Origin of the sequence: Rhodopseudomonas pentothenatexigens (genome assembly GCF_900218015.1) — a bacterium.
Lineage (GTDB): Bacteria > Pseudomonadota > Alphaproteobacteria > Rhizobiales > Xanthobacteraceae > Rhodopseudomonas > Rhodopseudomonas pentothenatexigens.
This window is the reverse complement of record NZ_UFQQ01000016.1, coordinates 1-54890: the sequence shown is the minus strand read 5'-3', so window position 1 is coordinate 54890 and position 54890 is coordinate 1. Positions and strand designations below refer to the sequence as shown.

The following is a 54890-nucleotide window of genomic DNA, read 5'->3' as shown; positions in this document are numbered from 1 at the left end:
CCGCGCGGCGTGAGACAGCGTGCTTAATGGATTTATTCACCAGAGCTGCCGAGCTGGGCATCCAGACCGAATTCTACGACGGTCAGGGGCACCGCCACATCACTCCGCCAGAGGCATTGGCGCTGATCACCGAGGCGATGCCGCAACCGGCTGAGCGAAGGTTGCTGGATCGGATCGTGGTGATCCGGCGCGGCGAGACCTGTCGCTCCGAACTCGGCGTCCAGGCGGCGCTGCCGGTACGGTGGCGCATCATCGGCGAGGCGGCGACGCTGGCTGACGGCGTCGCCGACGAGCGATCGCTGACGTGGCCGCAGGACCTGCCGCCCGGCAGCTACCGCCTGCGGCTCAGCGACGCATCGGGCCACACCGAGGAGCAGCCGCTGCTGGTCGCACCGCCGCAGGCGTACGGCGGCGCGTTCGACCGATCCTGGCTGGTCGCGGTGCAGCTCTACAGCCTGCGCTCGGGCCGCAACTGGGGTATCGGCGATTTCACCGATCTGGCAAATCTGATCGAGCTCGCGGCGGCGCTGGGGGCAGGCGGCATCGGGCTCAATCCGCTGCATGCGCTGTTCGACGACCGTCCCGGTGACTGCAGTCCGTATTCGCCGAACAGCCGGCTGTTCCTCAATCCGTTGTACGTCGACGTTGAGCGGCTGCCGGAGTTTTCCGCCACCGACCGGCCGGTCGATGCCCAGACCATGGCGGCGCTGCGCGACGGTGAGCTGATCGACTATGCGGCCGTGGCGGCGGTCAAATGGCGCGGGCTGCGCGCGGCGTTCGAGACGTTCTGCGCGTCGGCGTCGACCGCCCGCCGCGCAGCGTTCGAGGCGTTTCGCCGCGAGCGCGCGCCGCTGCTGACGCGGTTCGCCTGCTTCGAGGTGCTGCGGCACAAATTCGGGCACCCGTGGTGGGACTGGCCGGAGGAATGGCGCCGTCCCGACGACGCGCGCTGCGCCGAACTGCGCGCTGGCCCCGACGGCAGGGATGTGGAGTTCGTCGAATTTGCCCAATGGTGCGCCGACGATCAGTTGCGCGGCTGCCGCGATCTCGCCGCGGCGCGCGGCATGAACGTCGGGCTGTATCTCGACGTGGCGGTCGGGGTGCAGAGCGACGGCTTCGACGCCTGGAACGAACAGACCGCGATCTCGCGGCTGCTGGCGGTCGGCGCGCCGCCGGACTCGCTCAACACGGCCGGCCAGAACTGGGGCCTGGCGGGCTTCAACGCGCCGGGACTGGAGCTGACCGGGTTTGCACCGTTCCGCGAGATGCTGCGCGCCTCGATGCGTTATGCCGGCGCGATCCGGCTCGATCACGTGCTCGGGCTGAACCGGCTGTATCTGGTGCCGCACGGCTTCGCGGCGCATCAGGGCGTCTATGTCCAGATGCCGTTCGAGGCGCTGCTCGCGGTCACCGCGCAGGAGAGTGTCGCGCATCGCTGCGTGGTGATCGGCGAGGATCTCGGCACCGTGCCCGACGGCTTCCGCGACCGCCTCGCGGCCTGGGGGATCTGGTCGTACCGGGTGATGATGTTCGAGCGCGACTTCCACCAGGGCTGGTTCTTCGGGCTCGATCATTATCTGCCGAACGCGCTGGTCACGTTCAACACCCACGACCTCGCCACCTATTCGGGCTGGCGTGCCTCGACCGATCTGCATCTGAAGCGCTCGATCGGAGTCGATCCCGGCGAAAGCGACGACAGCCGCCGGCATGCGCTGGCGATGCTCGGGGACGCGCTGCGGCATCAGGGCATCGAGCAAGACGATATCTACGCGGTGCTGACCTTCCTGGCGCGGACGCCGTCGCGGCTGTTGGCGATCGCGCTGGAGGATTTGCTCGGCGTGCTCGATCAGCCGAACGTCCCGGGCACGGTATCCGAGCATCCGAACTGGCGGCGGCGGCTGCCGAAGGCGATCGAGGACATTGCCGCCGCGATCAACCGCCAAGCTCTGCTCACCGCGACCGCCGATCGCCGCAGCGCAGGGTGAACGCTTTGCCCGGGAACATCGAAGACTACGCCATGATCGGCGACTGCGAGACCGCGGCGCTGGTCGGCCGAGACGGTTCGATCGACTGGCTGTGCTGGCCGTCATTCGATTCCGAGGCCTGTTTCGCGGCGCTGCTCGGCAGCGAGGAGAACGGTCGCTGGAAGGTCGCGCCGGTCGACGAAATCGTTCGCTGCAGCCGGCGTTACCGCGGCGACAGCCTGATCCTGGAGACGACGTTCGAGACGGCAGACGGCAGCATCACGCTGATCGATTTCATGCCGCCGCGCGGATCGGCCTCCGACGTCGTCCGCCTGGTGCGCGGCGACCGCGGCCGGATCAAGGTCGCGATGCAGCTGGTGATCCGGTTCGGCTACGGCGCGAGCATTCCCTGGGTCAAGCGCGGCGCGGACGACGCGCTGCTGGCGATCTGCGGCCCGGATATGGTCGTGCTGCACACTCCGGTCGCCACCTGTGGCAAGGATATGACCACCGTTGCCGAGTTCGAGGTCGCCGAAGGGGAGGTCGTGCCGCTGGTGCTGACCTACGGCGCGTCGCATCTGCCGGTGCCGACCGAGATCGACCCCCACCAGGCGCTGAAGGACACCGAGGAATTCTGGGCCGAATGGGCCGGACGCTGCACCTATCGGGGCGAATATCGCGACTTGGTGATGCGTTCGCTGATCACACTGAAGGCGCAGACCTTCGCACCGTCGGGCGGCATCGTGGCGGCGCCGACCACCTCGCTGCCGGAAAAGCTCGGCGGCTCCCGCAACTGGGATTATCGGTTCTGCTGGCTGCGCGACGCCACCTTCACGTTGTTCGCGCTGATGAACAACGGCTACACCGAGGAAGCCGCTGCCTGGCACGATTGGCTGCTGCGTGCCGTCGCGGGCAATCCGGCCAACATGCAGATCATGTACGGCATCTACGGCGAACGCCGGCTTTTGGAGTGGCAGGCCGACTGGCTCGCCGGCTATCAGGGCGCGCAGCCGGTGCGGATCGGCAATGCCGCGCATGCGCAGGTGCAGCTCGACGTCTACGGCGAACTGATCGACGCTTTTCATCAATGGCGCCACGCCGGGCTGCGCCTCGACGGCGACTCTTGGGCGATCGAATGCGCGGTGCTGCAGCACTTGTCGAAGGTCTGGGACCAGCCCGACAGTGGCATCTGGGAACGCCGCGGCCCGCGCAAGCACTACGTGTTCTCCAAGGTGATGACCTGGGTGGCGTTCGATCGCGGCATCAAGAGCGCCGAGACCTTCGGATTGAAGGCGCCGCTCGAGGAGTGGCGCAGCCTGCGCGACCGGATTCACCGCGAGGTCTGCGAAAAGGGTTTCGACCCGGTGCAGAACGCCTTCGTCGAGCACTACGGCGCCGATGTGCTCGACGCCAGCGTGCTGCTGCTTCCGGCGGTCGGCTTTCTGGCGCCTCACGATCCGCGCATCAAGGGGACGCTGGAAGCGATCGAGCGGCGGTTGCTGGTCGACGGCTTCGTGCTGCGCCATGATCCGCGGGAAAACAAGGATCAGACCGGCCCAGCCGAGGGCGCGTTCCTGGCCTGCAGCCTGTGGCTCGCCGACGCCTATGTGCTGGTCGGCGACATCGTTCGCGCCAAGGAACTGTTCGACCGTGTCGTCGGCATCGCTAATGACGTCGGCCTGCTCGCCGAGGAATACGACCCGAGCAAACGACGCCAGACCGGCAATTTCCCGCAGGCGCTGACCCACATCGCGCTGATCAACACCGCCAACAATCTCACCGCCGCCAAGGCGTCGACCGAGAAACCGGCGATGCAGCGGTCGAAACAGAGTTAGCGGTCAAGGCTCGCATTGCGATCCAGGATGAAGTCGATGGCGGCGGCGAAGCCGTCGTCGTCGTTGCGGGCGGTGACGTGGGCCGCCTGGTGCTTGACGTCGTCGGTGGCGTTGCCCATCGCGATCGGCAGACCGCTGACGCCGAACATCGGCAGATCGTTCTGCATGTCGCCGATGGTGGCGATCGCCTCCGCCGCGATGCCGAGCCGCTGCGCCATCGCCTGCACGAAGGTGCCCTTGCTGCGACCGGGCGGGGTGACGTCGAGATAGTAGTCCTGCGATCGCACCGCCAGCGCACGATCGCCGAGCGCGGCCTGCAGCTCCGGTTCGCAGCGTTTGAGCAACGCGAAGTCGGCGCTGACGCCGACGATCTTGCAGGCCTGGCCGGCGAGCGGGGCGAAATCATCGACCATCGCCGGCGCGAATTGGATGGTGCGCTGTTCGTGCGGCACGTATTTGCCGTCGTCGCGGCGGATATACCAATTGTCGTTGGTGAACAGCCAGACGTCGATGCCGTTGCGCGCGAACAGGTCGAGGCTCGTCGCCACGGCATGGTCCGGGATCAAATGTTGCTCGATCACGGTCAGCTCCGGATCGACGATCGAGCTGCCGTTGAACGGTCCGAGTGGCAGGGTGATGCCGAGCGGATCGCTGTACATCCGCATTCCGACCGGCGGACGACTCGAGGTGAGGGTGAAGCCGACACCGCTGTCCTCGAGCCGCGCCACCGCGTCACGGGCGCGATCGGTCAGCCGCTTGTCAGTGGTGACGAGCGTGCCGTCGACATCGGAGATTACGAGCTGGATGCGGGTCATGGGACGAACCTCGAAGTGGAGCCTTCGTCATTGCGAGGAGCGGAGCAACGAAGCAATCCAAGTGTCATGCACTGAGCCTGTGGATTGCTTCGCTTCGCTCGCAATGACGATGCTAAGCATGGAATTATTCGCCGACTAAGTTCGGAAGCTGGCCGACGATATCGTCGACGATTGCCTCGACCGGCGCGTCGATCGAGGCGACGATCGGGCGTTCGTCCGGGCCGGGCCGCTGCAGCGTGGCGAACTGGCTGTCGAGCAGACCGGCCGGCATGAAGTGGTTCTTGCGTGCCGCCATCCGCGCTCCGATCAGCTCGCGGCTGCCGTCGAGAAACACGATGCGGACGTCGTCGCGTCCATGCACCAGGATGTCGCGATAGGCGCGCTTCAGCGCCGAGCAGCCGAACACGATGGAGCCGCCGCCGGTGATGACGCGGTCGATCTCGGCGGCGATAGCCTGCAGCCAGGGCCTGCGGTCGTCGTCGGTGAGCGGCTGGCCGGCGCTCATCTTGGCGACGTTGCTGGCCGGATGATAGGCGTCGGCGTCCTCATAGCGCCAGCCAAGCCGCGCGGCGAGGGCTTGTCCGACCGTGCTCTTTCCGGAGCCGGAGACGCCCATCACGATGAGCGCATGTGGCGTCGACCGGGGAAGCACGGCCTCAGGCGACACCGGCATTCTCCGGGAGTGCATCCTTTGTCACCAACCACACCGTCTCACCCTGCGAGCGGGTGCGGCCCGAGGGTAGATCCTCCCCGGCGAACACGCGGGCGAGGATGTCGCGCTTGGCAGCGCCGTGGATCAGGAACAGCATCTCGGCGCAGGAGGCGAGCGCCGGAAGGGTGAGGGTGACCCGTGGCACCAGCGGCTCGACCGGGGCGGTGTCGACGCCGGCGGCCCAGCGATCCTGGATCTGGAGCTGCGGCCGGCCCGGAAACAGCGAGGCGGTGTGGCCGTCCGGCCCGACGCCGCCGAGCACCAGGTCGAACAGCGGCCGGTCGGGGGCGAGCACGTCGCTGCCGTAGAACGCCTTCAGCTCGTCTTCGTAGCGTCGCGCCGCATCCTCCGGCGTCGCCGCGTCGGTCGGGATCGCATGGATGTTCTGCAGCGGCGCGCGGCCATCCAGAAACGCCCGCCTCGCGGCGCCGATATTGCTGAGCGGATCGCGCTCCGGCACGAAGCGTTCGTCGCTGATGAACCAGTGCACCCGCGACCACGGAATCCGATTTTCGAATTCGCCGGCCAGCAGTTCGAACATCCGTTGCGGCCCGGAGCCGCCGGTAAGGCAAATCGCCGGGCGATCGTGATGCAGCTCGATCCGCGCGATCAGCCGCTGCGCTGCGAGGCGGGCCTGCGCATCGGCATCGGCTGCGACCACGAGATGACGATCGGCGCTGCGCATTCGGCTAGCCCAACTTCCGCCAATCGCGGCCGTCGCGCGTCAGCAACTCGTCGGCGTCTTCGGGGCCTTCGCTGCCGGCGCGATAGATCTGCAGGCCGTGGGCGCCGGCTTTCTTCCAGGCGTCGAGAAAGGGCTGCACCACCCGCCATCCCGCCTCGACGCCGTCGGCGCGCTGGAACAGGATGTTGTCGCCGATCATGCAGTCGTGCAGCAGCGTCTCATAGCCGTTGCTCGGCGCCACCTTGAAGTAGTCCTTGTACTTGAACGTCATCTCGACGCCGTCGATCGCGATCACCGGGCCCGGCACCTTGGTGTTGAACTGCAGCGAGATGCCTTCGACCGGCTCGATCCCGATCACCAGATAGTTCTGCGACAATTCCCGCACCGGGGTGCAGCGGAACATCGAGAACGGCGCCTGTTTGAACTTGATCGCGACCTCGGTGCGCTTGCCCGACAGCGCCTTGCCGGTGCGCAGATAGAACGGCACGCCGGCCCAGCGCCAATTGTCGATCGACAGCTTCAGTGCCGCGAAGGTTTCGGTGGTGCTGTCCGGTTCGACGTCCTTGGCGCTGCGATAGTCGGGAATCTCGCTGTCGCCGATCCTGCCGGAGGTGTATTGGCCGCGGACCGAATTGCGCAGCGCCTCGTCTTCGCTCTGGATCTGGATTGCCGCCAACACGTCAGCCTTGGCGGATCGCACCGCATGGGCGTTGAAATGCGCCGGCGGCTCCATCGCCACCAGCGACAGCAGTTGGAACAGATGGTTCGGCACCATGTCGCGCAGCGCGCCGGTCTTGTCGTAGAAGCTGCCGCGATGGCCGACGCCGAGCTTTTCCTCGACGGTGATCTGGATGTGGTCGATGTGCTCGCGGTTCCAGATCGGCTCGAACATGCCGTTGGAGAACCGCAGCACCAGGATGTTCTGCACCGTCTCTTTGCCGAGGTAGTGATCGATCCGGTACAGCTCGTGCTCGGAGATGATGCCGAGCAGATGATCGTTCAGCGCCTTGGCCGAGGCGAGGTCGGTGCCGAACGGCTTCTCCACCACCAGCCGGCGCCACGCGCCGCTGGTCTCTTCGAGCAGCCCGGCGCGGCCGAGCTCGGTCGCGATCGGTGCGAACGCGTCCGGCGGGGTGGCGAGATAGAACAGCCGGTTGCCACCGGTGTTGCGGTTGGCCTCGAGCTTTTCCAGGCGCTCGCGCAGCCGGTCGAACGAGTCCGGTTCGCTCGGATCGGCGCTGATTGCGGTGACGCAGTACAGAAGCTGATCGGCGACCTTGTCGTCGACCGGGCGGGTGGCGTATTTGCGCAAGCCCTGCAGCAGGCTTTCTCTCAGATCGTCGCTCGCCATCTCCTTGCGGGTGACGCCGACGACGCAGAATTTCTCCGGCAGCAGCCCGGCTTCGGCGAGATTGTAGAGCGCCGGGATCACCAGACGGTGGGTGAGATCGCCGGTGACACCGAAGATGACGAACGCGCAGCCGTCGGGAACCTGATTGCTGTTGTCTTGCGTGGTCACGCGCGCTCCGATTTCGGTTTCAGTTTCTGCTGTGGAGCGGCCTGCTGCTCCGGCTCCGGATGCTGCTGCGGCTCCTTGTGGCCGCCGAAGCCGGCGCGCATCGCCGAGAGAATCTTCTCTGCGAACGTATGATCCCGCCGCGACCGGAAACGCGCATACAGCGCCGCGGTGAGCACTTCGGCCGGCACCGCTTCTTCGATCGCGGCGTTGATGGTCCAGCGACCTTCACCGGAGTCTTCGACGAAGCCGGAGTAATTGTCGAGCTGGTCGTTCCTCGCCAGCGCGGTGGAGGTGAGGTCGAGCAGCCAGGACGGGATCACGCTGCCGCGGCGCCACACTTCGGCGATGTCGGCGATGTCGAGATCGAACCGGTGCGCTTCCGGCAGCGCCTCGCTGCTGGCGTTCTTGAGAATGTCGAATCCTTCGGCATAGGCCTGCATCAGGCCGTATTCGATGCCGTTGTGGACCATCTTGACGAAATGGCCGGCCCCGACCGGGCCGGCATGGATGTAACCCTGCTCGACCCGCGGATCGCGCGTCTCGCGGCCGGGCGTGCGGGGAATGTCGCCGATCCCCGGCGCCAGCGTGGCGAAGATCGGATCGAGCCGGTCGACCACGACCTTGTCGCCGCCGATCATCATGCAGTAGCCGCGCGCGTAGCCCCAGATGCCGCCGGAAGTGCCGACATCGACATAATCGATGCCGGTCTCCTTCAGCGTCTTGGCGCGGCGGATGTCGTCCTGCCAGAAAGTGTTACCGCCGTCGATCACAACGTCCCCGGCGGCGAGCAGCTTGCCGAGCTGGTCGATGGTGGCCTCGGTGATCTGTCCGGCGGGCAGCATCACCCACACCGCGCGCGGCGGGTCGAGCTTGCGCACCAGATCCTCGAGGCCACCGGCTCCGATCGCGCCTTCGCGTGTCAGCGCCTCGATCGCTTGCGGATCCCGATCGTACACCACGGCATGATGGCCATCCTTCATCAGGCGCCGGACGATATTGCCACCCATCCGGCCGAGGCCGATCATGCCGATCTGCATGCGCAAGTCTCCACTGTTGAGCCGCCCCCCGCTTGACGTGCGAGGCTACGTTTGTCGGCGGTTACTCCGTCATCGCGGGCCGAAGGCGAAGCGATCCAGGGTTCGGGGCATAGGACTGGATTGCTTCGTCGCTTCGCTCCTTGCAATGACGATCCTGTTCGGCCGAAGGGATCCCCCCGGGGCTACTCCACCGCCTGTTCGATCGCTTCGCCGAGCATCTTCAGACCGGCATCGAGATCGCCCTTGAGGTGGACTCGCAAGGCACGGCGGCCGCGTTCGGTGAGCACGTCGAAATCGCCGCGCGCCTGTGCCGCCTTGATCACGCCGAAGCTGGCGCTCTGGCCAGGCACCGGCAGGTCGGCGGCATCGTCGGCGGTGATCTGCAGGAAGACACCGCTGTCCGGGCCGCCTTTGTAGGCCTGACCGGTGGAATGCAGGAAGCGGGGGCCGAATTCGGCGCAGGTCGCCACCTTGCGACGGTCGCGGACCTTCAGCCGCATGCCTTGCAGCGCGGCGATATGCGCCGCGTTGCGCTCGATGTAAGCGAGCAGGGCGGCGTAGTCGCCGCTGCTCACGCGCGACAGATGCGCCTTCAGCCACGAGGCGACGGTGCCGTCGGCGCCGGCCTTGCGCAGCGCGGCGGCATTGGCGGCGTCGGTGTAGAGGTCGGCCTCGGCGGTCGACAGCGCAGGCGTCTCGGCCGGCAGCGCGCCGGATTTCTCGAACGCCGCGGTAAGTTCGCGGGTCTTGATCTTGGCGCTCTCGACATCGGGCTGATCGAACGGGTTGATGCCGAGCACCGCGCCGGCGACTGCGGTTGCGAGTTCGAAGCGGAAGAACTCCTGGCCGATCGCCTCGGTGGATTTCAGCACGATCCGCACCACCGGATGACCGGCCGCTTCCAGCGCCGAGAGCTTCGACTCGTGAGCCGCATCGGTTTCTGCTTCGGTGCGCAGATCGATGAACAGCCGGTCGTTGCCGTAGGCCGAAGGCTCGGCCAGCGGCTCGCCGTCGATCGGGATCAGGCCCTTGCCTTCCTTGCCGGTGGATTCGGCGATCAGCTGCTCGGCCCAGGCGCCGAAATCGGCGATCGCCTTCGACGAGGTGATCGTCACCTTGTCGCGGCCTTCCAGGCCGGCGCAGCCCATCACCAGACCGAGCTGCACGGCCGGATTCTGCTGCGGCGGCACATCGGTGCCGCAGGAGCGCACCATCGCCAGCGCCGCGTCCAGCAGCTTCGCAAGATCGAGCCCGGCCGCGGCCGCCGGCACCATGCCGAACGGCGACAGCACCGAGTAGCGGCCGCCGATGGTCGGATCGCCGTGGAAGATCCTGGCGAACTTCTGCTCGGTCGCGATCTTCTCCATCGACGAACCGGGATCGGTGACGGCGACGAAGTGCCGGCCGGTCTGATCGGCGCCGACCGCTTCAGAGACGCGGGCGTAGAAATACGCCTTCATCACGTTCGGCTCGGTGGTGCCGCCCGACTTCGACGACACGATGAACAGCGTCGTGGCGAGCTTCACGCTGGCTTCGAGGGCGCGGACCTGCGCCGGATCGGTGGAATCGAGCACGTGCAGCTTGGGGAAGCCGTCCTGCTGCGGGAAGGTCTCGGCGAGCACTTCGGGCCCGAGGCTGGAGCCGCCCATCCCGAGCACCACCGCATCGGTGAAGCCCTGGCTCTTCACCCATTTGGCGAAGTCCTGATAGTCGGCGAGCTTGGCTTTCTCGGCGGCCGCCGAGTTGAGCCAGCCCAGCCATTTGTCCTCGTCGCTGCCGGTCCAGACCGATTTGTCGCGCGACCACAACTTGCGGATCCTGCCGGCGCTGCGCCACGCTTCGCTGTGCTGCTTCACGCTGGCGGCGAGGTCGGCCGGCAGCGCCAGTGTCTGCTTGCCGACGCGGCCGGCGAGCACGGTTTCGCGTTTGAAGGCGACCGCGCCGAGCAGCTTGTCGAACGCGTCGGCGAACAATTGCACGCCCTCGGTGACCAGCTTGTCGGTGATCGCATCGAGCGACACGCCGGCGCCGGCCAGGCCCTTGAGCACCTCGCGCGCCTCGTCGATGTCCTTCTCCAGGCTGTCCTTGGGCTTGCCGTGGTCGCGGAAGGCGTCGAGCGTCGACGGCGGCACGGTGTTGACGGTGTCGGGGCCGATCAGCTCCTCGATATACAGCACGTCGCTATAGGCCTTGTTCTTGGTGCCGGTGGAGGCCCACAGCAATCGCTGCGGCTTGGCACCGCAGGCTTCCAGCTTGGCCCAGCGGTCGCCGCTGAACAGCCGCTTGTAATCTTGATACGCGAGCTTGGCGTTTGCGATCGCGACCTTGCCCTTCAGCTCCTCGAGCCGCTCCTTTTCCGACGGATCGTTGGCCTTGGCGATCTTGTCGTCGAGCGCCGCATCGACTGCGCTGTCGATCCGGCTGATGAAGAAACTGGCGACGCTGGCCACATGCGCCGGATCACCGCCGGAGGCGATCAGCGCTTCCAGGCCGGAGATGTAGGCTTCGGCGACCTGGACGTAGACCTTCTGCGAGAACAGCAGCGTGACGTTGACGCTGATGCCCTTGGAGACGAGCTGCTTGATCGCCGGCAGGCCCTCGCGGGTCGCCGGCACCTTGATCATCAGATTCTCGCGGCCCACCGCCTGCCACAGCCGCTCGGCTTCCGTCAGCGTGCCCTTGGTGTCGAGCGCCAGATAGGGCGAGACTTCGAGGCTGACGAAACCGTCGCGGTGTCCGAGCTTGTCATAGACCGGGCGCAGCACGTCCGAGGCGTGCTGGATGTCTTCGACAGCGAGCGCTTCGTAAAGGTCGCCGACCGAACGGTCGCCCTTGCTCAGTGCCTCGCCGATCGCGCTGTCGTATTCGTCGGTGGCGCCGATCGCCTTTTCGAAGATCGAGGGATTGGATGTGACTCCTTTCACCCCGTCGGTCTCGATCAGCTTCTTCAGGTCGCCCTTGGCGATAAAGCCGCGGGCCAGGAAATCCAGCCAGATCGCCTGGCCGTGTTTTTCGAGCGCTTTGACGGGATTCATGGTGCCTTGTCTGCTGGTTCGGTGCAATGACGGCCTCGCCCGCATTTCCGTCCGGGGATCGAGGCTTGTCAACACGTCCTGGCTGGCGCCTTGCACGCCGGCCGATTACCGCCCAATGGCCGATATGACGTTCGAACCGCCAATCGGTTCCAAGATCCCAGCCTATCGCAGGGATGTGATGCGACGATTACAGGCGGACGCGTCGAATTCCGGTGTCAACGGCCGAGATCGGCCTTCGCCAGATCCCACAGCAGCGCATAGGTCCCAGCCGCAATCAGCTCCGCGCGTGCGTCAGCGATCGCGGCCTCGAACCGGCCGGCCATAGCCACCCCCACGGCCGCAGCGCTGGTGCCGTCGATCAGCACGAACCAGTCGGACGCGCCGGGGCTGGTGATGCCGGGCGGATCGGTCAGCGGCCTCGACAGCGCTGGATCATTTTCGAGCAGGTGCATCGAAATGATGCCGTCGAGCGGCAGCGGATCGAGCTTGGCCGACAGCCCCGTGCGCAAGGCGCCCTCCTGGCCCGCGGCGGGACGGATACGGACCAGGCCGAGCACCGCGCCGCGGCCCTGGCCTCGGCTCAGCGTGATCCGTGCCACGCCGCGGATCATGTTCTTGAATTTGGCGATATTGCGTTTCGACCATTCGGTCTGATTGGCGAGCGCGGTGTGATAGGCGTCGCTGCTCAGCACCTCGAAACGCTCGGTCGAGTACAGCCCGAGATATTTCGGCGCTGCTTCGAGCGCGACATAGCGGCGGGCCTCGACGAAGCCGTCGATCGCGACGCGCTCGGCGATGTGTTCGCGGTCGTACCAGCGATTGAAATCGGCCTCGTCCTCGGGCGCGATGTCCATCGACGTCAGCAGCATGCCCTGTCCGGCGATCGGCATCGGATCTCCCTTCAGGCCCTGGACCGGGCGGCGACGTCGTTGATCCCGGCGATCACCGCGTCGCGGATGCCGGGGTCGTAGAGCAGATGGCCGGCGGCCTCGATGGTGCGCAGTTCGGCCTCCGACCACAGCGCGGCGAGCCGATGTGCGGTCGCGGGCGGACACAGCAGATCGTAGCGGCCCTGCACGATCACGCCGGGAATCCCGGCGAGGCGACCGGCTTCGTCGAGCAATTGATTGGGACGCATGAAGCAGTCGTTCGCGAAGTAATGCGCCTCGATATAGGGCGTCACCGGCAGCGCGCCTTGATTGGTGAGATTTGCGCGATCGAGCCGGTTTCGCCGCGGCGTCACCATCGACAGCACCCCTTCGGTTTCGACCCAAGCCTTCGCCGCAGGAGCGTGCACCGCGGGGTCGGGATCGAGAATCCGCCGCCAATAAGCGTCGAGCGGCGCGGCGCGTTCGGGCTCCGGCAGCACGCCGAGAAAATCCTCGTACAGCGCCGGATAGAATTGCGGCAGATTGATCAGGAAGGCGGTCTCGAGTTCGGCGCGGGTGCCGAGAAACGTGGCACGCAGCACCAGGCCACTGACGCGCTCCGGATGCGCCTCGGCATAGGCCAGCGCCAGCGTCGATCCCCACGAGCCGCCGACCACCAGCCAGCGCTCGAAGCCGTAGTGCCGGCGGATCGTCTCCATGTCGGCGATCAGATGCGGCAACGTGTTGGCGTCGCGTCCACCCTTGGGGCGGCTGCGGCCGGCGCCACGCTGATCGAACAGCACGGCATAAAACCGCTGCGGATCGAACAGCCGGCGGTGATCGACCTGACAGCCGCTGCCGGGGCCGCCGTGCAGATACACGGCCGGGAGGCCGCCGGGATTGCCGTTGGTTTCGACATAGAGTTCGTGGCCGGCGCCGACCGCGAGCATCTGCGAGGATAGCGGCGCGCCTGCGGCAGGGCGCTGCGCGGATGAAGCATCATCTTGCGGATCGAGCGGCATTCGAACCTGTTAGCGCGAAACCGCGAGGTTTGCGAGCGCTGCGCGGACGGGCCGCACCGCGAGGGTTGCGGATCACCGCCGCGATGGCCACCTGAAAGAGGTGTTCAATCTGGAGCCGGAATGCCGCGATATTTCTTCAACACCCGGATCGGCGAGGAACTGATTCCGGACCCGGAGGGCGAGGAACTGCGCGATGCCGACCACGCCTGGGAAGTGGCGCGTGCCACCATCCGCGAAATCGTCAAGACCGAGAGCGCGCAGCTCGATCTGATCCGCGCCAGCCTCGAAGTCACCGACGAGGAGGGCGGCGTGCTGCTGGAATTTCCGTTCAGCGAGGCGATGCTCGATCTGCCGGCGTCGCCGCGGAACCGGCATTGAGCGGTTGATCAATTGGCGGTGGCGCGCCCGATCCTGCCACGCTATCACGTCTGTCTCGCAACGGAGTGATCATGCAGGACATCTGGCGCCTTTCCGCGACTGAACTGGCCGATCTCGTCCGCAGCCGCCGCGCTTCGGCGCGCGAAGTGGCCGAGGCCGCGCTGCACCGGCTTTCCACCGTCAATCCTGCGATCAATGCTGTGGTCGATCACAGTACCGAGGACGCGCTCGCGCAGGCCGATGCGGTCGACGCCGCGCTCGACAAAGGCGAGAGTCTCGGCGTGCTCGCCGGCGTGCCGGTGACCGTGAAGGTCAATGTCGATCAGCAGGGTTTCGCCACCACGAACGGCGTGACGCTGCAGCGCGACTGGATCGCCAAGACCAACAGCCCGGTGGTCGACAATCTGCGCAAGGCCGGCGCGGTGATCATCGGCCGCACCAATACGCCGGCGTTCTCCTATCGCTGGTTCACCTCGAACAAGTTGCACGGCGAGACGCTGAACCCGCGCGATTCCTCGATCACGCCGGGCGGCTCGTCCGGCGGTGCCGCCGCTGCGGTCGCAGCCGGCATCGGTGCGATCGCGCACGGCACCGACATCGCCGGCTCGGTGCGCTATCCCGCCTATGCCTGCGGCGTGCACGGACTGCGGCCGACCATCGGCCGCGTCGCCGCCTACAACGCCTCGTCGCCGGAGCGGCCGATCTGTCCGCAGATCAGCGCGGTGTCGGGGCCGCTGGCGCGGACCATCGCCGACGTGCGGCTCGGACTGCAGGCCTTGGCGCAGCCGGACTCGCGCGATCCGTGGTGGGTGCCGGCGCCGCTCGACGGCCCGCCGCGCGACAAGCGTGCCGCGCTGTGCATCGCGCCCGACGGTCTCGCGGTGGTGCCGGAGGTGCGCGATGCGCTGAAGGACGCTGCAAAGCGTCTCGAAGCCGCCGGCTGGATCGTCGAGGAGATCGAGAACACGCCGCCGCTGCGCGAGGCTGCCGAGCTGCAGGCGCAGTTCTGGCTCGGCGACGGTTATCAGGCGATGCTGGAGGCGGCCGAGCGCGAAGGCGACGAAGGCGCGCTGGCCTGCCTGCGCGGCAACCGCGACAAGGCGATCGCCGACCTCGCCAGCTACTCCAAGCTGCTGACCCGGCGCGCGACGCTGACGCGCGACTGGCAGACCTTCTTCGATGGCTATGCCGTGCTGCTGATGCCGGTGTGCGGCGAGCTGCCGTTCCCGCAGCGGCTCGACCTGAAGGACGAAGCCTCGTTCAAGCGGGTGTGGGCCGCGCAGATGCCGCAGGTCGGACTGCCCTTCGTCGGACTGCCGGGGCTGACGGTGTCGACCGGCATGGTCGGCCGCGTGCCGGTCGGCGTGCAGTTGGTGGCGGGACGCTATCGCGAGGATCTGTGCCTGCTCGCCGGCGAAGCGATCGAGGCCGGCGGTGTGCCGCCGTCGCCGATCGATCCGGTGGCTTGAGGCGAGGCGAGGGGACGATGGCGTCGATCTATGATTTCTCCGCCACATCTCTGGCGGGCAAGCACGTGGCGCTGAAGCAGTTCGAAGGACAGGTGCTGCTGATCGTCAACACCGCCAGCTCCTGCGGCTTCACCCCGCAATACAAGGGGCTCGAAGAGTTGCAGCAGACGTACGGCCCGCGCGGCTTTTCGGTGCTCGGCTTTCCGTGCAACCAGTTCGGCGCGCAGGAGCCTGGCGACGAGGCGCAGATCGCGCAGTTCTGCTCGGTCAATTACGGCGTCAGCTTCCCGATGTTCGCCAAGATCGACGTCAATGGCGCCGGCGCGCATCCGCTGTACAAGTTTCTGAAGGACGAAAAGGGCGGCCTGCTCGGTTCGGCGATCAAATGGAATTTCACCAAGTTCCTGGTCGACCGGTCCGGGCGCGTGGTATCGCGGCATGCGCCGACCACCACGCCGGAGGCGCTTTCGAAAGAGATCGAGACCTTGCTATGACCGACACTCCAAACATCGAACTGCCCGATCGTCTGTCGATCGAGCCTTCCAGCCCTTACTACGACGCGGCCCTGCTCGAACTCGACGTCGGCGTCCGCTTCAAGGGGCAGGACAAGACCAACGTGATTGAATACTGCGTCAGCGAGGGCTGGATCCGCGTCGCTGCCGGCACCGCGAAGGATCGCTTCGGCAATCAGCTCGCGATCAAGGCTCACGGCCCGGTCGAGCCGTATATCCGCCCGCGCAGCTGAGCTTCACGCCGGCGACAGCGCTGCGCGCCGGGCCGGTTCTGCTTCACAGCTTCCTCGGCAATGTCGTCGCTGGCGTGCGTCTCGTACGCCGGCGCGCATTCGTGGGTTGCGTTCGGCCTGCCACGTTAATGATTAGCTAGCTTCGATCGGCACTTGCGCGAATATCGCCACACAGATGTTGAGCCAGCACCCGCCGCGGGTCGCGAGATCTAGCGCGAGCTGAACGCGGCCGCCTGATTCGCGCTGATTCGTCGGTGTTTTGTTCCACCCGCGTTCCAAACCTTAAGATGGCGCAGGGCCGGTGTCGCATCCGGGGACACGCGCAGGCGATGCCGAAGAACGCGTAAAGACGGACCTGGCGGACGAAGGCGACCGGCGCTGCATCAGAGTGCGGCGGCCGATTGTTAACGATCACCATCCCGGCAAGGATCGTCGCTTGAACGCGTGTCCGTAGGTTTTGTGCCGCCGCATGCGTCTATCGCCGAGATTTAGTTCGCGCGCGCCGTGCGAGCTGATTCGCAGTGATTCGGGCTCACTTCGTTCCTTCCGCGTTCCGAACGTTAAGATTGTGCAGCAGCGGTGTCGCATACAGGTACAGCGATTGACGGCGGCAGTTCGCGGCTCGGCGCGGCCTTGCTGCGCACGCGTTAACGCCCTCGGCCGCGGTTTTGGCTGCATACGCCAGCGCTCGCGCAGCTGTTGTGCCGGAAGCAGGTCGCAGCGCACGAGATCTGGTGCGAGTACTGTCCCCCGAGCCGAATCGCAGTGATTCGGCCCCGCTTCGTTCCGGCCGCGTTCCAAAGGTTAAGACCGGCGTCGCGTGGTGTTACGCGCTGGGACAGCTTTGCGGGCTTTCGGCGGGTTGGCGACGCGCGCTTGCGCTTCCGCTGCGAGGCGTCGGCGGAAGGCGCGGTCGCGCTTGAGATGCCACTCGCGGCTCATCGCGTCGTGGCGGCAGGTGAAGCGCTCCGAATGGATCAGCACCCAGGCGCGGCCGCGGGTCGAGCGTGCGCCGGTGCCGGCGTTGTGCTGGGCGAGGCGGCGGTCGAGGTCGAGCGTCCAGCCGACATAGGTGAGATAGCGGCCCGCATGCGCGCAGCCGAGCACGTAGACGAAGCACTCTTCTTCGGCGGGGGCGTCCTGCATGGCGCGAACCTCGCACGGCTGCACTGAGTCCGGCAATCGGCCGCGGGGCGCAGCTGTTGACGGCCGGCGCGCCAGCGGCTTCGCTGCCACCTTGATGCAACCGAAGGAGACGACGATGGCGGGCAAACCGATGATCGCGCTGGCGCTCTTGACGCCGCTGCTGTGGGGCCCGGCTGCGAGCGCCCAGGACGTGCCCGGCATCGAGATCTGCACCGTTGAAAAGACCATGGAGCGGCGCACCAGTTGCCTGCAGAGCAATGTCGACTTTTTGCACAGGAGCCTCGACAAGGCGCGGCTGGACCAGCAGCAGAAGCTCGATGCGGCGCGGGCCCAGATCGCGGCGCTGAGTGCCGCGGTGGCGGCGCTGCAGAAACAGCTCGCCGATCTGCAGGCTGCACAGAAGCCGGCCAAGACGGAGCCAGCAGCGGCCAAGGATGCTCCCGCCGCAAAGGATGCACCGCCGCCGCAGTCCGACGCCAAGAAGTAATTCGCTCCGAAATTGCCGTTTGGCGGAATTCGTGCGCTTGCTTGGCAAGCCGCGACGTCATGACTTACAACTCGTCCCCGAGACAATAAGCGCCGGACCGAAATGGTCCGTGCCACACAACAAACAGCTCGGGAGAAAACCATGTCCAACGTCCGCGTTCTCGCCACCGATCTGGCGTTTCCCGAAGGCCCGGTGGTGATGCCGGACGGCTCGGTGGTGCTGGTCGAGATCCGCGCCCAGCAATTGACGCGGGTTTGGCCGGACGGCCGCAAGGAGGTGGTGGCGAAGGTTCCGGGCGGGCCGAACGGCGCCGCGCTCGGCCCCGACGGCAAGATGTACATCTGCAACAATGGCGGCTTCGGCTGGTTTCCGTCGCGCGGCACGATGATGCCGGGCGCGCCGGCGCCGCACGAATATATCGGCGGCTCGATCCAGCGCGTCGATCTCGCCAGCGGGCAGGTCGAGACCCTGTTCGACACATGCGGCGAGCACCCGCTGAAGGGGCCGAACGATCTGGTGTTCGACAAGCACGGCGGGCTGTGGTTCACCGATCTCGGCAAGCGCCGCGCCCGCGACATGGATGTCGGCGCCGCCTACTACATCAAGCCCGGCATGACCGAGATCACCGAGCAGGTGTTCGGCACGCTGCCGCTGAACGGCATCGGCCTGTCGCCCGACGAAACCACGATGTACGCGGCCGAGACTCCGACCGCGCGGCTGTGGGCCTATGATCTGTCGGCACCTGGCGAAGTTAAGCCGCGCGACGTGATCTATCGCGGCGAGAAGGGCAAGCCGATTGCCGGCCTCGGCGGCTATCAGATGTTCGATTCGCTCGCGGTGGAGGCGGGCGGCAACGTCTGCGTCGCGACGCTGGTCTCCGGCTGCATCTCGGTGATCGCGCCGGACGGCACGCTGGTCGAGCAGGTGCCGACCGGCGACCGCGTCACCACCAACATCGCGTTCGGCGGCCCCGAGCTGAAGACCGCCTACATCACCCTGTCGGGCCGGGGCGAACTGATCGCGATGGATTGGTCGCGGCCGGGACTGGCGCTGAATTTCCTCAACAAGTAGTAAAGATCTGAGTTTTCAACTCGCCTGACATCGCGCGACGGGGGAGCGCCCTTGATCGGCGCATAGGCGCATGTTCGTCGATGGCCGGGACAAGCCCGGCCATCGCGTATTATGGTTTCGGTTCCCGACACCCATGAGGAAGCAGCGCAGATGCCCTGGCTCGAACCCGTCACCCTGAGCGGCCCGCACGCGACTTTGGAGCCGCTCGCGCCGTCGCATCGCGATGGGCTGATCGAGGCGGTGACAGACGGCGAGTTGTGGAAGCTGTGGTACACGTTCGTACCCGAGCCGGCGAAAATGGAAGCCGAGATCGCGCGGCGGCTGGCGCTGCAGGCGCAGGGGGCGATGCTTCCGTGGACGGTGAAGGATCCCGCCGGCAGGATCGCCGGCATGACCACGTACATGAATGTGGACGCCGCCAACCGCCGGGTCGAGATCGGTTCCACCTGGTACGCGTCCCGCGTGCAGCGGACCGGGCTCAACACGCAGTGCAAGCTGCTCCTGCTGCAACACGCCTTCGAGAAATTGGACTGTATTGCGGTCGAATTCCGCACACACTTTTTCAACCATCAGTCCCGGCGCGGCATCGAGCGGCTCGGCGCCAAGCAGGATGGCATCCTGCGCAATCACCAGATCGCGCCCAACGGCACACTACGTGATACCGTGGTATACTCGATTGTCGCCTCCGAATGGCCGACGGTGAAGGCGCATCTGAACTACCAACTGTTCGACAAGCCCGGCCGCTGAGTCGCCGGGCGCGGGTTCCCTTGATTTTGATCAAGATTCCGCTTGCTAATCGGCCGATGATCAAAAGAATAGCGCCCCCGACGGGCTCCGTTTGATCTGCGTCATGTTGTGAGGCCGCCACCGACGCCATTCTGCCGCCATGCCGTTCTATCGATTTCACGTCCGCGATCCGATCAACCGCGTCGATGGCCCGGGCCACGACGGGGCGGCGCTGGCCGACGATATCGATGCGACGTTGTTTGCCGCCGGTGTGATCCAGCGGCTGATCCAGGTACATCCGTCGGTACCGCGAACCTGGTCGATTGAGATCATGCAGGACCAGCGCCGGGTTGGACTGCTGCCGTTCGACAAGGGCTGCCAGGTGATGCTGCGGCCGGAATGGGTCTGCGACCAGCCGATCGGCATGCTCGAAGGCTGGCGCTGAGTCTCAGGTTGGCGGCTTTCGTCATCGCGAGCCTAAGGCGAAGCAATCCAGGGGCTCCATACATGGGGCTCCTGGATTGCGGCTTTGCCCCCTCGCAATGACGCGAGAGATACGCTGCTACGCAGCTCCCGGCAATTGATCCGGCCGGTACAAGGTATCGATCGTCACCGTGCCCCGGGCTCGGGAGACGCAGGTGCACATCTTGGCGCTGTCGTGCTTCTGGTGATCGCTGAAGAACACGTCGCGGTGGTCGATCTCGCCGTCGACGGCGGTGACGTCGAGCGCGCAGACGCCGCATTCGCCGCGCTCGCAATCGAAAATCACTTCGAAGCCGGCAGCGTTCAGTGCGTCCAGCATCGAGCGGTCGTGCGGCACCACGATCTCGTTGCCGGTAGCGGCGATGCGAACGCGGAATTCGGTGGTCGGCAGCCGGCCGCTGGAGCCGAAGGTTTCGAAGCACAGATCGCTCGCCGGGCGGCCGGCCTGATGCCAGACGGCGCGCGCCGCCTCCAGCATCCGCAGCGGTCCGCACAGCACCGCCACCGCCCCTTCGGGAAGCGCACGGAGCGTGGCGTCGAGATCGAGCCGCGCACCTTCGTCGCCGGCGTGGATCCGCAGCCGGCCGCCGAGCAGTCCGGTCAATTCGTCGTGCAGCGCAGCGTCGGCCCGTGACCTCACCGAGTAGTGCATCGTCAGATCGGCACCGCGGCGGGCGAGCGCGGCGGCAATGCCGAGCATCGGGGTGACGCCGATGCCGCCGGCGATCAACGTGTAGTGCTTACGGCTCCAATCGATCTCGAACAGCGATGTCGGACGAGTGATGTCGATCCGCTGCCCGGGCTTCAGTTCCCACATTGCCCTGGATCCGCCGCGGCTGTCGCCGGCGAGCCGCACTGCGATCCGCAAGTGTCCGCGCTCCGGCGCGCCGACCAGCGAGTAGCTGCGCTTGTCGGGCCGGCCGTCGATCAGCACCGCGACGTTGATGTGACTGCCGGGCGGGCAGGCAGCGACCGCGGCTTCGGGTTCGAGCACGATCTCGCGGATCGACGGCGTCAGGTCGCGGGTCGAAACCACGGTGCTGCTGGTCCACTGTTCGGCGAAGCGCATCGCGGTCTCCTGTCGATGAAGTGGTGGGAGCGATTACTTATCGGCGACCTGGGTCACAAGTGCCAGCGCAGGCAGCAGGTCGAGATGGGTGCGGCTCCTCAGCGCCAGCCGCAGATTGCGCACTGCGAGCCGGGCGTGTTCGCGCATCACCGCTTCGGCGCGCGCGCCCTCGCGGTTCTCGATCGCGTCGATCACGGCGCGGTGGTGATCCTGCGCGATCAGCAGGATTTGATGCGCCTCCGGCAGCGCCGACTGCGCCATCACGAAGGCGCTCGGCGAGGCGAACGGCAGGGCGGCGACACGGTCGATCTGGCGCATCACCGGCGCGGAGCCGCACAGCTCGTTGAGCAGCGCATGAAAGCGTGCATTGAGCGCCACATAGGCCGAGAACGCATCCACCGAGATCGGATCCTGCCGCACCAGCTCGTCGATATCGGAAAGGCACTGCTTCAGCGGCTCGAGTTGCCGAGCGCCGGCGCCGCGCTCGGCGGCGAGTCGCGCGGCGAGGCCTTCCATGGTGCCGCGCAGCTCGATCGAGTCGAGGATGTCGCGCTCGGAGAACGCCTTGACCATGAAGCCGCCGGACGGGATCGCCTGCAACAGGCCCTCGTCCTCCAGCCGCACCAGCGCCATCCGCACCGGAGTGCGAGACACGCCGGTGATGTCGACCGCCTGCAGTTCGGAGATCCGCTCGCCGGCGCGGAGATGGCCGGACAGCACCATGTCGCGCAGTGAAAGCTGAGCCCGCACGGTCTGCGATATCGAGCGGTCGGCGGCCTTGTCGTTCATCGCTTACTCCGCCGCCTGCAGCTTCGGCGCGTTTTCCTGCGCGACCATGCGGTCGACCAGCTTGCGCGACCACATCGCGCCGGCGTCGATGTTGAGATTGTAGAACACCCGGTCGGGGTTCTCGAGCATCGCGCGCTGTTGGGCTTCGAGGATGATCTCGTCTTCGCGGAAGATGCCGGAGACGCCTTCACGGATTTCGGTGGTGAGGCGCTGATCGCCGAGCCGGTAGTTACGCGCGAATGCCCAGAAGTAGTGGCAGGTGGTGTCGGTCTCCGGCGTCATGGTGTTGAGCACGTAGCCGTTGACGCCTTGCGAGCGATCGCCTTCCGGCGCGCCGGTGCCGGCCGGCGCCACCCCGACGTCAATCGTCACCGTGCCCGGCGCTTCGAACCGGATGATCTGCCAGCGGTCGACGAGGCCGGGCTTGCGCAGCTGCGCGGCCCAGAACGGCGGCGGCTCGATGCCGTGCATCCAGCGGATGACGGTGACGGTGCGGTCGCCATGGGTGACGTCAAACGGCGCTTCGGCCACCGCTTCGTTGCCGATCGAGGAGCCGTGCACGTAGGTCTCGTGGGTGAGGTCCATCAGATTGTCGACGACGAGGCGCCAGTCGCATTTGGCGTGGATGGTCTTGCCGTCACCGGCCCAGGCCGGATCATCGTTCCAATGCATGTCGGGGACGAGCGAAGCATCGGCCAGCACCGGATCGCCCATCCACAGCCAGACGAAGCGGTGCCGCTCGACCACCGGATAGGAGCGCACGCAAGCCGATGGATTGATCGTCTGCTGCGACGGCATGTAGGTGCAGCGGCCCTGCGGATTGAACTTCAGGCCGTGATAGCCGCACACCACGGTGTCGCCTTCGAGCCGGCCCTTGGACAGCGGCACCAGACGGTGCCAACAGGCATCCTCCAGTGCGGCGACGCTGCCGTCCGCCTTTCGATACATCACGACATGCTTGCCGCAGATCGTGCGCGGAAACAGCGCGTGCTTGATGTCGGCGTCCCACGCCGCCGCATACCAGGCGTTGAGTGGAAAGGCGGGCATGATGGCCTCCCTGAACGTTATCGTTGAGTTCAGATTGTATACATAACTGCGGTTCAAGCAACTATATCGCAAGGATTTTCATGAGAGTCCGGCAAATAATGTATACTTTCACCTAGTCGATTTCACCGACGGGAAAGTACGGACTGGAAAGTTCGTGGTTTGTTCCGATAGCCTGCGTCTCGGGGGAGGTGGGGCATGAACGAACTGGTCCAGCGATCCGACGCCGAACTGCTGCAAGCCTGGCTCGACAGCGTCCGCAGTCGCGCCGCGATCGAGCATGTTGGCGCGCTCAATCGTCTCCTGCACGAACAGCTGCGGATCGAGCGTGAGCTCTCCGGACGCGCCGGCGGCCTCGAGCGGCTGCGCGCATTGCTCTCGGATGCGGATCCGGAGGTCGTCCTGAGCGCGGAGCAGGCGCTGCGCAGATTGAACGCCGGGGCGACCGAGGTCTGCGGGCGGCCGGCGGGCTCGCGGGGCCCGGATGGTGCCGGCGCGCCGGATAAATGTCCCTTGTTCCGACTGGCGCATCAGCCGCCGCCGCCGGCCATGGACGTCGCCGACATCGTGAAGCGCCTGATCGCGGCGTTGCCGCTGGAAGCGGCAGCGCTGCTGCGCCAGCTTCGTCCCGCAATCGGGCTGTGGCCGCAAGCGGCCCGCGCCGACGCGCCGATCGACGGCTCCCGGCTCGGCGGCATGCCCTGTGCGCCGCCGTGCTGGCAATGGCCGGTTGCCGCGGCCGAGCCGATGCTGTTCATCGGCCAGATCAACTGCGCAGACCTGCGCGGCCTGCCGGGCGCGGAGGCGCTGCCGTCGCACGGCCTGCTGTCGTGCTTCGGCGACCACGACACGGTGATGGGATGTCTGCTCACCGGGGAGGGCGGCGCGCTGTATTATTGGCCCGAGACCGAACATCTGACGCCGGCCGAACCGCCGCTGGAAATGCTCACGGTGTTTCCGCGCGCAGAGCTGCTGCTTCGGCCGATGTGGGACCTGCCGGACCCGGACAGCAGCGTGATCGCGGCGATCCTGCCGGACCGATCGCACCGAGCGATCTACAAGAGTTTCCACGGCGAGATGCGGCGGCACGGCCTTCCCGCCGACCTCGACTATCCGTGCAATCGCAGCAAGCTGCTGGGCTGGCCGGATCTGTTGCAGGGCGAGAGTTTCGAGTTCAGTCTGGATCAGCCGTACGACCAGTATCGATTGTTGCTGCAGCTCGACAGCTACACCAACGGCAGCGAAGCCGCCGGCTGGGGGCCGGGCGGCTACTTGTACTACTTCCTGTCCAAGCACGACTTCGCCGAACGGCGTTTCGCCCCGGCGGAATTGGCAATCCAGTTCACCTGAGTTCCGCGATCGTTCGGGCTGGCAGGTCGCAAATAACGACGACGCCCGGGACGGGCCCGGGCATCGCGAAGGTCGGTTCGAAGCCGCAGGCGGGACTGCGGCGCCGCGGTCACACCTCGCGGCGGCTCAAAAAGGCCAGCCGTTCGAACAGGTGGACGTCCTGCTCGTTCTTGAGCAGCGCCCCGTGCAGCGGCGGGATCAGCTTGCGCGGGTCGCGCTCGCGGAGCTGCTCCGGGCTCATTTCCTCGTTGAGCAGCAGCTTGAGCCAGTCGAGCAGTTCGGAGGTCGACGGCTTCTTCTTCAAGCCGGGCACGTCGCGGACCTCGAAGAAGATCTTCAGCGCTTCCTCGACCAGACGCTGCTTGATGCCGGGGAAGTGGACGTCGACGATCGCCTGCATGGTGTCGGCGTCCGGGAACTTGATGTAGTGGAAGAAGCAGCGGCGCAGGAACGCGTCCGGCAGTTCCTTCTCGTTGTTTGAGGTGATCACCACGATCGGCCGCTTGGCGGCGCGGATGGTCTCGCCGGTCTCGTAGACGTGGAATTCCATCCGGTCGAGTTCGAGCAGAAGGTCGTTCGGAAACTCGATGTCGGCCTTGTCGATTTCGTCGATCAGCAGCACCGGGCGCTGCTCGGCGGTGAACGCCTCCCACAGCTTGCCACGCTTGATGTAGTTTCTGATGTCCGAGACGCGCGGATCGCCGAGCTGGCTGTCGCGCAGGCGGCTGACCGCGTCGTATTCGTACAGGCCCTGCTGCGCCTTGGTGGTCGACTTGATGTGCCAGGTGAGCAGCGGCGCGTCGATCGCCTTGGCCACTTCCTCGGCCAGTACGGTCTTGCCGGTGCCAGGCTCGCCCTTCACCAGGAGCGGCCGCTCGAGCACGATCGCCGCATTGACGGCGACCTTGAGGTCGTCGGTCGCCACATAATCCTTGGTGCCGGTGAACTTCATGCGTTTCAGCCTCGTCTGATCCGGCGCGCGCGCCGTTGTTGTTGTTTGTTGATTGGTGGTGGTTGGAGGAGAGGGCGCGGCCGCAGGCAGCGACCGCGAGATCGTCCAGCGTCGGTATCAGGCTCTGCGAATCATCGCCAGCAGCACCAGCACGATCACGGCGCCGATCGCGGAGTTGATGATCGCGCGGAAAATTCCGACGCCGAGATTGACACCGAGGAACGGCAGCAGCCAGCCCGCAACCACGGCGCCGACGATGCCGATCACCACATTGCCGACCAGCCCGAATCCGCCGCCGCGAACGATCAGTCCGGCGAGCCAGCCGGCGATCGCACCGACCAGAAGCCAGACCAGAATGGAATCGATCCCCATTGCGCTCCTCGTCTTGGTTTGTTCGACGCCGGTCGGGAGCCCGGCGCCGCCACGACTTTAGCGCGCATCCCGCGGGGCAGGCTATCGTTTTTGCAGGATGCGGCAGGCCGAAGGTTCGTGCGCAGATTGCAGCCGGCGCCCCACTTGCGGCGAGCGGCCCGAGGTCAGGATGCCGAGGCGGTGGACGGCTGTTCCTGCTCCGGCTGCAGCGGGCCGGCATCGGCGACGAAAGCAGCCGGCTCGGCGGCGACGCAGCGGTCGCGGCCGCGGCGCTTGGCGTCGTACAGCGCGATGTCGGCTTCGCGCAGCAGCAGTGCGGAGTCGAACGGCGCGGTGCCGCAGGCAAAGCCGATGCTGACGGTGAGACAGCCATGCGCCGAGGCCGGATTGCGCACCGCCAGCGCGCGCACCGCGGTCCGCAGGCTCTCGGCGAAGCTCATCGCCGCGGCGGCATCCGCGTCGGGCAGCACGATGGTGAACTCCTCGCCGCCGTAGCGCGCGGCGAAGCCATGCATGCCGGTCACCCGGCTGCTGAACAGGTTGCCGAGCTGCCGCAGCGCGTCGTCGCCGCCCTGATGGCCGAAATAATCGTTGAAGCCCTTGAAGTCGTCGACGTCGATCATCAGCACCGCCATCGTCGAGGCGGAGGTGGCGGTGCGGCTGATGAAGCCGTCGAGCGATCGGCGGTTGGGCAGACCGGTGAGGCCGTCGGTCCGCGCCAATTCCGCCAGGCGGGCATTGAGCGCCTTGACCTCCTGCTCCATCAGCTTGCGCTGCGTGACGTCGCGCAGCGTGCCGACGACGCAATCGCCGGGGCCACGATCGGAGCGGGTGTAGGCAAAGTTCGCTTCGAGCCAGACTTGATCGCCTTCGGTGCGCCGCATCCGAAACTCGGCGCACAAGCCCGCCGGCGATTTGCGGAGCCGCACGGCGACCGCTTGCAGGGCCGGCACGTCGTCGGCATGAACCATCTCGGTCCAGGAGCGGCCGATCAGTTGCTCCGGCTTCAAGCCGAGCACGGTTTCGACCGACATCGAGACGAACCGCATGATGCCGCCGGGGTCGGTCAGCACGATCACGTCGCCCATATTGGCGTCGATCAGCCGGTAATGCGCATCGCGCTCGCGCAGCAGATGCTGCACCTCCTGCCGGCGGCGCAATTGCGCCGCCAGGATTGCGGCCAGCAGCACCACGCAGGTCAGCATCGCCGCCGCCACGGCGATGTCCGATCTGACCGCCTCGCGCCAGCCGGACAGCACGGAGTCCTTGGTCCGCGCTACCGTCACCACCAGCGGGTAGCGGCTGATCTGTCGATACGCCAGGTATTTGGTGAGACCGTCGAACGGCGAAACGGTGAGATAGAAGCCGTCCGGGCTTTGGCGCAGCTCATGCTGGAACAGCACCGACTTCGACATGTCACGGCCGCTCTGCAGCGACGGCCATTGGATCAGTAGCCGGCCATCGCTGTGCAGCAGGCTGATGCTGCCGCCGGGGCCGAGATCGATCGTTTTGTAGAAGTCACTGAAGTAATCGCTGGCGATGGTCGCCACCACGACTCCGGCAAAGCGACTGTCCGCGGTCTCGAGCCGGCGGCTGACGGCGAAGATCGACTGCCCCGAGGTGCGCGACGCGATCGGCCCGGTGATCAGCAGCTTCTGGTCCGGATTGTCACGGTGATAGCGGAAGTAATCGCGGTCGGCATTGTTGAGGGGCGGCACCGGCGTCACCGAAGCGTGGGTGACGTCGCCGGCAGCATCGACGATCGCGACGTCGGAGAGCTGCGGCAGGTGGTCGGCGAGCGCGCGCAGCCGTTCGTTGAAGCCCGCGTTCAGTTCCGGCCGCAACCGGATGTACGCCACGATGTCGTCGAGCACGATGTCGGCGCCCTGGAACGTATGGGTCGCGTGTTCGGCGAGCGACTGCGCCAAATTCCGTGTCCCGGTCTCGTTCTGCGCCAAGGCGATCCGGCGGGAGTCGTAACCCTTCCACAGCATCAGCCCGAGCACGCACGCGGCCAAAGCCGTCACGAACAACGCGACGACCAGGGTCGCGGTGGATACGCGGCCGATCCAGCTTCGGAACAGGGCAAGGCGAGGGGACATCGACACGGCCATTCTTCGGGCGCCCGTGCTTGCACCCTCGATGCTTTACCGACTGATAATTCCACCACTCGGATTTGACCCGATCGGAGCCCGGGGCCGAGTTTTCAACAGACGCGATGAAGGTATTCCGTCTTGACGGGGCCGCAGGGTCGGGCAATCTGTCGCGATGTTCCTGCAATTCTTCACGTCGCTGCGCGACGCCCAGGTTCCGGTCACGCTTCGCGAATATCTGACGCTGATGGAGGCGCTCGACGCCGACCTCGCCGATCAGAGCGTGGAGAACTTTTACTATCTGTCGCGCGCCGCGCTGGTTAAGGACGAGCGCAATCTCGACAAGTTCGACCGGGTATTCGGGGCCACCTTCAAGGGCCTGGAAAACCTGCTCGACGCGATGGACAAGGCCGAGATTCCAGCCGAATGGCTGAAGAAACTCGCCGAGAAATATCTCACCGAGGAAGAGAAGAAACAGATCGAGGCCATGGGCTGGGACAAGCTCATGGAAACGCTGAAGAAGCGCCTCGAGGAGCAGAAGAAGCGACACCAGGGCGGCAACAAATGGATCGGCACCGCCGGAACCTCGCCGTTCGGCGCCGAGGGCTACAATCCGGAAGGCGTGCGGATCGGCCAGGAAAAAAGCCGCCACCAGCGTGCCGTGAAGGTGTGGGACAAGCGCGAGTTCAAGGATCTCGACGGCAATGTCGAGCTCGGTATCCGCAACATCAAGGTGGCGTTGCGACGGCTGCGCAAATTCGCCCGTACCGGCGCCCCCGACGAACTCGATCTCGACACCACGATCCGCGAGACTGCCAATCACGGCTATCTCGACGTGCACATGCGTCCCGAGCGCCGCAACGCCGTGAAGGTGCTGGTGTTCTTCGATATCGGCGGGTCGATGGACAGTCATATCGCTCAGGTCGAGGAACTGTTCTCGGCGGCCAAGAGTGAATTCAAGCACATGGAATATTTTTACTTCCACAACTGCCTGTACGAAGGCGTGTGGAAGCAGAACAAGCGCCGCTTCACCGATCGCACTCCGACCTGGGACGTGCTGCACAAGTTCCCGCACGACTACAAGGTGGTGTTCGTCGGCGACGCGTCGATGTCGCCTTACGAGATCATGGTGCCGGGCGGCTCGGTCGAGCACGTCAACGAAGAGGCTGGCCACGTCTGGCTGGAGCGGGTGCTGCGCACCTATCCGCACGCGGTGTGGCTGAACCCGGTGGCGCAGCGGCACTGGGACTACTCGGAGAGCACCACCATCATCCGCCGGCTGTTCTCGGAGCGGATGTATCCGATCACGATCGAAGGTCTGGAAGGCGCGATGCGCGAGCTGGTGCGCTGAGGCTTTGAAGGTGTCATTCCGGGGCGCGAGCGCCAGCTCGCGCATCCGGAATCTCTTGGACCCAAATGGCGAGATTCCGGGTTCGCGCTTCGCGCGCCTCCGGAATGACCCGGCGATAAAACAAGAAGTTGACGAGGAAGACCCATGCCCCAGACCATCACCCGCGGCATCAAGGCGATGCTCGACGAGGCCAATGCGACGATCGAGACGCTGACCACGGCCGACGCGATCGCGCTGCACCAGTCCGGCGCCTCCGACGTGGTGATCGTCGATATCCGCGATCCGCGCGAGATCGAGCGCGACGGCAAGATCCCCGGTTCGTTCTCCTGCACCCGCGGCATGCTGGAATTCTGGATCGACCCGCAGAGCCCCTACGCCAAGCCGATCTTCCAGGACGACAAGAAGTTCGTGTTCTACTGCGCCGGCGGCCTGCGCTCGGCGCTCGCGGCCAAGACCGCGCAGGACATGGGCCTGCAGCCGGTCGCGCATATCGAAGGCGGCTTCGCTGCCTGGCGCGACGCCGGCGGTCCGGTGGAAGCCTGGGTGCCGAAGAAGAAGTGAGCGCTTCGTTCTTGTCGTCACACGCGGGCTTGACCCGCGTGTCCATCTGCTTCGTTAGATGATTGATCACCGGGCCGAGCCCGGTGATGACGCTTAGAGCAGAGGTATAGACATCCCATGACAGCTCACACCGATCCCCTGGTCTCCACCGAGTGGCTCGCCGCGCGGTTGGGCGATCCCAAGGTGAAGGTCATCGACGCCAGCTTCAAGATGCCGGGCGTGCTGCCGCTGCCGGCGGAGGACTATCTTGCCGCGCACATCCCGGGTGCGGTGTTCTTCGACGTCGAAGCGGTGTCCGATCACGCCAACCCGCTGCCGCACATGTATCCGAGCGCCGAGCAGTTCGCGCGTGACGTCGAGGCGCTCGGCATTTCGTCGGGCGACACCGTGGTCGCCTATGATGCCGGCGGCTGGGTCGCGGCACCGCGGGCGTGGTGGATGTTTCTGTCGTTCGGCCATGCCGACATCCGCATCCTCGACGGCGGACTGAAGAAGTGGACGGCCGAAGGGCGGCCGACGGAAGCTGGCAAGCCGACGATCCGCCCGGGCTCGTTCAGCGCCAAGCTCGATCCGTCGTTCATCCGCAGCCGCGACCAGCTCGTCGCCAATCTCGACAGCGCCGCCGAGCAGGTGATCGACGCCCGCGGCGCACCGCGGTTCGAGGGCAGCGTCGCCGAGCCGCGCCCCGGCCTGCGCGCCGGCCACATCCCAGGCAGCCGCAATCTGCCCTACAACGAGCTGATCGATCCCGCGACCGGCACGATGAAGCCGCTCGACGAACTACGGCAGGCGTTCGAGCAGGCCGGGCTCGACCTTGGCCGGCCTGTGGTCACCACCTGCGGCTCGGGCGTGTCGGCCGCGGTGCTGACGCTGGCGCTCTATCGCCTCAGCGTGCGCGGCTCGGCGCTGTACGACGGCTCGTGGTCGGAATGGGGGCTGCAGGACGGCCCGCCGATCGCCACCGGCGCCGCGTAGCGGCTGCGTCTACAGGCCGAAACCGGAATCCGGCGATTGTTGTTCGCTGCGCGGCAGACGTCGGCGCACCACTCGGCGTGGCTGCTTGGCGGGGCGCCGGACCACGGGCTTCGGTCGCGCCACCGGCAGAGGCGTCGCGTCCAAGGGCGGCAGGGTCTCACCGATCGATCCGGTGACGTCGAGTGAATTGGCGCCGGCCGCCACTGGTTCAGCGGTAGCTGGGGTCGCCAAGATTGCAGCCTTGGGTCTTTCGCGCGGATCGCGCCGCGGCGTCGGGATCGGTCCGCTGAGCGGCGCAACCTCGGGCAGCGGCTCGGCTGCAGGTTCGGTGGGGGCCGATGCGAGCGGGCTGACGGGCGCCGGGGGTTCGGTCGCTGCGGGTTGGCCGGGCGTCGGAACGGCGGGCTTGTCGTCGGCCTGCAATTTTTCCACTGGCGGAGAAGCACCCGTCGCAAGGGCTGCGACCGCAGCAGCGCTCGGTGGCGCCGGAGTTGCCTCGGGCGCATCGGCCGGCTGTTGCGATGGAGTCGCGCTGAGCTGCGGCGCAGGCTCTGGCGCGGACGGGGCCTGCTCAGCCTCGGACCGGGATGCCGACGTCGCGGCTGACGTTTCGGAGGGCGCAGGCTGGAGATCGGCCGTTTGGGTCTGCTCAGGCGCGCCGGCTTCGGGCTTGGCATTCACGCTGCCGTCAAGCGGCGCCGCGAGGTCGGTTGCTGCCGGAGGGGCGGGGGGGTGCGCCACGGCAGCAGCTGTTGCGGGCGCAGGGGCGGCGGTGTCCGGGCGAGCCGGCGGATCGACCCGCAGCAGGCTCAGGCTCGGCGTGGTTGCCGTGTCCGGCGCACGCGCCAGCAGCGTAATCGCCGGCGGCCGCACGGTATGCACGTTCACGAACTGCTCGTGCGCCGCGCGAAGCAGGGCTGCGGCACCGAGACCGAACACCAGCAACGAAACCGCAAGCGTAATCGCCGCGAACAGAAACCGAAAACCGGGGAGCATCTCGGATTGATTCCGTCGTCACGCGTCGGGCGCGACGACCACTTTTGACCAACACCAACGCGGCGACCACTGCGACATCGCTTCACGGCGCACAAAATCCGCCGCGAATCAAAGCCATCCGAGAATAGCGCAAAATGAGTCGTGCCACGTGACGCGAAGCGCCTGGGCTGGGCCCGCTGCTTGCACCCGGTTGTCCGCGGACGCTCGGAGCTTTGGATCGGCCGCACGGTTTCGCCGGGTCTCTCTGGACGCACGCCGCCGATCTCGGCGGTTTTTCGAGCTCCGCGACGGCTTCGCGAGGCCAATACCGGCAAAATTCGCGTGATTGTGCCGGCATCGTCTTGAATGCGCCGCGATCCTCCGGCATCCCGACGCCGTTAACGGTCCGGTTGCCGCTCCGATTTACAAACGGGTTATGATGAACAAGCGCTTACTGACGTTGCTGGCGTCCGCCGCCGTGGTCGCCGCGGGAACCTCCCCCGCGCTCGCGCAGAGCTATCCCTCGACTCCCGGCGTGTATGTCGGGCAGGCCGGTGACGACCGTCCCGGGCTGCCGAATTTCGACAGCGTCGACGACGAGGATGCGCCCATCGCCCGCGACTCCGGGACGCTGCCTCCGCCGGGACCGGTGACGTCGCCGGACGATCCGCGCTATGGCCGGCAGCTCGGTGCGCCGGTCTATTCCAACGCCGCCCCGCAGGGACCTGTGCTGTCGCCGGACGATCCACGCTACGGCCGCCCGATGGCGGCTCCGACCTATTCCAACGCGGCCCCGGCCGCCGCCCCGCAGGGGCCGGTGCTGTCGCCCGACGACCCGCGTTACGGCCGCCCGATGGGCGCCACGAGCTATTCGAACGCGGCCCCGGCCGCAGCGCCGCAGGGACCGGTGATGTCGCCGGATGATCCCCGCTACGGCCGCCCGATGAGCCCGCCTTCGGTGATCTATTCCGACCGCGGCGACGGCATGCGTCCGCCGGCGGGCGTCGACGCTGGGCCGGCCGGCACGGCCGCGGCATCGCCGCAGATCGGCGCCGACGGCAGGCCGCTGCAGGTCTCGGCGTTGCCGCCGGAAGACCAGCCGGAGGCCGAGCAGAGCGTGCAACTGCCGCCGAATCTGCGCCGGCAGGAAGTCGACTTCAAGACCAAGGAGCCGGCCGGCACCATCGTGGTCGACACCGCGAACACCCATTTGTACTACGTGCTCGGCAACGGCCGCGCGGTTCGCTACGGCGTCCGCGTCGGGCGCGACGGCTTCACTTGGACCGGCGTCCAGAAGATCACCCGCAAGGCGGAGTGGCCGGATTGGCATCCGCCGACCGAGATGATCGAACGTCAGCCTTACCTGCCGCGCTTCATGGCCGGTGGTCCGGGCAATCCGCTCGGCGCCCGCGCGATGTATCTCGGTTCGACCGTCTACCGCATCCACGGCACCAACCAGCCGTCGACGATCGGCAAGTTCGTGTCCTCGGGCTGCATCGGCATGCTGAACGAAGACGTCGAGGACCTGTTCGAGCGCGTCAAGGTCGGCACCCGCGTCGTGGTGATGCCCGGGGCGCCGCCGAAGCCGACCGCCACCGCGCAGGCGCAGCCCGCTGCCACCACCGCGACCGGACAATCGATGCCGCAGCAGCTGGCGCCGCTGCCGGGCGCACAGCCGACCTCGGTGCAGCCGCTGCCGGCGCCGGTCACCATCCGCTGAGCTGATCCGTCGCTGATACGCGATTTCTGAACGGACAGAACGCCCGCCGGTGACAGCCACGGCGGGCTTTTTGTTGGCCGGTCGACGAATCTCGGCGGCGGATCAGCCGTGCGGCGGGGGCTTGTGACCGTGCTTGGCGCGCCAGGCCGGGCCGGGGCCGCGCATGTAGTACAGTTCGGGTCGATACGGCGTGAACGCCTGAACAATGAACAGCCGCCAGAACAGGCGGATCTCGGCCAGCAGGCTGTCGTCGCGCGCGCCCTCCGGCTCGTCGCGTCCTGCTTCGCTGGTGGTGGTGAGGCTCGCCATCGTTCTGCCCCTGGTCGGCGCGTTCCGGCGCGACGGCGCATGTTCGCCGCTGTCGATGACGAGTGTTGGACGAGGCCGTTAAGATTGTCTTCGAATCGTTCGCATTCCGTCAGTTCGCGAGAACAGGCTGAACGATGCGTTAACGACGATCGGGCGTGCCGTCAGTAGGAGCGTTTGAACGAATAGCGACGCACCAGTCTGGCCATCTGCAAATACACCTCGACCGTGAACGCCTGCGGGTGCTCTTTGTCGATGGTGCGGATCGCGTCAGCGAGCGCGGGCTCCAACGCGACGGCTTGCTTCAGCAGACCGCGTCCCGTGCCGGCGGCGCCGGATGCGGCCGGTGGCGTGGCTTCGCCATACGCCGGATCCCGCAGTGCGTCGGCCAGAACTGCGTCGCGCGGCAGCGCATCCAGCGCCGGGTAGAACAGCTCGACCAATTCGAGCGGCTGGCCGGTTTCGATCGCCGCCAGCAGCGTGGCGACCGGGTAGCGCGGCGGATCGCCCGATCTACCGAGGAACTGCGCCAGATCGCTGTCGGACAGCCGGGCTCGCACGATCCGATAGATGTTCACCAGCCGCTTCACGGCGCGCGGCGACTTGCAGGCGAGCGCGCCGATGAAGGGACTCGCGAGCAGCGCGACCTCTTCCGCCTCCAGTTTGAGCGAGGCCAGCGCCGCGTTCACCGCGCCGAACTCGTCTTCCTCCGGAACCGGCTCGCCCGGCAGCGCCAGGGCACCGCCGGGGGCTTCCAGCCCGTTTCCGGCGAGCTCGCGAGCAAAGTCGGCGTCCAGCCGGGCCGAGGTCGATGCCAGCACCGACTTGAAGATGTTCAGGCCGGGTGTCGCGCGCTCGTTCTCTTTCAGGAGCGTTCGCACATAAGCGCCGTAACTGCCTTCGGCGGCGCCGTCGCCGAGCGTCAGACGTTCCAGCCAGAACGCGATCTGGAAGATCTTCTCCAGATAATCGAGCGCCTGTTTGCGCCGCGCGATGCTCGGGACTTGCAGGGCGTCGTTGCGGGAAGCGCTGTCCTTGTCGAACGACTTGGCGATCGCCGCCTCGATCCAGCGCACGTCGACCCCGACCACCACCACGAACAGTTCAAATGACAGCAGCAGGTGGATCGCCTGCAGCACCGCGTAGACCTGCTCGTGGCTGCAGCGGTCGAGATCGTCGATATACAGCACGATCCGGTCGGGCACGCGCAGGCCGGCGCCATCACCGGCCGCCAGCCATTTGGCGCGCAGCGCTGTTTCGTCCCTGGACAGCGGGACGCCTTGTTGAAACTTGTCGTCGGCCTTGCGGCCGCGCCGGGCAGTGGCGACGATGGCATCGAGCTGCTCGAACGATCGTCGCGCCCGGCTGACGATGCCGACGTGCTTGTCGTACTCGCGCACGTCGCTGTCTTCGAACAGGAAGTAGCGCAGGATGGTGGCGGGTGCATCGGCAGGCTGGCCGTGGAATGCGGACAGTGGCTTCTGCGAGGCCGCGAGCTCCGCCTCGGCGGCGGTCAATGCCGCGGCGGCCTCGGCTGCTTGCTTGCGTTTGGCTTCGAGATCCTTGGCGGCCTTCTCGCGCGCGCCTTCGACTGCCTTGGCGTAGGTCCAGGCGCCGTCCATGATCGGCTTGGCCGTCCGGAACGCCTGCCACAGCGCGCCGAGCGCCGCGAAACTGCCGGCACCCCAGGCGCCGATCCGCTGATACAAGGTCGCGGCATCGGCCGTGTCGATCGCCGGCAGTGCGATGCCGATGGCGCAGATCGCGATCACCGCAACGATGCCGAGCCAGGTGGCCGGGCCGCCGCCGATCAGGATGCGTCCGATCAAGGCCAGCTTTCCCGGCGCCGAGACAGCGTCCGCAACGGCGGCAGCGAATGTCTTGGTATCCGCCGCCAGATCGTCGCGATAGACGCGGCGGCCGATCTCTTTCAGCTTGGCCTGGTTGTCCTTGCGGATGGTCTCGAAATCCGCCTGGAGCTGGTCCCAAGCCAGCGCGATTTCGCTGGCGGCGAGCTGCTTCTCCGCAAGCGTCAGGGCCGCGGTGGCGGTTTCCAGCTTGCGCTTGGCGTCGTCCACCTTGCCGGCCGCCTGGGCAGCGCTCGCCTCCAGACTTCTCACCCTGGCGGCGACCTTGGTGATCAGCTCCTGATAATCGCGCTGCCGGCCGCCGTCATATCCGCCGCGGCGAAGCTGATCGAAGAACACCGCGGTGAGACTGGCCCACAGATTGGCGTCGGCGAAATGCCAGGCGTTGAACCGGACCTGGACGATGTCCTCGACGAAATTGGGCTCGTCCTCCGCCGGTGCAGGGGCGGCGCGGCCCATGGTCGGCGGTGCGGTGAGTCGTTTAACCTCGCTCTGGATGCCTTCCATGAAGGTCGACTTGCCGGAGCCCCATTCGCCCAGCAGGCAGATCGACAGTGGCGGCGTCGCCTGTTCGAGGCAGATCATCCGCGCGAAGGCATTCACATCGGCCCGGATGCCGAGCGGATCGGCAGCCCTGGACGGAATCGTATCGGACGTGAACTCACCAGCTTCCGTCTGCTCTGTGGCCACCATTGTCGGCCCCGCAGCGACCGCATCGTCGATTGTGAAATGCGGTTGGTTTCGCTAGAAGAGGCATCCTCTCTCAAAGCTCGTGAAGGTTGCAAGGCCAAAATGGCTCGCCAGTTCGTCTATTTCATGCAGGGCCTGACCAAGGCCTATCCGACCCGCAAGGTGCTGGATAACGTCCATCTGTCGTTCTACCCGGACGCCAAGATCGGCGTGCTCGGCGTCAATGGCGCCGGTAAGTCGACCCTGCTGAAGATCATGGCTGGGATCGACAAGGAATATACCGGCGAAGCCTGGGTCGCCGAGGGGGCCCGCGTCGGCTATCTCGAACAGGAGCCGCAGCTCGATCCGGCGCTCACCGTGCGCGAAAACGTCATGCTCGGCGTCGCCAAGCAGAAGGCGATCCTCGATCGCTACAACGAGCTGGCGATGAACTACTCGGAGGAAACCGCCGACGAGATGACGACGCTGCAGGACCAGATCGAGTCCGCAGGGCTGTGGGATCTCGACAGCAAGGTCGACCAGGCCATGGACGCGCTGCGCTGCCCGCCGGACGACGCCGACGTCAGCAAGCTGTCGGGCGGCGAACGCCGCCGCGTCGCGCTGTGCAAGCTGCTGCTCGACCAGCCCGACCTGCTGCTGCTCGACGAGCCGACCAACCATCTCGACGCCGAGAGCGTGTCGTGGCTGGAAACGCACTTGCGCAACTATCCCGGCGCGATCCTGATCGTCACCCACGACCGTTACTTCCTCGACAACGTCACCGGCTGGATCCTCGAGCTCGATCGCGGCCGCGGCATTCCGTACGAGGGCAACTACTCGTCCTGGCTGGTGCAGAAGCAGAAGCGGCTGCTGCAGGAAGGCCGCGAGGATGCGGCCCATCAGAAGACCCTTGAGCGCGAGCAGGAGTGGATCGCGGCCTCGCCGAAGGCCCGCCAGGCCAAGTCCAAGGCTCGCTATCAGCGCTACGAGGAACTGCTCGCCAAGGCCAGCGAGAAGCAGACCCAGACCGCACAGATCATCATTCCGGTCGCCGAGCGACTCGGCAACAACGTGGTCGATTTCGAGCACCTCACCAAGGGCTTCGGCGATCGGCTGCTGATCGACGATCTCACCTTCAAGCTGCCGCCGGGCGGCATCGTCGGTGTGATCGGCCCGAACGGCGCCGGCAAGACCACGCTGTTCCGGATGATCACCGGGCAGGAGAAACCGGATTCCGGCACCATCACGGTCGGCGAGACCGTGCGGCTCGGCTATGTCGATCAGTCGCGCGACGCGCTCGATCCGAAGAAGACCGTCTGGGAAGAGATCTCGGACGGCAACGAGCTGATCCTGCTCGGCAAGAAGGAAGTCAATTCCCGCGGCTACTGCTCGGCGTTCAACTTCAAAGGCGGCGATCAGCAGAAGAAGGTCGGCTCGCTGTCGGGCGGTGAACGCAACCGCGTCCACCTCGCCAAGATGCTGAAGTCCGGCGCCAACGTGCTACTGCTCGACGAACCGACCAACGACCTCGACGTCGACACCCTGCGCGCGCTCGAAGAGGCGCTGGAGGATTTCGCCGGCTGCGCCGTGATCATCAGCCATGATCGCTGGTTCCTCGACCGTATCGCCACCCACATCCTGGCGTTCGAAGACGACAGCCACGTCGAATGGTTCGAAGGCAACTTCCAGGACTACGAGAAGGACAAAATGCGCCGTCTCGGCCAGGACGCCATCATCCCGCACCGGGCCAAGTACAAGAAGCTGACGCGCTGAGGCGCGTCAGCTAAGCCAGTCTGAGGATGTTCGCGCTGTTCGATTGAACCGGCCGCGGTCAACCTGTCGTGGAAGGTGACGAGAGTTGCTCCGAAGCGGCTCGATGTCGCCAGATGGATCGCAGCGGGAGCAGAATCGAACTTCCTCTCGGTCTGGCCGCCTTAGGTCTTGGTATGTCCCGCCGGAAGTTAGAGCTGATTTTCAAGCGAGTAGGCTACCCCACCTTCTCGCTCAGCCACATCTTGATCAGCGACTGATACGGCACGTCGCGCTTGTTGGCGGCGACTTTGATCTGCTCCAGCATGGCGACGGGGAGGCGTAGCGAGATCGAAACGGTAGATGGCTTGAGGTTTGGAAAGCGGACGGGGACCGCCTTCGACAAGTCGAAATAATCCGCAGTGTCGTGCGTCTCCCAGAATTGACGCTCTTCAGCTTCGCTTGCGAATTTCGGAACCTGCTTAAGCTTCTTGGCCATATCTCGCGCGCTCCTTTGCGCTCATCGGTCGGGCAGATATCACACGCAACAGAGTGCCATCCTGGCGTAGCGTGAAGCTGATCTGGATGAGCCGTCCGGCGTCGGTCTGCCCGTAAGCATGATACCTCGGCTCTGACGTGCTGTGCGTCCAGTCGGTGAAGAGCAGCAGCGGCGTGTTGGCGAAGACTTGCTCGGCCTCGCCGCGGCTTACGGCGTGCTTCTGCGTGCTCTTGGTCGAGTTGCCATCGTCCCAATCGAAGCCGACGACGCGGCTCAGGTCGATCATCTGTATATGTCACAAATATACGATCGCTGGAGGATATTGCAAAATCCTTCCCGATCAATAGCTTTCCCCTCGCAGACTCGGGGGCGCAAGGGACGCTGAATGGCCGACTGGAATGCCGAGCAATATCTGAAATTCGAAGACGAGCGGACCCGGCCGGCGCGGGATCTGCTGGCGCAGGTGCCGACCACGGCGCCGCGCAAGGTCGCCGACATCGGCTGCGGCCCGGGCAATTCGACCGCACTGCTGGTCGAGCGCTGGCCGGAGGCCGCGGTGATCGGCGTCGATACCTCCGCCGACATGCTGCGCCAGGCGCGCGAGCGGTTGCCGGAGCACAAGTTCATCGAGGCCAATGTGGCGCACTGGGCGCCGCCGGCCGGCACCGAGGTGCTGTTCGCCAACGCGGTGTTCCAGTGGGTGCCGGACCACCTCAAACATCTCAAGCGGCTGGTCGCCGGGCTCGATGCCGGCGGCGTGCTCGCGGTGCAGATGCCCGACAATCTCGACGAGCCGTCGCACATCATGATGCGGGAAGTCGCGTTGCAGGAGCCGTGGCGGCAGCAATTGTCGAAAGCCGCCGAGCTGCGCGACACGCTGCCGAAGCCGGGTGTGTATTACGACGCGCTGCGGCCGCTGTGCAGCCGGCTGGAGATCTGGCACACGGTCTACAACCACGTTCTCGACGGGCCCGAAGCGATCGTCGAATGGGTCAAGGGCACCGGACTGCGGCCCTTCATCGATCCGCTCGAACTGCACGAGCGCAAGGGCTACCTGGCCGCCTACACGGCGCGGATCGCTGCCGCGTATCCGCCGCAAGCCGACGGCAAGGTGCTGTTGCGGTTTCCGCGGATCTTCCTCGTCGCCGTCAAATAGCCGGCGTGGCCGGTGATCCGGTGTGGTTGCTCGGCGCTGCCGCTGTGTCAGCCCGAACTGCGGTTAAACGCCGCTCCCGGGACTCTCGACAGAATCGAAGGAAGTTCCCAAGTGACTGTTCGCCCCACCACGCTGTTCGGAGCTTTCTTTCATGTCGATGACACCCGAGACGCCGCTGCCGCCGAAGGGCGAGCGGCTGCGCCCGATTCCGATGCTGATCTTCGGCTCGCGCTGGCTGCAATTGCCGCTCTATGTCGGCCTGATCGTCGCCCAGGGCATCTACGTCGTGCTGTTCCTGAAGGAGCTGTGGCACCTGTTCCAGCACTCGTTCGATTTCAGCGAACAGCAGATCATGCTGGCGGTGCTGGGTCTGATCGACGTCGTGATGATCTCGAACCTGCTGGTGATGGTGATCGTCGGCGGCTACGAGACTTTCGTGTCGCGGCTGAACCTGCGCGGCCATCCCGACGAGCCGGAATGGCTCAGCCACGTCAATGCCAGCGTGCTGAAGATCAAGCTGGCGATGGCGATCATCGGCATCTCCTCGATCCATCTGCTGCGGACCTTCATCGAGGCCGGCAATATCGGCGCCGAGGGCCGGGTCGGTGGCTACACCGAAACCGGGGTGATGTGGCAGACCATCATCCACACCGTGTTCATCCTGTCGGCGATCGGCATCGCCTGGGTCGATCGGATTTCGAATCTGGCGATCGAGGAAGCCAAGGCGCACGCCGGGCATTGATGCGATGGGCACGGGCGGCGGGCCTCGTCGGCGCGCTGCTGTGGCTGGGGCCCGCGACGGCGCTGGCCGCCGACGCAGGCTTCGCGCGCTTCCTCGCCTCGTTGTGGCCGGAAGCGCAGCAGGCCGGCGTCTCGCGCGCAACCTTCGATGCGGTCACCGCCGGCCTCGAGCCGGACTACAAGCTGCCCGACCTGATGCTACCGGGCCGACCGAAGACCGGCGCACCGCGGCAGGCCGAATTCGTCCAGGTCCCGGCGGACTACGTCAAGGAATCGCGGATCGAGAACCTCGCCGCGCACGGCCGCAAGCTGCTCGACAAGTACCGGTCGACGCTGAACGGAATCGAGCGGCGGTTCGGCGTCCCGGGGCCGGTGGTGCTGGCGATCTGGGGCCGCGAAACCGACTACGGCCGTTACAAGCTGCCGTACGACGCCGTGAGGGTGCTGGCGACCCAGGCCTATGTCGGGCGCCGCAAGGAGCAGTATCGCGTCGAATTCATCGAGGCGATGAAGATCATCAGCGACGGAGTGGTGACGCGGCAGGGCATGCGTTCGTCCTGGGCCGGTGCCACCGGTCTGACCCAGTTCCTGCCGTCCGAATACTACAAGCACGGCGTCGATTTCGACGGAGACGGCAAGGTCGACATCTGGCATTCGGTGCCGGACGCGCTGGCGTCGGCGGCGCAGCAGCTCGTCAACAAGGGTTGGCAGAGCGGCGTGCGCTGGGCCTATGAGGTCAAGGCGCCGGCGCGGGCCGATTGTACGCACGGCGTGCCGGAGGTGACCAAGCCGATCGGCCAGTGGTTGCACGAAGGCTTTGCGCTGGCGCGGCCGGCCAAGCTGACCGCCGAGGAACTGCGGCAGCCCGCGTCGCTGCTACAGCCCGAAGGTATCTACGGTCCGGCGTTCCTGACCACGAAGAACTACTTCGTGATCAAGGAATACAATTTCTCGGACCTTTACGTACTGTTCGTCGGCCATCTCGCCGACCGGATGACCGATCCGCGTCCGTTCGCGACGCCGTGGTCTGCTTCGTCGCAGCTTCGCACCAAGGACGTCGAAGCGATGCAGCGCGGACTGACGCGGCTCGGCTTGTATCAGGATAAGGTCGACGGCAAGGCCGGGATGCTGACCCGCGCCGCACTCGGCGCTTATCAGAAGCGCGCCGGGCTGAAGGTCGATTGCTGGCCGAGCGAGCCGGTGCTGCGGTCGATCGAAGCGGCACGCTGATCGCAAACGAAAACCCGGCCGATCGCTCGGCCGGGTCGGATACTTGCGGGAGGCGCGGGATGCGCGCGGCTCGGAACGCTCTCGATCAATCGCACACGCGGACGCGGCGCGAACGCCACACGCCGGCGTAGTCGTCCCAGAACCGCTCACGCACGAAGCGGCAATCGGGCTCTTCGACATAAACCGGGGCGGGTTCGGCGTAGGCCGGACGGCTGGCGGCGATCGCGCCACCGAGCAGGGCGCCGCCGATCAGGCCGCCCGCGACGCCGGCGGCGATCCGGCCGCCATCGGCCTTGGCGGCCGGTGCAATGCTGACCAGCGACCCGGCAACGGTCGCGGCCGCAAGCAGGACGGTAACAGTCTTCTTCATTTGAGAGGCTCTCCTGAGATCGCGCCGCGCCTGGCGCTTGGTGAACGAACCGGTAGTCCCCGACGGCACAGCACCAAAAAAGCGCAATGCCGTCAATTGTCGCAACTCGCAGGCCGGATCAGTGTCGCCGAAAAACGGTGTTTTTCGGGCCGAGGTCACGCGGCATCCCGCGGAGCGTCCGGGCTGTAGATTTCGTCGGATCGGACGGTGAAAGGTTCACCGTCACTCGCAGACGCGGATCCGGCGGATTCGCCAGCCATAGCCGTCCCAGAATTGCTGCCGCTGCCAGTAGCAGCCGCCATAGTAGCCGGGCGCGACCACGTAAGCCGGGGCGGGGCGGTAGCCGTAGACGTAGCGCGGGCCGTAGCCGTAACCATATCCGCCGCCGTAATAATAGCCGGGGCCGCCGTAGTACGGCGAGGCGAGCGCGCCGCCGATGAGCGCGCCGCCGATCAGCCCGGCGGCGATTCCCGCGCCGAAGCCGTCATGTGCCTGTGCGGGCGCGGTTGATCCAACCGCCGCAACCGCCAGCGTCGCGGCCGCGGCCAAAGCCATCATCGACTTTCTCATGGCATCACCTCTCGAACGAGCACCGGACCCGATGGGCCGCGGGCGCGACCCCGCCATGGTCCAGCACCCGTAACCTTTCACCAATCGATTGAACGAACCATGAATACGGCCGCCGCAGTGCCGCCATTGTCGGTCGTACCGCCGAGCAATCAAGCGCAGAGCCAGCGGCCGCGCAGCCTTGCCGAAGATGCTGGGGCATCCTCGTGGCCCCGCGAAATGTAGAGCGGATCTAAACAGCCGGAGTGTCGTGGTTGACGGAAATCAAGCCGCCTATCGCAGATTGGAATAGCTTGAATTTGCACGTTTTCCTTTTGCTTCAGCGACTGCAACTCACTATTCGAAAGCTGCGACCTGCTGGATTGAGACCGATGATCGTTTGTTCTTGCAACGTCCTCAGCGACCACGACGTCCGCGCCACGATGCATTCCGAGGGTGGACCCGCTCGGAACCCGGGCGAGGTGCACCGCTGTCTCGGCTGCAGTCGCAAGTGCGGGCGCTGCATGCACACCATCAAGAACATCATGAACGAAGCGCTGTGCGGCGCTGATCATCGTCACACGGGCTCCTGATTCGTCCTTCTGATCCGTCCTTCGGGCACCCCCAGCCCGTGCCGTGCACAGCCGGGATTGCATTTCACCCGCAGTGTGATCTAGAATTATTCTAATTCTAAAGCGGCCGCGCCAGCGGTTCGCCGATTGCAGGAGTGACGGAACCACATGAAGGGCGATGCAAAGGTCATCGAGTATCTCAACCGCGGGCTGCGCAGCGAGCTGACGGCGATCAACCAATATTGGCTGCACTATCGGCTGCTCGACAATTGGGGCCTGAAGGACCTCGCCAAGGTCTGGCGCAAGGAATCCATCGAGGAGATGGTGCACGCCGACAAGTTCACCGATCGGATCCTGTTTCTCGACGGCTTCCCGAACATGCAGGTGCTCGATCCGCTGCGGATCGGCCAGAACATCAAGGAAGTGCTGGCCGCCGATCTGCAGGCCGAGCTCGACGCCCGTGCGCTCTACCAGGAAGCGGCGACCTACTGCCACAGCGTCAAGGATTACGTGTCGCGGGATCTGTTCGAGGAACTGATGAAGGACGAGGAAGGTCACATCGATTTCCTTGAGACCCAGATCGATTTGGTCAATCGGGTCGGCGTCGAGCTGTATCAGCAGCGCCACATCGGCGAGCTCGATCACTGATCGTGAAGTCAGGCTGCCTCCATCCAGTGGGGGCAGCCTTGTTCCGAGTCGGCTGCCAATGCGAGACCGGACAAGCCGGACGGTTGAAACGAAGCTGCCGGGTCTGATTGCCGGCATTCCCGGTCAGGCTCTCAGCTCGTCCGGCGCGGCTCACGCGCCTGCGGCAACGAGCAGTCCTTGTAGGCTGCCTCGATCGCGGCGTCCGAGCCGTCGACCTTGAAGACGGCGGTGCTGGTTCCGGCGTTCAGCGACCTGATCCGCACCACGAGCTGACTGGACCCGCGCAGGTCGGCAATGAACTGCTGCAGCGCTGCGGCGTCTTCGATCACGATCACCCGAAAGCCGAGCAACACCCGCATTCCACACTGTCGTGTCCCGGCTTGTCGTCGAACCGATAGCCGAGGCTGGTGTTGCGATCGCTGCCAATTCTGAAGCCGAAATTGACCTTGGCGATCGGCCGGTTCTCAAAGCAGGTGAGCTGCAGCGTCGCCGGTGCCGCCATCAGCGGGTCGGTGCTGTTCGAGGCCCGCGTGGTCAGAGTGAAGGCGCCCGCCACCGGCGTCCCGGTGATCAGGTCCGGTCGCTGATCGATCCGCCAACTGCCGGACTTGAGTGATTCATTGCTGACGCATCCGGCCAACGCGATGGCGATCACGCAACTTGCAACACGCACTGCAACCTCCCCCGGCCGCAGCTCAAATCTGCAATCATGGGATGTGAAATGCAAGGTCAGATGCGAACGGTAGAAACGGCAACGGCCCGGCCTCGCGTGAGGCCGGGCCGTTGCCTTTGCTGACACGGAAGGCGTTACGCCGCGCGCACCGAGCTGAGGAAGCGCGCCACCTCGGTCTTGAGCTGAGTGCTGTCGCTGGACAGCGACCGCGCCGCCGCCAGGACCTGCGACGACGACATCCCGGTCTCCGCTGCGCCGCGCTCGACGTCGGCGATGTTGGCGCTGACCTGCATGGTGCCCTGCGCCGCCTGCTGGACGTTGCGCGAGATCTCCTGGGTGGCCGAGCCCTGCTGCTCGACCGCCGAAGCGATCGCCGACGAGATCTCCGACATCTGGCCGATGGTGGTGCCGATCTCCTTGATCGCCGACACCGACTCTTCGGTGGCCGACTGCATCCCCGAAATCTGCTGGCTGATTTCGTCGGTCGCCTTGGCGGTCTGCTCGGCGAGCGCCTTCACTTCCGCTGCGACCACCGCGAAACCGCGACCGGCCTCGCCGGCCCGCGCCGCCTCGATGGTGGCGTTCAGCGCCAGCAGGTTGGTCTGGCCGGCGATGGTGTTGATCAGATCGACGACGTCGCCGATCCGCTGCGCCGCGGTGGCGAGCTGATTGATGCGGTCGTTGGTCTTGTTGGCCTGCTGCACCGCGGAGCTGGCGATCCGCGACGAGTCCTGGACCTGACGGCTGATCTCGTGGATCGACGACGCCATTTCCTCGGTGGCGGAAGCGACCGACTGCACGTTGCTGGTGGCGATTTCCGACGCGCCGGCGACCGCGGCGGTCAGCTTTTCGGCTTCCTCGGCGGTGTGCGCCATCTTGCTGGCGGAGGCTTCGAGTTCGGTCGACGCGCTCGACACCGCTTCGACGATGCGGCCGACCGCGCCCTCGAAGGCGTCGGCGAGCTTCTGCATTTCCTGCTTGCGCTGCAACGCCGCCATTTCGTCCTGGTGCGCCTTCTGCTCGGTTTCCTCGCGCGCCCGGTGATCGGCGTTCTCGCGGATCACCACTACGGTCTTGGCGATGTCGCCGATCTCGTCGCCGCGCGCCGCGCCGGGGATCTCGACGTCGAGCTCGCCGCCCGCCATCTTGCCCAGGGCGCCGTTCAGCCGCATCAGCGGCCGCGAAATGCCGAAGAAGGTGAATACCATCGAGATCACCAGCGAGGTCATCACCAGCATGCCGAGCGCGAAGTTGATCCGGTTGGCACTGAACAGCTCGTCCGAGGCCTGCTTCTTGGTCGTTCTCGCCGATTGTTCGGCGCGATCGACCGCCTCGCGCATCAGGCCGAGCGCCTGCGTCGCCATCGATTGAGTCTGCGACACCAGTTGATCGCGTCTCGCCTTGTCGGCGTCGCTGGCAGTGCCGCTCAGCACCGACTTGATCACGGCACCGGCCTCGGTCATCGCACGATCGTACTGCGAGGCCAGAGTACCGATCGACTGCAGCCGCTCCTTCTCGGCGCCGTCTGTGGCCTGCGCGACCGCGATCGCGATCTGCCGGTCGGCCGTCTCGCGCGCGTCGTGCAGCGTCGTGACGGCCGCCTCGAGCTGCGCCGGCGTCGCGGCGAGGCGAAGCTCGGCGGCAGCGAGCTGCATCCGGCGCAGCGCGACGTTGGCTTCGAGACCGTGATCGGCGACCATCTGCAAGGCGTCGGCGCGGGCGTTGACGACGTTGATCGATCGCTCGGTCGTCAGCTGATTGGCCGCCATGCCCAGCGACAGCGCGATGCTGGTCAGGCTCGCAAAGCCGAGCTTCATGCCGATACTGTTGAGTCTCATGTCGAGAACCTTCGTATTGAGCGGGTGCGCCAGGACAAGGCAGGACCGCGCCGAAATCGTGAGTTGCGCCATGGCGCATCGCGGCCAGCACTACGCCCGACCTCGTGAAACCACGGTTAACAAAGGACGTCCGAAATCGCGTGTTGAGGCAAATGGTTACCTGCAATCAGCACGTTACGGCGTGAATCGTTCTGTGAGGTGCCTTACGTAGTCTTACGGATGTCACAGAAGCCGTATCCGGCTGCCTTCGCCGAGCGATGCCTGAACCATGCGCGCGATGCGCTTCGAAGCGCTGCCGGTGGGGAGGATCAGCGCCGCGTGACTTGCACCGCGGCTTCGTTGCGGCGGACGAAGGGGAGCGTGAACGGCGCGTCGTAGAACAGGCCGTACGGCGCGCCGACCGGCTGCCACGGCGTGTTGGCGAGCGCCGCGATCAGTTGCTGCTCGCGCTCGCGCAGGTCGCGGCCGGTGCCGGAGAAGCGCAGCGTCGCGATGGTCTGCTCCGGCACGGTGACGATCTGGACCCGCGCGTCGTCGGGCTTCGGCGCAGTATCAGCCGAGAAGGTGGCCGGCAGAAAGAACCGCATCCGCGTCATGCGGTCCTGCGTCGCGGATTCGACCGGGGCCGTCATCGCAATCTTGGCCGGACGTGCGACATCGACCGGCACCGTCATCGCGACGCGCTCGGAGGCGCCCGAACTGCCGCGATTGGCGCCGGCGATGTAGTTGAACAGCAGCGTGAACGCCTGGCCGTCGGCATTGCCGCGGCGCTCGAGGTCGACCTCGGCGGCGACGCGCGGCGCGTAGCGGCGGATCTCGACCGCCTCGGCGGGCCGGTCGAGCACGGCGTAGCTCGGCTCCTCGTACAGCCGCAGGCCGACGATGCCGAGCACGGATTCGACGACCAGAACCGTGTAGTACCAGATCGTCGAAGCCATGCCGCCGTCTCCGCCGTTCGTTGCGCGCCTTGGCGTCAGCTAATCATCGCACGGCGTTCGGCAAGGCTTTGTGTCGCGGCGGTTCCGTGTTGTCTCGCGGGTGGCCTCGATTACCATCGGCGGCCTGTCGACACGCGAAGGGCCGCTGCCATGTGCCGCAACATCAAGACGCTGTTCAACTTCGAACCGCCGGCGACCGACGACGAGGTCCGCGCAGCCGCGCTGCAATTCGTCCGCAAGCTGTCCGGATTCAATGCGCCGTCGCGAGCCAATGCCGCGGCGTTCGATCGCGCCGTGAGCGAGATCACCGGCGCCGCGCGTACGCTGCTGACGTCGCTGCAGACGCCAGCCGCGCCGCGCGACCGCGACATCGAAGCGGCGAAGGCGAGGGAACGATCGCGCGCGCGGTTCGGCTGACCGCCACGCGGCGATCCTGCGCAAGCCGCTCAGTCCTTGTGCTTGCGCTTCTTCTTTTTCTTGCCGCCATCCGGGTTCGCGTCGTCGTCCTCGACGATCTCGGCTTCGGCATTGGCGGCTTCGATCGCGGCGGCGACCTCGCGCGCGGCGGCTTCGCGCGCTGCCTGCTCGAGCGCTTCGGCGGCGATCCGCTCCTCGAGTTCGCGTGCCTCGCGCGCCCGCTGCGCCTTGTAGTCTTCGTAGGCGTCGAAGATCAGGTGCAGCCAGGGCATCACCTGGTCGATCGAGGGCAGCGCGCCGGCGGGGCCGGGCTCACCGCGGGGGCCCTGTTCGCCGCGCGGACCCTGCTCGCCACGGGGGCCTTGTTCACCGCGGGGCCCTTGCGGGCCGGGTTTGCCTTGCGGGCCGGGCTTGCCGTCGGGGCCAGGCTTGCCGGCGACGCCGGGCTTGCCTTGCGGACCGGCCTTGCCGATCGGTCCGGGTTTGCCGACCGGACCCGGTTTGCCGCGGGGGCCTTCGGGGCCGGGACGGCCCGGATGTCCTTGTGGTCCCGGTCGGCCCGGTTCACCGGGACGTCCGCGCGGGCCCTGTGGCCCCGGACGTCCGCGGCGGGTGGATTCAGTTTCAGCCACGCAACGCCCCCAAACGATTCTTGACGACGCGACTGTACCAGAGCTTGCGTGACGGCTTCAATTCCGCGCCGAGGCGGCAGCGGCCGACGTGAATGAGGCCGACGTGAATGAGGCCGACGTGAATGAGGCCGACGTGAATGAGGCCGACGTGAATGAGGCCGACGTGAACGATGCCGGCGCGAGGTCGCGAGGCGGCGCTACTCGGCGGCGTCGCTGCGCGCCACCGCGTCCGCCGCCGCCGGCTTGGTGGCGGAGGCGGCCGGCGCAGCGTGGGACGCTGCGCTCGCCGCGGCGGAGAACACCAGACCGTCGTCCTTGCGGCAGATGCCGTAGGTGCCGGCGCTGTTCGAGGTCAGCGTGATCACCGGGTCGTTGCACTTGTCGCACACCAGCGTGCCGGCGCCGTTGAGATGGCCGGGCAGGCGGTCCTGCTTGTTGAGCAGCGTGCATTGCTGGCCGAGCGGATCGATCGATACCTTGGCGCCGCAGGAAAAGCAGTAACGCGTCTCCGAATGCTGCTTGCCCTGGTCGATATTCGCCGGGATCTTGCTGGCGCACACCGGGCAATTGACCGACACCGCGCGGGTGAATTGCGAGGCGCCCGGCATCCGCAGAAAGATGTTGCCGCTGGTCGAGCGGTGAGCGTGGAAGCGCTGGCCGCAATGCGGGCAGGTCGGCTTGGCGCTGTCGCCGGGCAGGCTGCCGACCTGGAATTCGACCTGCTTCTTGCAGGCCGGGCAGTTCTCGGTCTCGGTGACCAGCTTGCGCTCCGGGGTGCGGCCGTCGGTGATCCGCGCCTCGATCTGGAGCGTATCACGTGCGGTCAGCATCTCGATCACGTCGAACGGCAGTTGCCGGCCGGTGATCTCGCCGAGCTCGTGGGTGACGCCGATCAGATTGTCGATGCACTGCTCGATCTGCGCCAAGTACACGGCAGCGGGGATCGACTCGTCGCGGCCGCCCTTCACCGATTTGTGGATCTGGCTGATCGAAGTCTCGAGCTGGCGCGCCAGCACGTCGAGATTGGCGGCCATGCGGGCTTCGGCGGCGCGCTGGCGCAGCGTCCACACCACCGCCAGCGTGGCGAGGCTGGCGCCGAAGATCGCCGACACCTGACCCCAGAACCAGATCCAACCGGACTGGGTGCCGAGCGCGAAGCCGAGCACGATCATGAACAGACCGGTGCAGGCGGCGATGGTCTCGACCGGATGGGCCGAAAACACTTTCATGAAGGCTTTGCGCAGCACCGCTTGATCCTCGGAAAACCGTTCCTCAACCTATCGTCAATTCCGCCGCGCCGGAAGCCGGGCCCCGTAAAATGGCAGGGTTTTACCCATCGAACCGGCCTCGACGATGGTCGTGTCGGCGCGTAGCGGCGCTGCGTGTCAGTTGCATTTACCGCCATGTCCCGGTGGCCCGCAGCCCCTGCTATGCTGACTCGATCGAATCGTCCTCGCGACCGCGGGGCTGAAAACTGTACAGCCGGAACGCTCGGGTCCGGTGATCGAAGGGGGATGATGATGCGTCGTTGGTTCGGGATTGTTGCCGCCCTGCTGCTGCTCGGTGGCTTCGTCACCGGCGCGCGCGCCGACGAGGGACGGATCACGCTGACGATCTACAAAGGCGGCTGGGTGATCGGCGGCTCCGGCGGCTCGGGGATGCTGAACTTCCACGGCAAGCGCTATCCGCTGTCGATCGGCGGCTTGTCCTACGGCCTGGTGTTCGGCGGCTCGAAGGCGCAGCTGTCGGGGCGCGTCAGCAACATCCGCTCGCCGCGCGACGTCGCCGGCGTGTACGGCGCGGTCGGGGCCGGGGCTGCGATCGGCGTCGGCGCCCGCGCCATCGTGCTGCGCAACGAGAAGGGCGCGGTGCTCGAACTGTCCGGCTCGCAGGTCGGCCTGATCGCCGACCTCGATCTGTCTGGTCTGGCGATCGGTTTCAAATAGTCCGGCCACGGCGCGGGCCCGAACGACTGCGCCGCGACGGAAGCTTGCGGCGCTCGGCGCACGGGCCGCAAGGCCCGCAAGGAACCGGCGCGCCGAACAGCTCGGCGAGCCGTGCGTCCTGCAGCGCGATCGCGTCGTACAACCCGAACACCTCTGCGGCACGCGGCGTGCCGATGATGTCGTCGCGCCGCAGTGCGTGCGCGGCCAGCCGGTCGAGGCCGTCCGCGAGGCTGGCATCCTGCACCATCACGGCCGGGCCGGTCGGGGCGATGAAATGATGCAGCCGCACGACGGCGCGGTCGGACGCGGTGGTGCCGTCGCCCCAGCGCCCGCAGATCAGGTCGAACTCCGCACCGTGTTCGGCGATATGGCCGACCGTCCACCACACCGTATAGGCCGCGACGGCGGCGTCCGCCGTCGAGATCGTGCCCGAGACACGGCGGCTGATCTGGCCGCAGCACTCACAGCGGCCTGTGACCTGATCGGCTTCCGGGCTGACCCGTAGCGCGTCCGGTTTGGAGGTGACGCCTTCCTCCGGACTAATCACGACCGGGCATCCTGTCGGGCGCGGGCAGGGCGGCGATCTGCTGCGCCGACGCTGCGCTGAACGACTGACAACGACACCGCATCGACGCCTCCGCTGTAACCAGGTCAGCCGTTCTGCAATTCCTGATTGCAGAACGTTCCCGATATGTTCGTGGCCGTCAAGCGCCGTCGTCGGAACGAAAGCCGAATACCGGCGGCGCCGCACCTGCCGGCCTCCCTTGCTTGCCTCGCCCGGCGTTGCTGGCTACAGCAAGTCGAAATCACAAGCGGGTAGGACGTCCTTCTCATGAGCGACAGGGTGATCATCGCCGGCGGCGGCATTGGCGGGCTTGCGGCGGCGTTGACGCTGCATCAGATCGGCGTGCCCTGCGTGGTCTATGATGCGGCGCGCGAGATGCGCCCGCTCGGCGTCGGCATCAATCTGCAGCCGAACGCGGTGCGCGAACTGCTCGACCTCGGCATCACCGAAACCGATCTCGATCGCGTCGGCCTGCCGGCGAAGGAATGGGCGCTGGTCGGCCTCAACGGCAACGACATCTATGCCGAGCCGCGTGGCAAGGCCGCCGGCTATCGCTGGCCGCAATATGCGGTACATCGCGGCCGCTTCCACATGCTGCTGAACGAGAAGGTGATCGAGCGGCTCGGCGCGGACGCGGTGCAGCTCGGCCGCCGCGTCACTTCCTATCGCAAGACCGCAGACGGCGTCGTGGCGACGCTGGAGCATGCCGATGGCGGCAGTTCCGAAATCACCGGCGCGCTGCTGATCGGCGCCGACGGCATTCACTCCGCGGTGCGGGCGCAGATGCATCCGAACCAGCCGCCGATCCATTGGGGCGGCGCGGTGATGTGGCGCGGCACGACATGGGGCAAGCCGACCCGCAGCGGCGCCTCGTTCATCGGCCTCGGCACGCATCGCCACCGCGTGGTGATCTATCCGATTTCGCATCCGGATCCCGCGACCGGGCTGTCGATGCTGAACTGGATCGCCGAGGTCACGCTCGACAATGCCGACGGCTGGAAGCAGCAGGGCTGGTTCCGGCAGGTGCCGACCTCCGAGTTCGCGCATCATTTCGACGGCTGGGTGTGGGATTGGCTCGACGTGCCGGCGATGATCCGTGAGGCCGACTCCGCTTACGAGAACCCGATGATCGACCGCGATCCGGTGAGTACCTGGCGCGACGGCCCGGTGCTGCTGATCGGCGATGCGGCGCACGCGATGTATCCGACCGGCTCGAACGGCGGCACCCAGGCGATCGTCGACGCGCGCGAGCTCGGCGCCGCGATGGTGGCGCACGGCGCGACCGAGGCGGCGCTGGCGGCGTTCGACACCAAGCTGTGCGGCCCGATCTCGCAGCTGATCCTGCGCAATCGCGGCGCCGGCCCGTTCGGCCTGCTCAACCTGGTCGACGAGCGCTGCGGCGGCACCTTCGACAACATCGACGACGTGATCTCGCCGGCCGAGCGCGCCGCCTTCATGGCCGGCTACAAGGCCGCCGCCGGTTTCGCGATCGATCACCTCAACGCCGCGCCGCCGACGATTGCGCCCGGCGCGCGGGTGAAGGTGCCGGCGGCGGCGTGAGGCGCCGCGCGAAGGACTTACCCTTCACGCGCGTGATCGTCTGATGGGTGATCATCATTCGCCGCTGGTGGTGATGAGGTCATTGCGGCCGGCTTCGCCATCTCGCGCCGGACGCGGCTGTTGATCCGAAACAGCGTGTGCACCTTGCCGTCGGCGGTGGCGCAGCCGCCGCGCATGTTCGGAAGTATCAGGGTCGCTTCGCTCATCGCATCTCTCCATTCGCTGTGATGCGATACTAATCGCGACGACAATTGTCTGGTTCGCGTCAGCGCCGTGTTATCGTTAACGGTGGGTTAACGCGCACCAGGTGCGCGGTCAGGCGCGGCGAGGGCCGTTCGGCCTTGGACATGCAACCACAGTCTCGCGGCGCCGCAGCGTCCGAGCCATGCGCCCGTCGTCGTCACGACGAGGGGCGGGCGCGCGCCGCGCGGCGCAAAGTTGGTGGTTGGTCGCGACGGCTTGCGATCCATCGCGAAGGCGCCGTCACGGCGCGCCCACCAGCGGCGATGTTTGGGTATCGGGGCCCTTTTGCGCGCTTCGCGTCGTCGCCGGGCTCGACCCGGCGACCCATCATCTGGACGAGGGCGACGATGGCACAGCGGGTTATCGTTGGATGGATACGCGGGTCGAGCCCGCGCATGACGAGGGCGAATCCCCTCTCCGCGATGGCGTCGTGGCGATGCGGCCTGCGCCCGATCCGGCGCGCTTGGATCCTCCACGCGAGGCCCTGCGACCTTCGGCGATCGTGCGCTCAGATCAATGCTGCGGCCTGCGGCCTTGTTAGGTTGCGGCTCTGTCTTGAACTGGAGGTTGTCATGATCGCGCGTCGTCGTCTTGCTGGTTTGGCTGTCGCGTTGCCCGTGCTCGCCGCGGCGGTGCTGGCGCCGCCGTCGCCGGCGCGCGCCGGGGACGGGCTGGAGCCGTACGCGCCGCTCTTGGTCGAGCTGCCGGGCTGGAAAGCCGGCAAGCTCGGCGGCCTGGCGATGCAGGACGGCGGCAGCCGCATCGTGGTGGTGCAGCGCGGCTACGCGCGCGGCGAGATCCATGTCAGCGTCCAGCTGCTCGCCGGCGCGCCGGCACAAAGTCGGCTGGCGGCCGGTGGCACCGGGATGAAGACCGAAGCCAGCCACGGCCCGGCCAGCACCACCACGATCGACGGCTTCAAGGTGACGCGGACGTTCCAGGCCAGCGACAAGTCCGGCACCATCCTGATCGCGCTCGGCCCCGCCGCCGCGCTGTCGCTGTCGTTCAAGGGCCTCGGCGAAGACGAAGCGCTGGCGACGGCGAAAGGCTTCGACTGGAAAGCGATGCGGGCGGCGGTGAAGTAGCGGCCGGGTCTGCTGCGTCGTCGCCGATGCGCGGACGGCGAACGCAGCGCCGCGTCCGCGCAGATCGGCGCCCGCCGCAGTGCCAAAGCAACCGACGCCGCGCCACCGCGTTGGTCCGGGCAACCAAGGAGGTTCCCATGAGCACTAACGGCGCGCCGGACGACAAGCACAAGGTCGAGACCCCCGCCAGCAAACGCGGCGCAGACCCGGCGCCGCCGCAGCGCAGCACCATCGCCGGCCGGACCCCGAGCGCATCCCCCGAAACCATCCCGCTCGACGAAGCCTCGCCCGGCGCGGAGGCCGACAAGGAGCAGGCCGAGCGGCGCTGACGCGCAAGCACATCGCCGGCGACTGCGGTCGGTCATTGTCAAAGAGTGCGCGGCGCAGCGCCGTGCGCCAATGGCCTTTCTCGGCATGGCGGACATAGACGACGCGCCAAACCAGCCACGCTCCCGTCTGTCGGCTCCTGTTCCCCTGACGATTGCACACGATCTGTCGGCGTTCGATTGCGGTGAGCCGGTGTCGAACGACTGGTTGCGCCAACGGGCGCTCAAGAACGAAAGCCGCTTCTCGCGCACCTACGTGGTGCGCGAGGGCAATCAGGTCGTCGGCTATTTCTGCGTTTCAGCGGGCGCGGTCGAGCGCGCCGCAGCGCCCGGCAAGGTCCGCCGCAACGCGCCCGACACGATCCCGGTGTCGGTGATCGGACGGCTGGCCGTCAGCCGCTCTCATGCCGGAAGGGGGCTCGGCGCGGACCTGCTTTCGGACGCGCTGCGCCGGATCGCGCTGGCGTCGCAGAGCATCGGTATCGGCGCGGTTCTGGTCCACGCCAAGGACGATGCGGCCAAGCGCTTTGATCTGCGCTGCGCCGAATTCATCGAATATCCCGAAGACAGCCGGACGCTGTTCCTGCCGATCGAAACGCTGGTCGCGGCTTTGAGTGAGTAGCCCGCGTGAGCGCAGCGACACGCGGGGGTGAGCGAACATGAGAGTCCCGGGTATCGCTTCGCTCACGCGGGCTACGCTTGCTACGCGAACCCGGATCCCCGAAGCGTTCTGCAGCTTCGCTGCGTACCCAGGAATGACTCGCGGATAGTTTGTAAACCCGTGGGTAGCTTGGACCTCGTAGCGTCGCTCCGCGCCCAACCGTCATCCCCGCGTAGGCGGGGATCCAGTATCGCGGAGCGCTCGCAGCAAAGCACCCCATCGCCACAGGCGCTCTGGAATACTGGGTCGCCCGATCAAGTCGGGCGATGACGCCGTGAGTGAGGCAGGCGCCCCGCATCTCCCCGTTCTCCGATCCACACTGTCAAACAGCCACGGCCAATCGCTCTCGCGGCTCGATGAGCCCGAGTTGTGCGCCCGTCGCTATCGCAGCGAGGGGCGGGGC

General features: G+C 66.5%; 57 protein-coding genes. 27 read left to right on the top strand and 30 right to left on the bottom strand.

Going from position 1 to position 54890, the window contains the following annotated elements; translation table 11 throughout:
- The first annotated feature begins 26 nt into the window (after positions 1-26).
- The gene (malQ, locus tag DWA33_RS16095; RefSeq protein ID WP_114359150.1) at positions 27-1985 is read left to right on the top strand and encodes a 4-alpha-glucanotransferase; all 1959 of its coding nucleotides are present in this window, start codon (positions 27-29) and stop codon (positions 1983-1985) included.
- A gap of 5 nt (positions 1986-1990) precedes the next feature.
- Positions 1991-3799 carry a glycoside hydrolase family 15 protein gene (locus DWA33_RS16090; protein WP_114359266.1) on the top strand — a complete coding sequence of 603 codons (1809 nt, stop codon included), beginning with the start codon at positions 1991-1993 and terminating at the stop codon, positions 3797-3799.
- Here the strand turns inward: DWA33_RS16090 and DWA33_RS16085 are convergent.
- The 8 genes from DWA33_RS16085 to pip all read right to left on the bottom strand — a co-directional run bounded on the left by DWA33_RS16085 (position 3796) and on the right by pip (position 13493).
- The gene (locus DWA33_RS16085; RefSeq protein ID WP_114359148.1) at positions 3796-4614 is read right to left on the bottom strand and encodes a Cof-type HAD-IIB family hydrolase; all 819 of its coding nucleotides are present in this window, start codon (positions 4612-4614) and stop codon (positions 3796-3798) included. The two genes, DWA33_RS16090 and DWA33_RS16085, sit on opposite strands and share 4 nt — an antisense overlap.
- A gap of 124 nt (positions 4615-4738) precedes the next feature.
- Positions 4739-5287, bottom strand: a complete 549-nt coding sequence (locus DWA33_RS16080; RefSeq protein ID WP_244601319.1) for a gluconokinase — start codon at positions 5285-5287, stop codon at positions 4739-4741.
- Positions 5271-6011 carry a 6-phosphogluconolactonase gene (gene pgl / locus DWA33_RS16075; protein WP_114359144.1) on the bottom strand — a complete coding sequence of 247 codons (741 nt, stop codon included), beginning with the start codon at positions 6009-6011 and terminating at the stop codon, positions 5271-5273. Before pgl ends, DWA33_RS16080 begins: the two co-directional genes overlap by 17 nt.
- Before the next feature lie 4 nt (positions 6012-6015).
- A complete protein-coding gene (gene zwf, locus DWA33_RS16070; RefSeq protein ID WP_114359142.1) occupies positions 6016-7530 on the bottom strand; it encodes a glucose-6-phosphate dehydrogenase in 1515 nt (504 codons plus the stop codon).
- Positions 7527-8567, bottom strand: coding sequence for a phosphogluconate dehydrogenase (NAD(+)-dependent, decarboxylating) (gene gnd, locus DWA33_RS16065; RefSeq protein ID WP_114359140.1), 1041 nt, complete (start codon positions 8565-8567; stop codon positions 7527-7529). Before gnd ends, zwf begins: the two co-directional genes overlap by 4 nt.
- A 182-nt stretch (positions 8568-8749) precedes the next feature.
- Positions 8750-11602, bottom strand: a complete 2853-nt coding sequence (locus DWA33_RS16060; protein WP_114359138.1) for a bifunctional transaldolase/phosoglucose isomerase — start codon at positions 11600-11602, stop codon at positions 8750-8752.
- Between the two features lie 215 nt (positions 11603-11817).
- Positions 11818-12492, bottom strand: coding sequence for a DUF4286 family protein (locus tag DWA33_RS16055; protein ID WP_114359136.1), 675 nt, complete (start codon positions 12490-12492; stop codon positions 11818-11820).
- A gap of 11 nt (positions 12493-12503) precedes the next feature.
- Positions 12504-13493 (bottom strand): prolyl aminopeptidase, encoded by a 990-nt coding sequence (gene pip, locus DWA33_RS16050; protein ID WP_114359134.1) that lies wholly within the window; start codon positions 13491-13493, stop codon positions 12504-12506.
- Positions 13494-13613: 120 nt separating this feature from the next.
- On the opposite strand from pip, the gene DWA33_RS16045 reads away from it, so the two are divergent.
- The 4 genes from DWA33_RS16045 (at position 13614) to DWA33_RS16030 (ending at position 16085) form a co-directional block, all read left to right on the top strand.
- Positions 13614-13871 carry a DUF6894 family protein gene (locus DWA33_RS16045; RefSeq protein ID WP_110788827.1) on the top strand — a complete coding sequence of 86 codons (258 nt, stop codon included), beginning with the start codon at positions 13614-13616 and terminating at the stop codon, positions 13869-13871.
- Positions 13872-13942: 71 nt separating this feature from the next.
- Positions 13943-15340 (top strand): amidase family protein, encoded by a 1398-nt coding sequence (locus DWA33_RS16040; protein WP_114359264.1) that lies wholly within the window; start codon positions 13943-13945, stop codon positions 15338-15340.
- A gap of 17 nt (positions 15341-15357) precedes the next feature.
- Positions 15358-15834, top strand: coding sequence for a glutathione peroxidase (locus DWA33_RS16035; RefSeq protein WP_114359132.1), 477 nt, complete (start codon positions 15358-15360; stop codon positions 15832-15834).
- Positions 15831-16085, top strand: coding sequence for a DUF3297 family protein (locus tag DWA33_RS16030; protein WP_114359130.1), 255 nt, complete (start codon positions 15831-15833; stop codon positions 16083-16085). The genes DWA33_RS16035 and DWA33_RS16030 overlap by 4 nt, the downstream gene beginning before the upstream one ends.
- An 804-nt stretch (positions 16086-16889) precedes the next feature.
- Here DWA33_RS16030 and DWA33_RS16025 read toward each other — a convergent pair.
- Positions 16890-17231 (bottom strand): GIY-YIG nuclease family protein, encoded by a 342-nt coding sequence (locus DWA33_RS16025; protein ID WP_114359128.1) that lies wholly within the window; start codon positions 17229-17231, stop codon positions 16890-16892.
- Positions 17232-17346: 115 nt separating this feature from the next.
- Between DWA33_RS16025 and DWA33_RS16020 the strand changes: the two genes are divergently transcribed.
- From DWA33_RS16020 to DWA33_RS16005, 4 genes are all read left to right on the top strand, one after another.
- Entirely contained in the window at positions 17347-17718 is a 372-nt protein-coding gene (locus DWA33_RS16020) for a hypothetical protein (protein WP_114359262.1), read from the top strand.
- Between the two features lie 141 nt (positions 17719-17859).
- Positions 17860-18789: an SMP-30/gluconolactonase/LRE family protein gene (locus DWA33_RS16015; RefSeq protein WP_114359126.1), complete on the top strand. Its 930-nt coding sequence runs from the start codon at positions 17860-17862 to the stop codon at positions 18787-18789.
- Between the two features lie 150 nt (positions 18790-18939).
- Positions 18940-19536: a GNAT family N-acetyltransferase gene (locus DWA33_RS16010; protein ID WP_114359260.1), complete on the top strand. Its 597-nt coding sequence runs from the start codon at positions 18940-18942 to the stop codon at positions 19534-19536.
- Between the two features lie 139 nt (positions 19537-19675).
- Positions 19676-19960: a hypothetical protein gene (locus tag DWA33_RS16005; RefSeq protein ID WP_114359125.1), complete on the top strand. Its 285-nt coding sequence runs from the start codon at positions 19676-19678 to the stop codon at positions 19958-19960.
- Positions 19961-20077: 117 nt separating this feature from the next.
- On the opposite strand, the gene DWA33_RS16000 is transcribed toward DWA33_RS16005, so the two are convergent.
- The 3 genes from DWA33_RS16000 to DWA33_RS15990 are packed head-to-tail and all read right to left on the bottom strand — an operon-like array spanning position 20078 to position 22903.
- Positions 20078-21067 (bottom strand): PDR/VanB family oxidoreductase, encoded by a 990-nt coding sequence (locus tag DWA33_RS16000; protein ID WP_114359123.1) that lies wholly within the window; start codon positions 21065-21067, stop codon positions 20078-20080.
- A gap of 33 nt (positions 21068-21100) precedes the next feature.
- Positions 21101-21856 (bottom strand): GntR family transcriptional regulator, encoded by a 756-nt coding sequence (locus DWA33_RS15995; protein ID WP_114359121.1) that lies wholly within the window; start codon positions 21854-21856, stop codon positions 21101-21103.
- A 3-nt stretch (positions 21857-21859) separates the two neighbouring features.
- Positions 21860-22903 (bottom strand): aromatic ring-hydroxylating dioxygenase subunit alpha, encoded by a 1044-nt coding sequence (locus tag DWA33_RS15990; protein ID WP_114359119.1) that lies wholly within the window; start codon positions 22901-22903, stop codon positions 21860-21862.
- Positions 22904-23098: 195 nt separating this feature from the next.
- Here DWA33_RS15990 and DWA33_RS15985 point away from each other — a divergent pair, with 195 nt between their 5' ends.
- The gene (locus DWA33_RS15985) at positions 23099-24250 is read left to right on the top strand and encodes a DUF1963 domain-containing protein (RefSeq protein WP_114359117.1); all 1152 of its coding nucleotides are present in this window, start codon (positions 23099-23101) and stop codon (positions 24248-24250) included.
- A 109-nt stretch (positions 24251-24359) separates the two neighbouring features.
- Here the strand turns inward: DWA33_RS15985 and DWA33_RS15980 are convergent, their stop codons facing one another.
- The 3 genes from DWA33_RS15980 to DWA33_RS15970 all read right to left on the bottom strand — a co-directional run bounded on the left by DWA33_RS15980 (position 24360) and on the right by DWA33_RS15970 (position 27676).
- The gene (locus DWA33_RS15980) at positions 24360-25202 is read right to left on the bottom strand and encodes an AAA family ATPase (RefSeq protein ID WP_114359116.1); all 843 of its coding nucleotides are present in this window, start codon (positions 25200-25202) and stop codon (positions 24360-24362) included.
- Between the two features lie 117 nt (positions 25203-25319).
- Positions 25320-25574, bottom strand: a complete 255-nt coding sequence (locus DWA33_RS15975; RefSeq protein ID WP_011159156.1) for a GlsB/YeaQ/YmgE family stress response membrane protein — start codon at positions 25572-25574, stop codon at positions 25320-25322.
- Between the two features lie 164 nt (positions 25575-25738).
- Entirely contained in the window at positions 25739-27676 is a 1938-nt protein-coding gene (locus tag DWA33_RS15970; RefSeq protein WP_114359258.1) for a diguanylate cyclase, read from the bottom strand.
- Positions 27677-27842: 166 nt separating this feature from the next.
- Between DWA33_RS15970 and DWA33_RS15965 the strand changes: the two genes are divergently transcribed.
- From DWA33_RS15965 to sseA, 3 genes are all read left to right on the top strand, one after another.
- Entirely contained in the window at positions 27843-29018 is a 1176-nt protein-coding gene (locus DWA33_RS15965) for a vWA domain-containing protein (protein WP_114359114.1), read from the top strand.
- A gap of 144 nt (positions 29019-29162) precedes the next feature.
- A complete protein-coding gene (locus tag DWA33_RS15960; protein ID WP_114359112.1) occupies positions 29163-29579 on the top strand; it encodes a rhodanese-like domain-containing protein in 417 nt (138 codons plus the stop codon).
- A gap of 117 nt (positions 29580-29696) precedes the next feature.
- Positions 29697-30554, top strand: a complete 858-nt coding sequence (gene sseA / locus DWA33_RS15955; protein ID WP_114359111.1) for a 3-mercaptopyruvate sulfurtransferase — start codon at positions 29697-29699, stop codon at positions 30552-30554.
- A gap of 9 nt (positions 30555-30563) precedes the next feature.
- Here the strand turns inward: sseA and DWA33_RS25255 are convergent, their stop codons facing one another.
- On the bottom strand, positions 30564-31550 hold the full coding sequence (locus DWA33_RS25255; RefSeq protein WP_167443223.1) for a hypothetical protein: 987 nt from the start codon (positions 31548-31550) through the stop codon (positions 30564-30566).
- 415 nt (positions 31551-31965) lie between these two features.
- On the opposite strand from DWA33_RS25255, the gene DWA33_RS15940 reads away from it, so the two are divergent.
- On the top strand, positions 31966-33249 hold the full coding sequence (locus DWA33_RS15940) for a L,D-transpeptidase (protein WP_114359105.1): 1284 nt from the start codon (positions 31966-31968) through the stop codon (positions 33247-33249).
- 102 nt (positions 33250-33351) lie between these two features.
- On the opposite strand, the gene DWA33_RS15935 is transcribed toward DWA33_RS15940, so the two are convergent.
- Positions 33352-33558: a hypothetical protein gene (locus DWA33_RS15935; RefSeq protein ID WP_114359103.1), complete on the bottom strand. Its 207-nt coding sequence runs from the start codon at positions 33556-33558 to the stop codon at positions 33352-33354.
- A 161-nt stretch (positions 33559-33719) separates the two neighbouring features.
- The gene (locus DWA33_RS15930) at positions 33720-36116 is read right to left on the bottom strand and encodes a P-loop NTPase fold protein (RefSeq protein ID WP_114359101.1); all 2397 of its coding nucleotides are present in this window, start codon (positions 36114-36116) and stop codon (positions 33720-33722) included.
- 99 nt (positions 36117-36215) lie between these two features.
- Here DWA33_RS15930 and ettA point away from each other — a divergent pair, with 99 nt between their 5' ends.
- Entirely contained in the window at positions 36216-37865 is a 1650-nt protein-coding gene (gene ettA, locus DWA33_RS15925) for an energy-dependent translational throttle protein EttA (RefSeq protein ID WP_114359099.1), read from the top strand.
- Between the two features lie 214 nt (positions 37866-38079).
- Here the strand turns inward: ettA and DWA33_RS15920 are convergent, their stop codons facing one another.
- Both DWA33_RS15920 and DWA33_RS15915 read right to left on the bottom strand, forming a co-directional pair.
- The gene (locus DWA33_RS15920; RefSeq protein WP_114359097.1) at positions 38080-38340 is read right to left on the bottom strand and encodes a BrnA antitoxin family protein; all 261 of its coding nucleotides are present in this window, start codon (positions 38338-38340) and stop codon (positions 38080-38082) included.
- Complete coding sequence (locus tag DWA33_RS15915) at positions 38324-38626, bottom strand: BrnT family toxin (RefSeq protein ID WP_114359095.1); 303 nt, start codon at positions 38624-38626, stop codon at positions 38324-38326. Before DWA33_RS15915 ends, DWA33_RS15920 begins: the two co-directional genes overlap by 17 nt.
- Before the next feature lie 99 nt (positions 38627-38725).
- On the opposite strand from DWA33_RS15915, the gene tam reads away from it, so the two are divergent.
- The 3 genes from tam to DWA33_RS15900 all read left to right on the top strand — a co-directional run bounded on the left by tam (position 38726) and on the right by DWA33_RS15900 (position 41467).
- Positions 38726-39496, top strand: a complete 771-nt coding sequence (gene tam, locus DWA33_RS15910; protein ID WP_114359093.1) for a trans-aconitate 2-methyltransferase — start codon at positions 38726-38728, stop codon at positions 39494-39496.
- 151 nt (positions 39497-39647) lie between these two features.
- Positions 39648-40238: a TIGR00645 family protein gene (locus DWA33_RS15905; RefSeq protein WP_114359091.1), complete on the top strand. Its 591-nt coding sequence runs from the start codon at positions 39648-39650 to the stop codon at positions 40236-40238.
- The gene (locus tag DWA33_RS15900; RefSeq protein ID WP_167443224.1) at positions 40238-41467 is read left to right on the top strand and encodes a lytic murein transglycosylase; all 1230 of its coding nucleotides are present in this window, start codon (positions 40238-40240) and stop codon (positions 41465-41467) included. The genes DWA33_RS15905 and DWA33_RS15900 overlap by 1 nt, the downstream gene beginning before the upstream one ends.
- A gap of 85 nt (positions 41468-41552) precedes the next feature.
- Here the strand turns inward: DWA33_RS15900 and DWA33_RS15895 are convergent, their stop codons facing one another.
- Together DWA33_RS15895 and DWA33_RS15890 are read right to left on the bottom strand one after the other, a co-directional pair.
- Positions 41553-41837, bottom strand: a complete 285-nt coding sequence (locus DWA33_RS15895) for a hypothetical protein (RefSeq protein WP_114359087.1) — start codon at positions 41835-41837, stop codon at positions 41553-41555.
- Between the two features lie 222 nt (positions 41838-42059).
- The gene (locus DWA33_RS15890) at positions 42060-42407 is read right to left on the bottom strand and encodes a hypothetical protein (protein ID WP_114359085.1); all 348 of its coding nucleotides are present in this window, start codon (positions 42405-42407) and stop codon (positions 42060-42062) included.
- A gap of 368 nt (positions 42408-42775) precedes the next feature.
- Here DWA33_RS15890 and DWA33_RS15885 point away from each other — a divergent pair, with 368 nt between their 5' ends.
- On the top strand, positions 42776-42976 hold the full coding sequence (locus DWA33_RS15885; RefSeq protein WP_114359083.1) for a (2Fe-2S)-binding protein: 201 nt from the start codon (positions 42776-42778) through the stop codon (positions 42974-42976).
- Positions 42977-43123: 147 nt separating this feature from the next.
- Positions 43124-43603 (top strand): bacterioferritin, encoded by a 480-nt coding sequence (gene bfr / locus DWA33_RS15880; protein ID WP_114359081.1) that lies wholly within the window; start codon positions 43124-43126, stop codon positions 43601-43603.
- A gap of 131 nt (positions 43604-43734) precedes the next feature.
- Here the strand turns inward: bfr and DWA33_RS25480 are convergent, their stop codons facing one another.
- From DWA33_RS25480 to DWA33_RS15865, 4 genes are all read right to left on the bottom strand, one after another.
- Positions 43735-43938 carry a hypothetical protein gene (locus DWA33_RS25480; RefSeq protein ID WP_244601318.1) on the bottom strand — a complete coding sequence of 68 codons (204 nt, stop codon included), beginning with the start codon at positions 43936-43938 and terminating at the stop codon, positions 43735-43737.
- Entirely contained in the window at positions 43935-44276 is a 342-nt protein-coding gene (locus tag DWA33_RS25475; RefSeq protein ID WP_244601317.1) for a hypothetical protein, read from the bottom strand. The genes DWA33_RS25480 and DWA33_RS25475 overlap by 4 nt, the downstream gene beginning before the upstream one ends.
- A gap of 134 nt (positions 44277-44410) precedes the next feature.
- On the bottom strand, positions 44411-46114 hold the full coding sequence (locus DWA33_RS15870; protein ID WP_114359256.1) for a methyl-accepting chemotaxis protein: 1704 nt from the start codon (positions 46112-46114) through the stop codon (positions 44411-44413).
- 308 nt (positions 46115-46422) lie between these two features.
- Entirely contained in the window at positions 46423-47052 is a 630-nt protein-coding gene (locus DWA33_RS15865) for an SOUL family heme-binding protein (RefSeq protein ID WP_114359080.1), read from the bottom strand.
- A gap of 150 nt (positions 47053-47202) precedes the next feature.
- On the opposite strand from DWA33_RS15865, the gene DWA33_RS15860 reads away from it, so the two are divergent.
- On the top strand, positions 47203-47469 hold the full coding sequence (locus tag DWA33_RS15860) for a DUF2277 domain-containing protein (RefSeq protein WP_114359078.1): 267 nt from the start codon (positions 47203-47205) through the stop codon (positions 47467-47469).
- A 29-nt stretch (positions 47470-47498) separates the two neighbouring features.
- On the opposite strand, the gene DWA33_RS15855 is transcribed toward DWA33_RS15860, so the two are convergent.
- Both DWA33_RS15855 and DWA33_RS15850 read right to left on the bottom strand, forming a co-directional pair.
- On the bottom strand, positions 47499-48101 hold the full coding sequence (locus tag DWA33_RS15855) for a collagen-like domain-containing protein (RefSeq protein ID WP_114359076.1): 603 nt from the start codon (positions 48099-48101) through the stop codon (positions 47499-47501).
- Positions 48102-48298: 197 nt separating this feature from the next.
- Positions 48299-49348 (bottom strand): zinc ribbon domain-containing protein, encoded by a 1050-nt coding sequence (locus DWA33_RS15850; RefSeq protein WP_114359074.1) that lies wholly within the window; start codon positions 49346-49348, stop codon positions 48299-48301.
- A gap of 273 nt (positions 49349-49621) precedes the next feature.
- On the opposite strand from DWA33_RS15850, the gene DWA33_RS15845 reads away from it, so the two are divergent.
- Entirely contained in the window at positions 49622-50047 is a 426-nt protein-coding gene (locus DWA33_RS15845) for a hypothetical protein (RefSeq protein ID WP_181902422.1), read from the top strand.
- On the opposite strand, the gene DWA33_RS15840 is transcribed toward DWA33_RS15845, so the two are convergent.
- Positions 50040-50594: a hypothetical protein gene (locus tag DWA33_RS15840; protein ID WP_114359072.1), complete on the bottom strand. Its 555-nt coding sequence runs from the start codon at positions 50592-50594 to the stop codon at positions 50040-50042. The genes DWA33_RS15845 and DWA33_RS15840 overlap by 8 nt on opposite strands.
- Before the next feature lie 285 nt (positions 50595-50879).
- Between DWA33_RS15840 and DWA33_RS15835 the strand changes: the two genes are divergently transcribed.
- On the top strand, positions 50880-52172 hold the full coding sequence (locus tag DWA33_RS15835; protein ID WP_114359070.1) for a flavin-dependent oxidoreductase: 1293 nt from the start codon (positions 50880-50882) through the stop codon (positions 52170-52172).
- Between the two features lie 17 nt (positions 52173-52189).
- On the opposite strand, the gene DWA33_RS15830 is transcribed toward DWA33_RS15835, so the two are convergent.
- Entirely contained in the window at positions 52190-52378 is a 189-nt protein-coding gene (locus DWA33_RS15830; protein WP_114359068.1) for a hypothetical protein, read from the bottom strand.
- Positions 52379-52987: 609 nt separating this feature from the next.
- Between DWA33_RS15830 and DWA33_RS15825 the strand changes: the two genes are divergently transcribed.
- The 3 genes from DWA33_RS15825 to DWA33_RS15815 all read left to right on the top strand — a co-directional run bounded on the left by DWA33_RS15825 (position 52988) and on the right by DWA33_RS15815 (position 54448).
- Complete coding sequence (locus DWA33_RS15825) at positions 52988-53500, top strand: hypothetical protein (protein WP_114359067.1); 513 nt, start codon at positions 52988-52990, stop codon at positions 53498-53500.
- Between the two features lie 137 nt (positions 53501-53637).
- On the top strand, positions 53638-53829 hold the full coding sequence (locus tag DWA33_RS15820) for a hypothetical protein (RefSeq protein ID WP_114359065.1): 192 nt from the start codon (positions 53638-53640) through the stop codon (positions 53827-53829).
- Positions 53830-53914: 85 nt separating this feature from the next.
- Complete coding sequence (locus DWA33_RS15815) at positions 53915-54448, top strand: GNAT family N-acetyltransferase (protein ID WP_114359252.1); 534 nt, start codon at positions 53915-53917, stop codon at positions 54446-54448.
- Positions 54449-54890: the final 442 nt, after the last annotated feature.

What these genes read in the sequence shown, in the direction of transcription:
- malQ (WP_114359150.1), top strand. Translation starts at nt 27, where the DNA reads ATGGATTTATTCACCAGAGCTGCCGAGCTGGGCATCCAGACCGAATTC.
- DWA33_RS16085 (WP_114359148.1), bottom strand. Translation starts at nt 4,614, where the DNA reads ATGACCCGCATCCAGCTCGTAATCTCCGATGTCGACGGCACGCTCGTC.
- DWA33_RS16080 (WP_244601319.1), bottom strand. Translation starts at nt 5,287, where the DNA reads ATGCCGGTGTCGCCTGAGGCCGTGCTTCCCCGGTCGACGCCACATGCG.
- pgl (WP_114359144.1), bottom strand. Translation starts at nt 6,011, where the DNA reads ATGCGCAGCGCCGATCGTCATCTCGTGGTCGCAGCCGATGCCGATGCG.
- gnd (WP_114359140.1), bottom strand. Translation starts at nt 8,567, where the DNA reads ATGCAGATCGGCATGATCGGCCTCGGCCGGATGGGTGGCAATATCGTC.
- DWA33_RS16060 (WP_114359138.1), bottom strand. Translation starts at nt 11,602, where the DNA reads ATGAATCCCGTCAAAGCGCTCGAAAAACACGGCCAGGCGATCTGGCTG.
- DWA33_RS16055 (WP_114359136.1), bottom strand. Translation starts at nt 12,492, where the DNA reads ATGCCGATCGCCGGACAGGGCATGCTGCTGACGTCGATGGACATCGCG.
- pip (WP_114359134.1), bottom strand. Translation starts at nt 13,493, where the DNA reads ATGCCGCTCGATCCGCAAGATGATGCTTCATCCGCGCAGCGCCCTGCC.
- DWA33_RS16045 (WP_110788827.1), top strand. Translation starts at nt 13,614, where the DNA reads ATGCCGCGATATTTCTTCAACACCCGGATCGGCGAGGAACTGATTCCG.
- DWA33_RS16040 (WP_114359264.1), top strand. Translation starts at nt 13,943, where the DNA reads ATGCAGGACATCTGGCGCCTTTCCGCGACTGAACTGGCCGATCTCGTC.
- DWA33_RS16035 (WP_114359132.1), top strand. Translation starts at nt 15,358, where the DNA reads ATGGCGTCGATCTATGATTTCTCCGCCACATCTCTGGCGGGCAAGCAC.
- DWA33_RS16030 (WP_114359130.1), top strand. Translation starts at nt 15,831, where the DNA reads ATGACCGACACTCCAAACATCGAACTGCCCGATCGTCTGTCGATCGAG.
- DWA33_RS16025 (WP_114359128.1), bottom strand. Translation starts at nt 17,231, where the DNA reads ATGCAGGACGCCCCCGCCGAAGAAGAGTGCTTCGTCTACGTGCTCGGC.
- DWA33_RS16020 (WP_114359262.1), top strand. Translation starts at nt 17,347, where the DNA reads ATGGCGGGCAAACCGATGATCGCGCTGGCGCTCTTGACGCCGCTGCTG.
- DWA33_RS16015 (WP_114359126.1), top strand. Translation starts at nt 17,860, where the DNA reads ATGTCCAACGTCCGCGTTCTCGCCACCGATCTGGCGTTTCCCGAAGGC.
- DWA33_RS16010 (WP_114359260.1), top strand. Translation starts at nt 18,940, where the DNA reads ATGCCCTGGCTCGAACCCGTCACCCTGAGCGGCCCGCACGCGACTTTG.
- DWA33_RS16005 (WP_114359125.1), top strand. Translation starts at nt 19,676, where the DNA reads ATGCCGTTCTATCGATTTCACGTCCGCGATCCGATCAACCGCGTCGAT.
- DWA33_RS16000 (WP_114359123.1), bottom strand. Translation starts at nt 21,067, where the DNA reads ATGCGCTTCGCCGAACAGTGGACCAGCAGCACCGTGGTTTCGACCCGC.
- DWA33_RS15995 (WP_114359121.1), bottom strand. Translation starts at nt 21,856, where the DNA reads ATGAACGACAAGGCCGCCGACCGCTCGATATCGCAGACCGTGCGGGCT.
- DWA33_RS15990 (WP_114359119.1), bottom strand. Translation starts at nt 22,903, where the DNA reads ATGCCCGCCTTTCCACTCAACGCCTGGTATGCGGCGGCGTGGGACGCC.
- DWA33_RS15985 (WP_114359117.1), top strand. Translation starts at nt 23,099, where the DNA reads ATGAACGAACTGGTCCAGCGATCCGACGCCGAACTGCTGCAAGCCTGG.
- DWA33_RS15980 (WP_114359116.1), bottom strand. Translation starts at nt 25,202, where the DNA reads ATGAAGTTCACCGGCACCAAGGATTATGTGGCGACCGACGACCTCAAG.
- DWA33_RS15975 (WP_011159156.1), bottom strand. Translation starts at nt 25,574, where the DNA reads ATGGGGATCGATTCCATTCTGGTCTGGCTTCTGGTCGGTGCGATCGCC.
- DWA33_RS15970 (WP_114359258.1), bottom strand. Translation starts at nt 27,676, where the DNA reads ATGTCCCCTCGCCTTGCCCTGTTCCGAAGCTGGATCGGCCGCGTATCC.
- DWA33_RS15965 (WP_114359114.1), top strand. Translation starts at nt 27,843, where the DNA reads ATGTTCCTGCAATTCTTCACGTCGCTGCGCGACGCCCAGGTTCCGGTC.
- DWA33_RS15960 (WP_114359112.1), top strand. Translation starts at nt 29,163, where the DNA reads ATGCCCCAGACCATCACCCGCGGCATCAAGGCGATGCTCGACGAGGCC.
- sseA (WP_114359111.1), top strand. Translation starts at nt 29,697, where the DNA reads ATGACAGCTCACACCGATCCCCTGGTCTCCACCGAGTGGCTCGCCGCG.
- DWA33_RS25255 (WP_167443223.1), bottom strand. Translation starts at nt 31,550, where the DNA reads ATGCTCCCCGGTTTTCGGTTTCTGTTCGCGGCGATTACGCTTGCGGTT.
- DWA33_RS15940 (WP_114359105.1), top strand. Translation starts at nt 31,966, where the DNA reads ATGATGAACAAGCGCTTACTGACGTTGCTGGCGTCCGCCGCCGTGGTC.
- DWA33_RS15935 (WP_114359103.1), bottom strand. Translation starts at nt 33,558, where the DNA reads ATGGCGAGCCTCACCACCACCAGCGAAGCAGGACGCGACGAGCCGGAG.
- DWA33_RS15930 (WP_114359101.1), bottom strand. Translation starts at nt 36,116, where the DNA reads ATGGTGGCCACAGAGCAGACGGAAGCTGGTGAGTTCACGTCCGATACG.
- ettA (WP_114359099.1), top strand. Translation starts at nt 36,216, where the DNA reads ATGGCTCGCCAGTTCGTCTATTTCATGCAGGGCCTGACCAAGGCCTAT.
- DWA33_RS15920 (WP_114359097.1), bottom strand. Translation starts at nt 38,340, where the DNA reads ATGGCCAAGAAGCTTAAGCAGGTTCCGAAATTCGCAAGCGAAGCTGAA.
- DWA33_RS15915 (WP_114359095.1), bottom strand. Translation starts at nt 38,626, where the DNA reads ATGATCGACCTGAGCCGCGTCGTCGGCTTCGATTGGGACGATGGCAAC.
- tam (WP_114359093.1), top strand. Translation starts at nt 38,726, where the DNA reads ATGGCCGACTGGAATGCCGAGCAATATCTGAAATTCGAAGACGAGCGG.
- DWA33_RS15905 (WP_114359091.1), top strand. Translation starts at nt 39,648, where the DNA reads ATGTCGATGACACCCGAGACGCCGCTGCCGCCGAAGGGCGAGCGGCTG.
- DWA33_RS15900 (WP_167443224.1), top strand. Translation starts at nt 40,238, where the DNA reads ATGCGATGGGCACGGGCGGCGGGCCTCGTCGGCGCGCTGCTGTGGCTG.
- DWA33_RS15895 (WP_114359087.1), bottom strand. Translation starts at nt 41,837, where the DNA reads ATGAAGAAGACTGTTACCGTCCTGCTTGCGGCCGCGACCGTTGCCGGG.
- DWA33_RS15890 (WP_114359085.1), bottom strand. Translation starts at nt 42,407, where the DNA reads ATGAGAAAGTCGATGATGGCTTTGGCCGCGGCCGCGACGCTGGCGGTT.
- DWA33_RS15885 (WP_114359083.1), top strand. Translation starts at nt 42,776, where the DNA reads ATGATCGTTTGTTCTTGCAACGTCCTCAGCGACCACGACGTCCGCGCC.
- bfr (WP_114359081.1), top strand. Translation starts at nt 43,124, where the DNA reads ATGAAGGGCGATGCAAAGGTCATCGAGTATCTCAACCGCGGGCTGCGC.
- DWA33_RS15870 (WP_114359256.1), bottom strand. Translation starts at nt 46,114, where the DNA reads ATGAGACTCAACAGTATCGGCATGAAGCTCGGCTTTGCGAGCCTGACC.
- DWA33_RS15865 (WP_114359080.1), bottom strand. Translation starts at nt 47,052, where the DNA reads ATGGCTTCGACGATCTGGTACTACACGGTTCTGGTCGTCGAATCCGTG.
- DWA33_RS15860 (WP_114359078.1), top strand. Translation starts at nt 47,203, where the DNA reads ATGTGCCGCAACATCAAGACGCTGTTCAACTTCGAACCGCCGGCGACC.
- DWA33_RS15845 (WP_181902422.1), top strand. Translation starts at nt 49,622, where the DNA reads ATGCGTCGTTGGTTCGGGATTGTTGCCGCCCTGCTGCTGCTCGGTGGC.
- DWA33_RS15835 (WP_114359070.1), top strand. Translation starts at nt 50,880, where the DNA reads ATGAGCGACAGGGTGATCATCGCCGGCGGCGGCATTGGCGGGCTTGCG.
- DWA33_RS15830 (WP_114359068.1), bottom strand. Translation starts at nt 52,378, where the DNA reads ATGAGCGAAGCGACCCTGATACTTCCGAACATGCGCGGCGGCTGCGCC.
- DWA33_RS15825 (WP_114359067.1), top strand. Translation starts at nt 52,988, where the DNA reads ATGATCGCGCGTCGTCGTCTTGCTGGTTTGGCTGTCGCGTTGCCCGTG.
- DWA33_RS15820 (WP_114359065.1), top strand. Translation starts at nt 53,638, where the DNA reads ATGAGCACTAACGGCGCGCCGGACGACAAGCACAAGGTCGAGACCCCC.
- DWA33_RS15815 (WP_114359252.1), top strand. Translation starts at nt 53,915, where the DNA reads ATGGCGGACATAGACGACGCGCCAAACCAGCCACGCTCCCGTCTGTCG.